This is a genomic window from Bacillus sp. F9_6S_D1_P_5 (assembly GCF_054823925.1).
In genome coordinates this window covers 230,211-287,881 of sequence record NZ_JBTREW010000002.1, presented here as the reverse complement: position 1 = coordinate 287,881, position 57,671 = coordinate 230,211, and the positions used below count along the sequence as shown (strand labels likewise).

61 protein-coding genes, 1 pseudogene and 3 other annotated features (2 of these 65 cut by a window edge) are annotated in these 57,671 nt (G+C 36.4%); of the genes and pseudogenes, 25 read left to right on the top strand and 37 right to left on the bottom strand.

The features are described from left to right. Window positions 1-84: the beginning of an anthranilate synthase component I gene (gene trpE, locus ACUXEY_RS04445; RefSeq protein ID WP_461300173.1), read on the bottom strand. The gene continues 1,335 nt to the left of window position 1, outside the view; only the first 84 of its 1,419 coding nucleotides appear in the window; the start codon lies at window positions 82-84; its stop codon lies beyond the left edge, outside the window. A gap of 52 nt (window positions 85-136) precedes the next feature. Beyond that, window positions 137-381: a binding site (T-box leader), on the bottom strand. Window positions 382-423: 42 nt separating this feature from the next. Beyond that, window positions 424-661: a binding site (T-box leader), on the bottom strand. 306 nt (window positions 662-967) lie between these two features. Between trpE and putP the strand changes: the two genes are divergently transcribed. Further along, entirely contained in the window at window positions 968-2,446 is a 1,479-nt protein-coding gene (gene putP / locus ACUXEY_RS04440) for a sodium/proline symporter PutP (protein WP_144613597.1), read from the top strand. A 163-nt stretch (window positions 2,447-2,609) separates the two neighbouring features. Further along, the gene (locus tag ACUXEY_RS04435) at window positions 2,610-3,008 is read left to right on the top strand and encodes an Ig-like domain-containing protein (protein ID WP_461300172.1); all 399 of its coding nucleotides are present in this window, start codon (window positions 2,610-2,612) and stop codon (window positions 3,006-3,008) included. Between the two features lie 24 nt (window positions 3,009-3,032). Here the strand turns inward: ACUXEY_RS04435 and ACUXEY_RS04430 are convergent. Next, window positions 3,033-3,428, bottom strand: a pseudogene (locus ACUXEY_RS04430) (PH domain-containing protein). A gap of 77 nt (window positions 3,429-3,505) precedes the next feature. After that, entirely contained in the window at window positions 3,506-4,417 is a 912-nt protein-coding gene (locus ACUXEY_RS04425; RefSeq protein WP_429600720.1) for a DMT family transporter, read from the bottom strand. A gap of 203 nt (window positions 4,418-4,620) precedes the next feature. Between ACUXEY_RS04425 and ACUXEY_RS04420 the strand changes: the two genes are divergently transcribed. The 6 genes from ACUXEY_RS04420 (at window position 4,621) to exsF (ending at window position 9,850) form a co-directional block, all read left to right on the top strand. Further along, window positions 4,621-5,352, top strand: coding sequence for an alpha/beta hydrolase (locus ACUXEY_RS04420; RefSeq protein ID WP_001076848.1), 732 nt, complete (start codon window positions 4,621-4,623; stop codon window positions 5,350-5,352). A 92-nt stretch (window positions 5,353-5,444) separates the two neighbouring features. Continuing rightward, window positions 5,445-5,963, top strand: a complete 519-nt coding sequence (locus ACUXEY_RS04415; RefSeq protein WP_087957795.1) for a YjcG family protein — start codon at window positions 5,445-5,447, stop codon at window positions 5,961-5,963. Window position 5,964: 1 nt separating this feature from the next. Next, window positions 5,965-6,387, top strand: a complete 423-nt coding sequence (locus tag ACUXEY_RS04410) for a GNAT family N-acetyltransferase (protein WP_166704196.1) — start codon at window positions 5,965-5,967, stop codon at window positions 6,385-6,387. 99 nt (window positions 6,388-6,486) lie between these two features. Beyond that, on the top strand, window positions 6,487-8,553 hold the full coding sequence (locus ACUXEY_RS04405; RefSeq protein ID WP_461300171.1) for an ATP-dependent helicase: 2,067 nt from the start codon (window positions 6,487-6,489) through the stop codon (window positions 8,551-8,553). Window positions 8,554-8,696: 143 nt separating this feature from the next. Beyond that, window positions 8,697-9,179: a CotY/CotZ family spore coat protein gene (locus ACUXEY_RS04400; protein ID WP_461300170.1), complete on the top strand. Its 483-nt coding sequence runs from the start codon at window positions 8,697-8,699 to the stop codon at window positions 9,177-9,179. Window positions 9,180-9,346: 167 nt separating this feature from the next. Then, window positions 9,347-9,850, top strand: coding sequence for an exosporium protein ExsF (gene exsF, locus ACUXEY_RS04395; RefSeq protein WP_000492933.1), 504 nt, complete (start codon window positions 9,347-9,349; stop codon window positions 9,848-9,850). A 77-nt stretch (window positions 9,851-9,927) separates the two neighbouring features. Here exsF and ACUXEY_RS04390 read toward each other — a convergent pair whose 3' ends face one another. Both ACUXEY_RS04390 and ACUXEY_RS04385 read right to left on the bottom strand, forming a co-directional pair. Next, complete coding sequence (locus ACUXEY_RS04390; protein ID WP_166704193.1) at window positions 9,928-10,113, bottom strand: cytochrome C oxidase subunit III; 186 nt, start codon at window positions 10,111-10,113, stop codon at window positions 9,928-9,930. Between the two features lie 101 nt (window positions 10,114-10,214). Continuing rightward, entirely contained in the window at window positions 10,215-10,574 is a 360-nt protein-coding gene (locus tag ACUXEY_RS04385) for a DUF1360 domain-containing protein (protein WP_000899661.1), read from the bottom strand. 125 nt (window positions 10,575-10,699) lie between these two features. On the opposite strand from ACUXEY_RS04385, the gene ACUXEY_RS04380 reads away from it, so the two are divergent. Beyond that, the gene (locus tag ACUXEY_RS04380; protein WP_429600727.1) at window positions 10,700-11,158 is read left to right on the top strand and encodes a CotY/CotZ family spore coat protein; all 459 of its coding nucleotides are present in this window, start codon (window positions 10,700-10,702) and stop codon (window positions 11,156-11,158) included. A gap of 60 nt (window positions 11,159-11,218) precedes the next feature. On the opposite strand, the gene ACUXEY_RS04375 is transcribed toward ACUXEY_RS04380, so the two are convergent. The 10 genes from ACUXEY_RS04375 to ACUXEY_RS04330 all read right to left on the bottom strand — a co-directional run bounded on the left by ACUXEY_RS04375 (window position 11,219) and on the right by ACUXEY_RS04330 (window position 19,312). Continuing rightward, window positions 11,219-11,755 carry a spore coat CotO family protein gene (locus ACUXEY_RS04375; RefSeq protein ID WP_461300169.1) on the bottom strand — a complete coding sequence of 179 codons (537 nt, stop codon included), beginning with the start codon at window positions 11,753-11,755 and terminating at the stop codon, window positions 11,219-11,221. 141 nt (window positions 11,756-11,896) lie between these two features. Beyond that, complete coding sequence (fabI, locus tag ACUXEY_RS04370) at window positions 11,897-12,667, bottom strand: enoyl-ACP reductase FabI (protein ID WP_000421885.1); 771 nt, start codon at window positions 12,665-12,667, stop codon at window positions 11,897-11,899. A 109-nt stretch (window positions 12,668-12,776) separates the two neighbouring features. Further along, the gene (gene rfbD, locus ACUXEY_RS04365) at window positions 12,777-13,631 is read right to left on the bottom strand and encodes a dTDP-4-dehydrorhamnose reductase (RefSeq protein WP_461300168.1); all 855 of its coding nucleotides are present in this window, start codon (window positions 13,629-13,631) and stop codon (window positions 12,777-12,779) included. An 11-nt stretch (window positions 13,632-13,642) separates the two neighbouring features. Continuing rightward, on the bottom strand, window positions 13,643-14,614 hold the full coding sequence (gene rfbB, locus ACUXEY_RS04360; protein ID WP_461300167.1) for a dTDP-glucose 4,6-dehydratase: 972 nt from the start codon (window positions 14,612-14,614) through the stop codon (window positions 13,643-13,645). 16 nt (window positions 14,615-14,630) lie between these two features. Beyond that, a complete protein-coding gene (gene rfbC / locus ACUXEY_RS04355; protein ID WP_461300166.1) occupies window positions 14,631-15,176 on the bottom strand; it encodes a dTDP-4-dehydrorhamnose 3,5-epimerase in 546 nt (181 codons plus the stop codon). 8 nt (window positions 15,177-15,184) lie between these two features. Then, window positions 15,185-15,922, bottom strand: a complete 738-nt coding sequence (locus ACUXEY_RS04350; protein ID WP_166704187.1) for a sugar phosphate nucleotidyltransferase — start codon at window positions 15,920-15,922, stop codon at window positions 15,185-15,187. A 14-nt stretch (window positions 15,923-15,936) separates the two neighbouring features. Further along, a complete protein-coding gene (locus tag ACUXEY_RS04345; protein ID WP_461300165.1) occupies window positions 15,937-16,617 on the bottom strand; it encodes a glycosyltransferase family protein in 681 nt (226 codons plus the stop codon). A gap of 13 nt (window positions 16,618-16,630) precedes the next feature. After that, entirely contained in the window at window positions 16,631-17,317 is a 687-nt protein-coding gene (locus ACUXEY_RS04340; protein ID WP_098667935.1) for a glycosyltransferase family protein, read from the bottom strand. After that, window positions 17,314-18,003 carry a class I SAM-dependent methyltransferase gene (locus ACUXEY_RS04335; RefSeq protein ID WP_001078426.1) on the bottom strand — a complete coding sequence of 230 codons (690 nt, stop codon included), beginning with the start codon at window positions 18,001-18,003 and terminating at the stop codon, window positions 17,314-17,316. The genes ACUXEY_RS04340 and ACUXEY_RS04335 overlap by 4 nt, the downstream gene beginning before the upstream one ends. A 211-nt stretch (window positions 18,004-18,214) precedes the next feature. Continuing rightward, window positions 18,215-19,312 carry a glycosyltransferase gene (locus ACUXEY_RS04330; protein WP_000932920.1) on the bottom strand — a complete coding sequence of 366 codons (1,098 nt, stop codon included), beginning with the start codon at window positions 19,310-19,312 and terminating at the stop codon, window positions 18,215-18,217. A gap of 165 nt (window positions 19,313-19,477) precedes the next feature. Here ACUXEY_RS04330 and ACUXEY_RS04325 point away from each other — a divergent pair, with 165 nt between their 5' ends. The 7 genes from ACUXEY_RS04325 to ACUXEY_RS04295 all read left to right on the top strand — a co-directional run bounded on the left by ACUXEY_RS04325 (window position 19,478) and on the right by ACUXEY_RS04295 (window position 26,798). Continuing rightward, entirely contained in the window at window positions 19,478-20,212 is a 735-nt protein-coding gene (locus tag ACUXEY_RS04325) for a BclA C-terminal domain-containing protein (protein WP_461300164.1), read from the top strand. Window positions 20,213-20,334: 122 nt separating this feature from the next. Continuing rightward, window positions 20,335-21,180, top strand: a complete 846-nt coding sequence (locus ACUXEY_RS04320) for a TylF/MycF family methyltransferase (RefSeq protein WP_461300163.1) — start codon at window positions 20,335-20,337, stop codon at window positions 21,178-21,180. A 182-nt stretch (window positions 21,181-21,362) separates the two neighbouring features. After that, complete coding sequence (locus ACUXEY_RS04315) at window positions 21,363-22,115, top strand: class I SAM-dependent methyltransferase (RefSeq protein ID WP_461300162.1); 753 nt, start codon at window positions 21,363-21,365, stop codon at window positions 22,113-22,115. Between the two features lie 13 nt (window positions 22,116-22,128). Continuing rightward, a complete protein-coding gene (locus tag ACUXEY_RS04310) occupies window positions 22,129-23,055 on the top strand; it encodes a glycosyltransferase family 2 protein (protein WP_461300161.1) in 927 nt (308 codons plus the stop codon). Between the two features lie 238 nt (window positions 23,056-23,293). Next, window positions 23,294-24,454, top strand: a complete 1,161-nt coding sequence (locus tag ACUXEY_RS04305) for an FtsW/RodA/SpoVE family cell cycle protein (protein ID WP_461300160.1) — start codon at window positions 23,294-23,296, stop codon at window positions 24,452-24,454. 74 nt (window positions 24,455-24,528) lie between these two features. After that, the gene (prpE, locus tag ACUXEY_RS04300) at window positions 24,529-25,269 is read left to right on the top strand and encodes a bis(5'-nucleosyl)-tetraphosphatase PrpE (RefSeq protein ID WP_196472788.1); all 741 of its coding nucleotides are present in this window, start codon (window positions 24,529-24,531) and stop codon (window positions 25,267-25,269) included. Between the two features lie 140 nt (window positions 25,270-25,409). Beyond that, window positions 25,410-26,798 (top strand): peptidase G2 autoproteolytic cleavage domain-containing protein, encoded by a 1,389-nt coding sequence (locus tag ACUXEY_RS04295; protein ID WP_461300159.1) that lies wholly within the window; start codon window positions 25,410-25,412, stop codon window positions 26,796-26,798. A gap of 48 nt (window positions 26,799-26,846) precedes the next feature. Here the strand turns inward: ACUXEY_RS04295 and ACUXEY_RS04290 are convergent, their stop codons facing one another. Genes ACUXEY_RS04290 through ACUXEY_RS04275 form a run of 4 tightly spaced genes read right to left on the bottom strand, consistent with a single transcriptional unit; the run spans window position 26,847 to window position 29,612 of the window. Continuing rightward, complete coding sequence (locus ACUXEY_RS04290) at window positions 26,847-27,740, bottom strand: RluA family pseudouridine synthase (protein ID WP_461300158.1); 894 nt, start codon at window positions 27,738-27,740, stop codon at window positions 26,847-26,849. A gap of 15 nt (window positions 27,741-27,755) precedes the next feature. Continuing rightward, window positions 27,756-28,553 carry an NAD kinase gene (locus tag ACUXEY_RS04285; RefSeq protein ID WP_212956437.1) on the bottom strand — a complete coding sequence of 266 codons (798 nt, stop codon included), beginning with the start codon at window positions 28,551-28,553 and terminating at the stop codon, window positions 27,756-27,758. Window positions 28,554-28,571: 18 nt separating this feature from the next. Continuing rightward, on the bottom strand, window positions 28,572-29,210 hold the full coding sequence (locus ACUXEY_RS04280) for a GTP pyrophosphokinase (protein ID WP_098758713.1): 639 nt from the start codon (window positions 29,208-29,210) through the stop codon (window positions 28,572-28,574). Between the two features lie 30 nt (window positions 29,211-29,240). Further along, window positions 29,241-29,612, bottom strand: a complete 372-nt coding sequence (locus ACUXEY_RS04275) for a UPF0738 family protein (RefSeq protein ID WP_166704174.1) — start codon at window positions 29,610-29,612, stop codon at window positions 29,241-29,243. Window positions 29,613-29,756: 144 nt separating this feature from the next. Between ACUXEY_RS04275 and ACUXEY_RS04270 the strand changes: the two genes are divergently transcribed. From ACUXEY_RS04270 to ACUXEY_RS04255, 4 genes are all read left to right on the top strand, one after another. Continuing rightward, the gene (locus ACUXEY_RS04270; RefSeq protein WP_461300157.1) at window positions 29,757-30,335 is read left to right on the top strand and encodes a CYTH domain-containing protein; all 579 of its coding nucleotides are present in this window, start codon (window positions 29,757-29,759) and stop codon (window positions 30,333-30,335) included. A gap of 180 nt (window positions 30,336-30,515) precedes the next feature. Continuing rightward, window positions 30,516-30,914 (top strand): globin domain-containing protein, encoded by a 399-nt coding sequence (locus ACUXEY_RS04265; RefSeq protein ID WP_000043381.1) that lies wholly within the window; start codon window positions 30,516-30,518, stop codon window positions 30,912-30,914. Next, the gene (locus ACUXEY_RS04260; protein ID WP_166704172.1) at window positions 30,914-31,807 is read left to right on the top strand and encodes a ClpXP adapter SpxH family protein; all 894 of its coding nucleotides are present in this window, start codon (window positions 30,914-30,916) and stop codon (window positions 31,805-31,807) included. Before ACUXEY_RS04265 ends, ACUXEY_RS04260 begins: the two co-directional genes overlap by 1 nt. A 229-nt stretch (window positions 31,808-32,036) precedes the next feature. After that, on the top strand, window positions 32,037-32,210 hold the full coding sequence (locus ACUXEY_RS04255) for a hypothetical protein (protein ID WP_002051510.1): 174 nt from the start codon (window positions 32,037-32,039) through the stop codon (window positions 32,208-32,210). A 116-nt stretch (window positions 32,211-32,326) separates the two neighbouring features. Here the strand turns inward: ACUXEY_RS04255 and pepF are convergent, their stop codons facing one another. The 4 genes from pepF to mecA all read right to left on the bottom strand — a co-directional run bounded on the left by pepF (window position 32,327) and on the right by mecA (window position 37,829). Further along, complete coding sequence (gene pepF / locus ACUXEY_RS04250; RefSeq protein ID WP_461300156.1) at window positions 32,327-34,153, bottom strand: oligoendopeptidase F; 1,827 nt, start codon at window positions 34,151-34,153, stop codon at window positions 32,327-32,329. Between the two features lie 50 nt (window positions 34,154-34,203). Further along, on the bottom strand, window positions 34,204-35,448 hold the full coding sequence (locus tag ACUXEY_RS04245; RefSeq protein ID WP_461300155.1) for a competence protein CoiA: 1,245 nt from the start codon (window positions 35,446-35,448) through the stop codon (window positions 34,204-34,206). Between the two features lie 80 nt (window positions 35,449-35,528). After that, a complete protein-coding gene (locus ACUXEY_RS04240; RefSeq protein ID WP_048526701.1) occupies window positions 35,529-37,073 on the bottom strand; it encodes a cardiolipin synthase in 1,545 nt (514 codons plus the stop codon). Window positions 37,074-37,145: 72 nt separating this feature from the next. Beyond that, complete coding sequence (gene mecA, locus ACUXEY_RS04235) at window positions 37,146-37,829, bottom strand: adaptor protein MecA (protein WP_087957739.1); 684 nt, start codon at window positions 37,827-37,829, stop codon at window positions 37,146-37,148. Window positions 37,830-38,171: 342 nt separating this feature from the next. Between mecA and ACUXEY_RS04230 the strand changes: the two genes are divergently transcribed. Further along, window positions 38,172-38,846 carry a TerC family protein gene (locus ACUXEY_RS04230; RefSeq protein WP_461300154.1) on the top strand — a complete coding sequence of 225 codons (675 nt, stop codon included), beginning with the start codon at window positions 38,172-38,174 and terminating at the stop codon, window positions 38,844-38,846. A gap of 49 nt (window positions 38,847-38,895) precedes the next feature. Here the strand turns inward: ACUXEY_RS04230 and spx are convergent, their stop codons facing one another. After that, window positions 38,896-39,291, bottom strand: a complete 396-nt coding sequence (spx, locus tag ACUXEY_RS04225; protein WP_000258267.1) for a transcriptional regulator Spx — start codon at window positions 39,289-39,291, stop codon at window positions 38,896-38,898. A 595-nt stretch (window positions 39,292-39,886) separates the two neighbouring features. Between spx and ACUXEY_RS04220 the strand changes: the two genes are divergently transcribed. Then, on the top strand, window positions 39,887-40,090 hold the full coding sequence (locus ACUXEY_RS04220) for a hypothetical protein (protein WP_000559976.1): 204 nt from the start codon (window positions 39,887-39,889) through the stop codon (window positions 40,088-40,090). Window positions 40,091-40,118: 28 nt separating this feature from the next. Here ACUXEY_RS04220 and ACUXEY_RS04215 read toward each other — a convergent pair whose 3' ends face one another. Further along, window positions 40,119-41,765, bottom strand: coding sequence for a peptide ABC transporter substrate-binding protein (locus ACUXEY_RS04215; protein WP_166704168.1), 1,647 nt, complete (start codon window positions 41,763-41,765; stop codon window positions 40,119-40,121). Window positions 41,766-42,117: 352 nt separating this feature from the next. Here ACUXEY_RS04215 and ACUXEY_RS04210 point away from each other — a divergent pair, with 352 nt between their 5' ends. Continuing rightward, window positions 42,118-43,563, top strand: a complete 1,446-nt coding sequence (locus ACUXEY_RS04210) for an MATE family efflux transporter (RefSeq protein ID WP_142305813.1) — start codon at window positions 42,118-42,120, stop codon at window positions 43,561-43,563. Window positions 43,564-43,707: 144 nt separating this feature from the next. Here the strand turns inward: ACUXEY_RS04210 and ACUXEY_RS04205 are convergent, their stop codons facing one another. The 5 genes from ACUXEY_RS04205 to ACUXEY_RS04185 all read right to left on the bottom strand — a co-directional run bounded on the left by ACUXEY_RS04205 (window position 43,708) and on the right by ACUXEY_RS04185 (window position 49,399). Beyond that, window positions 43,708-44,643 (bottom strand): ABC transporter ATP-binding protein, encoded by a 936-nt coding sequence (locus ACUXEY_RS04205; protein WP_166704166.1) that lies wholly within the window; start codon window positions 44,641-44,643, stop codon window positions 43,708-43,710. Next, window positions 44,636-45,679 (bottom strand): ABC transporter ATP-binding protein, encoded by a 1,044-nt coding sequence (locus ACUXEY_RS04200; protein WP_046958313.1) that lies wholly within the window; start codon window positions 45,677-45,679, stop codon window positions 44,636-44,638. Before ACUXEY_RS04200 ends, ACUXEY_RS04205 begins: the two co-directional genes overlap by 8 nt. An 18-nt stretch (window positions 45,680-45,697) precedes the next feature. Continuing rightward, a complete protein-coding gene (gene opp3C, locus ACUXEY_RS04195) occupies window positions 45,698-46,714 on the bottom strand; it encodes an oligopeptide ABC transporter permease (RefSeq protein WP_166704165.1) in 1,017 nt (338 codons plus the stop codon). Further along, complete coding sequence (gene opp3b / locus ACUXEY_RS04190) at window positions 46,711-47,640, bottom strand: oligopeptide ABC transporter permease (protein WP_000534165.1); 930 nt, start codon at window positions 47,638-47,640, stop codon at window positions 46,711-46,713. The genes opp3C and opp3b overlap by 4 nt, the downstream gene beginning before the upstream one ends. Before the next feature lie 127 nt (window positions 47,641-47,767). Further along, a complete protein-coding gene (locus ACUXEY_RS04185) occupies window positions 47,768-49,399 on the bottom strand; it encodes a peptide ABC transporter substrate-binding protein (protein ID WP_429600752.1) in 1,632 nt (543 codons plus the stop codon). A gap of 319 nt (window positions 49,400-49,718) precedes the next feature. Between ACUXEY_RS04185 and ACUXEY_RS04180 the strand changes: the two genes are divergently transcribed. Together ACUXEY_RS04180 and trpS are read left to right on the top strand one after the other, a co-directional pair. Next, window positions 49,719-50,099 carry a DUF3899 domain-containing protein gene (locus ACUXEY_RS04180; protein ID WP_001044993.1) on the top strand — a complete coding sequence of 127 codons (381 nt, stop codon included), beginning with the start codon at window positions 49,719-49,721 and terminating at the stop codon, window positions 50,097-50,099. Between the two features lie 105 nt (window positions 50,100-50,204). Further along, window positions 50,205-50,421, top strand: a binding site (T-box leader). A gap of 75 nt (window positions 50,422-50,496) precedes the next feature. Beyond that, window positions 50,497-51,486, top strand: a complete 990-nt coding sequence (gene trpS, locus ACUXEY_RS04175; protein ID WP_166704163.1) for a tryptophan--tRNA ligase — start codon at window positions 50,497-50,499, stop codon at window positions 51,484-51,486. Window positions 51,487-51,767: 281 nt separating this feature from the next. On the opposite strand, the gene ACUXEY_RS04170 is transcribed toward trpS, so the two are convergent. From ACUXEY_RS04170 to ACUXEY_RS04140, 7 genes are all read right to left on the bottom strand, one after another. Next, complete coding sequence (locus ACUXEY_RS04170; RefSeq protein ID WP_048553970.1) at window positions 51,768-52,514, bottom strand: YjbA family protein; 747 nt, start codon at window positions 52,512-52,514, stop codon at window positions 51,768-51,770. A gap of 144 nt (window positions 52,515-52,658) precedes the next feature. Then, a complete protein-coding gene (locus tag ACUXEY_RS04165; RefSeq protein WP_429600754.1) occupies window positions 52,659-53,447 on the bottom strand; it encodes a DUF2268 domain-containing putative Zn-dependent protease in 789 nt (262 codons plus the stop codon). A gap of 106 nt (window positions 53,448-53,553) precedes the next feature. Further along, complete coding sequence (gene fabF, locus ACUXEY_RS04160) at window positions 53,554-54,792, bottom strand: beta-ketoacyl-ACP synthase II (RefSeq protein ID WP_016088900.1); 1,239 nt, start codon at window positions 54,790-54,792, stop codon at window positions 53,554-53,556. A gap of 31 nt (window positions 54,793-54,823) precedes the next feature. Continuing rightward, entirely contained in the window at window positions 54,824-55,756 is a 933-nt protein-coding gene (fabH, locus tag ACUXEY_RS04155; RefSeq protein ID WP_001100533.1) for a beta-ketoacyl-ACP synthase III, read from the bottom strand. 233 nt (window positions 55,757-55,989) lie between these two features. Further along, on the bottom strand, window positions 55,990-56,166 hold the full coding sequence (locus ACUXEY_RS04150) for a ComZ family protein (RefSeq protein ID WP_009879752.1): 177 nt from the start codon (window positions 56,164-56,166) through the stop codon (window positions 55,990-55,992). 53 nt (window positions 56,167-56,219) lie between these two features. Further along, window positions 56,220-57,092, bottom strand: coding sequence for an NAD-dependent epimerase/dehydratase family protein (locus ACUXEY_RS04145; protein ID WP_166704161.1), 873 nt, complete (start codon window positions 57,090-57,092; stop codon window positions 56,220-56,222). 29 nt (window positions 57,093-57,121) lie between these two features. Next, window positions 57,122-57,671, bottom strand: partial view of a lipase family protein gene (locus tag ACUXEY_RS04140; protein ID WP_048545174.1) — the 3' portion only. Its footprint extends 185 nt past the window's final position; 550 of the gene's 735 nt are visible here — the last part of the coding sequence; its start codon lies beyond the right edge, outside the window; the stop codon is at window positions 57,122-57,124.

The following is a 57,671-nucleotide window of genomic DNA, read 5'->3' as shown; positions in this document are numbered from 1 at the left end:
AATGCTATCTCCTTCTTCTTCAGCGATTACTAAAAATGCTCTTCCCTGCTCTTTTTGCTTCATAAATTCCTCTTTTGTCATCATGCCTTTCACCTCAATCTGAAAAATAAAAAAGTCCCCTACATATCGAAAATATGTAGAGGACGATAAATTTACCGTGGTACCACCTCATGTTGGACGCAATAGCATCCCGCTTTATTCAGGTACAAAATATATACCTTATCCTTGTAACGGCGGAACCCGGGTTGCCTACTGAAAATAATTGTTCAGCATACCTCTCGTAAGCCCATTCCGTATATGGCACCGCACCGGGCTCCCACCTATCCCCGGCTCTCTGTAACGTCTCCAATATACGTACTCTTCTTACTTCAACGATTTCATTTATTTAATTTTTTGTACACAAAAAGGGAGTACTCATCCTATAGAAAGGACGGGTACTCCCGTGGTGCCACCTTAATTCGTTACAAATGTAACGCACTTTACCGTATCAAAAACAATACGTGTCTCTTATATCGATGAGATCATGTCGCCAAAGCCTACTTCTTTCGTTTCGGTTTGGAAGCTCCGAAGCCCATTCCACATTAATCCCATACTGATTCGCACCAACCATCAGCTCTCTGACATGTTCATCATGTGTACTCTTCTTCATCAACGCTTGCATTTTTTTAAGTTGCACTCATTATAGACTTAACTTTTTTCATAAGTCAATACTTTTTAAAAAAATTTATTTTTCTCTCCTTTCAATATTATATTGACAAAACAACCTCTTTTTATGTAAATATAATAAATACTCTATTAAAAATAAGGTTTTTTGTATGAATATTATATATTAAAAAAGTAAAATAACATCAAAAAACGCTTACATTTCTGAAAATTCATATTTCTATATGGATTTTTCAGAATAATCATGATAGATTATAAATATGCATAACGCATCAAAAGACATGACAAAAGAAAGGGGAACTACATGAGTACGCAGATGTTAATTTTAACTTCTATCTCTATTTACATGCTCGGGATGCTAATTATCGGCTATTTCGCTTATAAACAAACATCCAACTTAACAGATTATATGCTTGGCGGGCGTACACTAGGCCCCGCAGTAACAGCATTAAGTGCTGGAGCAGCTGATATGAGTGGTTGGCTTTTAATGGGCTTACCCGGTGCAATGTTTAGCGTTGGATTAAGTAGTAGTTGGATTGCGATCGGCCTAACATTAGGCGCATACGCAAACTGGATCTATGTCGCTCCTCGCTTACGTACCTACTCTGAAATTGCAAACAACTCTATTACTATCCCAGAATTTTTGGAACACCGTTTCCACGACAAATCCCATATGCTACGCCTAGTATCTGGACTTGTTATTATGATATTTTTCACGTTTTATGTAGCTTCAGGATTTGTCTCTGGCGCTGTATTATTCGAGAATTCATTTGGACTCAATTACCATGTTGGTCTTCTTATCGTTGGTGGAGTTGTTGTAGCTTACACATTATTTGGTGGATTTTTAGCTGTAAGTTGGACAGACTTCGTGCAAGGAATCATTATGGTAGTCGCTCTTATTCTTGTTCCAGTCGTAACAATTATGCACGTAAATGGACTTGGGCCAGCATTTGAAACAATTAAATCTATTGATCCGGCATTATTAGATATTTTTAAAGGCACTTCTGTATTAGGAATTATTTCATTATTCGCATGGGGCCTTGGTTATGTTGGACAACCACATATTATCGTACGCTTTATGGCGATTTCTTCTGTAAAAGAAATTAAAAGCGCACGACGTATTGGTATGAGCTGGATGATTTTCTCTGTTGCTGGAGCTATGTTTACTGGCCTTATCGGTATTGCGTACTATTCAAAAGCAGGTTTAAAACTTTCTGACCCAGAAACAATTTTCGTTGAACTTGGCACTATTTTATTCCATCCACTTATTACTGGATTTTTATTAGCAGCTATTTTAGCAGCGGTTATGAGTACAATTTCATCTCAGTTACTCGTTACTTCGAGTGCTATAACAGAAGATTTATACCGTACATTCTTTAAACGTTCTGCTTCTGATAAAGAACTTGTATTTGTCGGTCGTATGTCTGTTCTTGCTATCGCTTTAATTGGATGTGCATTAGCACTTAAACAAAATGATACGATTTTAGCTCTTGTTGGATACGCTTGGGCTGGATTTGGTTCTTCATTCGGACCTGCTATTTTATTGAGCTTATATTGGAAACGTATGACGAAGTGGGGCGCGCTTGCTGGTATGATTTCTGGTGCCGCTACAGTAATTATTTGGACTCAATTCAAATTCTTAAAAGAATTCTTATATGAAATGATTCCTGGTTTCACTATTAGTTTACTAGTAATCGTAATTGTTAGTTTACTAACACAACCTTCAAAAGAAGTTGAAGAGCAATTTGAGAATTTCGAAAAACAACATAGTCATAATCTATAAAGGGAAAGCTCTGCTGTTATCGTATCAGCAGAGCTTTCTTTATATCAAAGTTCGACAATCTTCTGCTCGAATTTAACAATTTCTTTATGTTTCGTTAAATTAAACATAACACTACTCCTTTATAGTAGTACTATCAGCACTTATACAGAAAGGGGACTCCAACATGTTAGCAGCTTTCCAGCAACAACAAACACGAAAATTTTCACCTATCACAAATACTTCTACGTCTTGTTTAAACATACAACCTAATCCACCTAAAATTTCTATCGCTCCTTCTGTTATTTCAGTCATCGGTGTTCATATGGAAAAAAATAAGTTGAAAGTAAGAACTGGACAAAGCACTGAGTTATCAGCTTCCGTTTTGCCAGTGCAAGCGACGAATAAAGAACTTATTTGGACAAATATGAACGCTGATGTTATCACAATGTACCCAAAAGGGGATACGGTAACGATTACTGGAAAAAGTGCGGGAAGAGCAGTCATAATTGTCACAACTGCTGAAGGAAAGTTCCGTGATTTATGTATGATTCATGTACAACCTTATATGACAAACCCAAAGTAAAAGAGTGGCCTCGTAGCCACTCTTTTACTTCATTTCAATGTGTGAATTTTTACTTGTAACGAGATTGATGAATTGTGCTTTATCTTTAGGAGAAATAATTTCTGTTTGATGCGCGCCGTAAACAATTTCAAGCCGATCAAATGATAAAGCATGAGCCGCAATTGGATTTTTCGTATTTGAAATTTGTTTTATATCTCGTATAAATATGCGCTTTTTAACGAAACCTGATCTAATTGTAATTGTTTCTTCTCCGACGATGTATTTTGTCGAAAACTAACTCCACATAAATAATATTGCTAATGGAATTGTAAAAAATAAAAGAAAATATTCTCTTCCTGCAAATAGGGGAGCAAAACACGCTCCAATGACAACGAAAAAAATCGGATATAACCATACATCTTTTTTTGATGGGAATTCCATTCCCTTCCCCTTTCCACACCCGTATTTATATAAAACAAAAAGAGAAGTATTACAACTTCTCTTTTCTTCCCCTAATACTATAATTCCTGTGTATACGCCGGCTCGTTTACTACATTTTTTGCTGTTCGTTTTTGTTGCTGTAGTAAGAACACAGATACTCCAAACAATACGAGCATGCTACCGATAATTTGCATTGCATTTAGTCTTTCCCCGAGTAAGAAGAACGCTAGTATAGATGCCCCAACTGGTTCCCCTAAAATACTCATTGAAATTGTTGTTGCATTTACGTAGTTTAATAACCAATTATTAATGACGTGTGACACTGTCGGTACGACCGCAAGTAAAAGAAATACGGTCCAGTCCCACTTCGAATAACCTGTAAAAGGCACTTGCAATACTATATTATAAATTCCCATAAAAATACCTGCGAATGCAAAGACTGTAAAGCTGTAAATCCAGTGTGATACTTTCTTTACTGTCGTTTGCCCGATAAATAAATAACCGACAACCGCTATTACACTTAAAAAGGATAATATATCTCCATAAATCGCTTGTGCACTTAGCCCTAAATCTCCCCAACCAATACACATTACGCCTAATATCGCAATTCCCATTGTCGCAATGGCTGAGTATGTTGTTCTTTCTTTAAATAAGAAAAAACCTCCAACTAAAGATACGATTGGCTGAAGCGCTAAAATAATCGTCGAACTCGCAACTGTCGTATGCTTTAAAGATTCAAACCATAAAAGAAAATGAAGTGCTAAAAAGAAACCAGATCCAATTAAAAATCCCCAATCTTTTATTTGAATCTTACTAAACTCTTCCCGTTTTTTCCAAACGATAGGCAGCATAATAAGTACGATAATCCATAATCGATACATACTTAATATGGAAGATGGTGCTGAGGACATCTTTACAAAAACTGCTGCGAATGAAATGGCTATAATGGAAATGGCTAATGGTAGCGCGATTGACCTTTCTTGTTTCAAATTCCGTCTCCCCTCTCACCTGTCAAAAATCCCACTTCATTATATCCGTTTTCTTTCATAACTTAAATACTAATTTTTTAGATTCTTCGTACCATTATGGTAAAATAGAAATGAAAGCACCTATTAGTGAATATTTCTTTCTTTTTCACTACAAGCGTCGCTCTTACAATCATTACAGTAAATTTTTATTTAGGGGGATCTACATGAATCAAACAATAGGGAGAATTGAAGAAATTTCATTTTATAGCGCATCACTTCAAGAAGATGTTACACTTCTCGTTTACTTACCGGTAAATTACACACCACTGCACAAACATACAGTTGTAATTGCACAAGATGGTAGAGATTACTTTCAGCTTGGTAAAGCGCACCGTGTAATTGAGCGCCTTCGTGAAACTGAAGAAATTGACCGTACAATTATTGTCGGTATTCCATATAAAAATGTACACGATCGTAAAGAAAAATATTTCCCAAATGAAGTAAAAAACGCTGCTTATATTCGTTTCCTTGCTCATGAACTTGCACCATATATCGATGAAAATTATCCAACGTACCAAATGGGAAAAGGTCGTGTGTTAATTGGTGATTCTCTTGGCGGAACAGTTTCCTTCATGACTGCACTTATGTATCCGCATACATTTGGTAAAGTCGTTATGCAATCACCATTTGTGGATGAAACAGTGATGAATTTAGCAAAAGACTTCAAAAATCCGGAGGCGCTAGAACTTTATCACGTTATTGGAACAGAAGAAACAGCTGTAAAGCGCACGGATGGACAAGTATCTGATTTCGTAGGGCCGAACCGTGAGCTTAATACGCTTCTCACGGATAGAAATTTCATCACGCATTACGAAGAGTTTGAAGGTAATCATACGTGGAAATATTGGCAAACTGATTTACCGAAAGCTTTCTCTCATATGCTATCAATGAAATAATAGAGAGCAGTATTCAGAATAATTTGATATAATAGATTAAGAGAGTTATTTTCTCAAAATCTAACTAGACTTACAAAGGGAGGAATTGGAACATGAAATTAGGCATTGTAATTTTTCCATCTAAAATGATTCAAGATAAAGCGAACGGATTGCGTAAACGTTATGATCCGCATTACGCATTAGTTCCGCCACATATTACATTGAAAACACCCTTTGAGACGCAAGATGAACAATTAGAATCGATTGTAAACGAGTTACATACAATCGCAAGTAAAACGAACCCTTTCACCCTTCATGTTGGGAAAGTTGGTTCATTCGCACCTGTTAATAATGTTCTTTATTTTAAAGTAGAAAAAACACCGGAACTTACTTTCTTAAATGAGGAAATGCATAACGGGTTCTTTACACAAGAACGCGAATACGCTTTCGTACCTCATTTAACAATTGGACAAGGCTTATCAGATGCAGAGCATGCTGACGTATTAGGTCGATTACGTATGAAAGATTTCTATTATGAACAACCAATTGATCGCTTCCATCTTCTATATCAATTAGAAAACGGAACATGGACTGTACACGAAACATTCCACCTTGGAAAGGGGAACAACTAATTTGCATGCACAGATCGTACAAACGGACGAACAACTAAGAGATGCATTCTCTGTACGTAAGCAAGTATTTGTGAATGAACAGCAAGTTTCTGCCGAAGAAGAGTATGATGAGTTTGAAGAAACTTCTATACACGTTGTTATATATGATAATGATGTTCCTGTTGGTGCTGGACGTTTTCGCACCATTGATGGGGTTGGAAAAATGGAACGCATTTGCGTACTAGCTTCCCATCGTAAAAAAGGCATTGGAAAAATTGTTATGGATGCACTTGAAGCATATGCGAAGGAAAACTCGCTACCAAAATTGAAGTTGCATGCTCAAACACATGCTGAAGATTTCTATAAGAAACTTGGATATGTAACGAATTCTGATGTATTCATGGAAGCAAATATTCCTCACATCGTTATGATAAAAGAATTGTAATTTGAAAACAGGAGGTATCCCCTCCTGTTTTTTACATTGCTATTTTCTATTTCTTCCGCTAAAGTTAAATGTTGATGCTATAGTTTTGAAGGTGAATATATGACACAAGAAAAATTTTCACAAAAATCGTTAACGCACGCTGACATTCCGCGTGCAACATATCATATTCCGAAAACATCTACCCATTTAATTATGGAAGAAGATGCAGATGCGGCGTATTTCCGTGCACTCGAACAACAAAATGTATTTTTAAACGAAAAACAATTAGAGGCCGTACGAACGACAGAAGGCCCTGTTCTTACATTAGCTGGTGCTGGAAGCGGGAAAACATCTGTTTTAACAACTCGCGTAGGTTATTTAGTAAATGTAAAACAAGTTCATCCGCGAAATATTTTATTGCTTACATTTACACAAAAAGCGGCTGAAGAAATCCGAAATCGTGTAGCGAAGTTACCCGGTATGAATCACGCAGCAAGTAACTACGTTGTTGCTGGTACGTTCCACTCTGTCTTTTTAAAATTGCTTCGTAGTCAAGGATATAATCAGCAAATTTTAGCAAACGAAAAACATAAACAAATTATGATAAAGAAAATTTTAAAAGAATTACGTTTAAAAGACGACTATGATGCTGAAACGATGCTCGCGATGATTTCACTTGAGAAAAACAAATTGAATCGTCCGAAAGATGTAAAAGCAAAAACACCCGTTGAACAAGAATTTAAAGAAGTATACGAGCGTTTTGAAGAAGTGAAACAACGATATAATTATATCGATTTCGATGACATCTTATTAGAAACATATTATATGTTAGAAAATAATGCTCCATTGCTTACTCAATTACAACAACGTTTTCACTATATTGAAGTAGATGAGTTCCAAGATACATCGTATGCACAATATGAAATTGTAAAATTATTAGCTTCCCCAAGAAATAATTTGTTTATCGCAGGTGATGACGATCAGGCGATATACGGCTGGCGAGGAGCCAGTCATCAAATTATTTTATCTTTTCCAAAAGAATTTGATAACACTACGATTATCGCACTTAATACAAATTATCGATCCAATCCCTTTATTGTCGGACTTGGAAATGAAGTTATCAAACTAAATCAAGAGCGTTTTGACAAAGAGCTGTATTCTGTACGTGAAGAAGGTGTACAACCTTTTTACGCAAGACCAGCTACAACTCTTGATGAAGCAAATCAAATTTTGCAGCTCATTCAAGAAAAAGTAGAGAGCGGCGAACGAAACTATAAAGATTTTTGTTTACTGTATCGTACACATTCTGTAAGCCGCTCATTACTTGATCAGCTTACCATTCACAAAATCCCGTTTATTAAACACGGTGCGAGCCAATCGTTTTATGAACATTCTTTAATTAAGCCTGTATTAGATCATTTACGACTAGTGATTGAGCCGTTTCGACTAGAATCACTTTCAAATATATTACCAACGATGTATATCGGGCGTGATGATTGTATTTCATTTATTGAACGTGAACAATGGAAATATGGTGAAGGTCGTTTCCCTTCTCTTCTTCATTTCTTATTATTAAATCCGAGCTTAAAACCTTTTCAAGTGAAAAAGGTAAATGAGCGTATCGATTTTATTAAATTTATAAAAGAATTAGAACCGAAAAAAGCATTAAAAGAAATTATTCATGGTAAAGGAAAGTATTTAGAGTACTTACAAAGTAACGATCGTTCTTCCTTTACGATGCATAAAGATATACAAGAAGAAATGTTAGAAGAATTAATGGAGTCTGCAACTCGTTTCACCGACATTCCAGCTTATTTACAATTTATTGATGAAGCAATTCAAGGTCAAAAAGAAATGGAAGCATTAAAAACAATGCCGCAAAAAGATGCTGTTTCGCTTATGTCTATTCATAACGCAAAAGGCCTTGAATTTCCATGCGTCTTTTTACTTGGAGCGAGCGATGGTATTCTGCCTCATACTTCTTCTTTAAAAGATGCAAATGATCGTGTTACAGAGACTTCTGAAGCTTTAGAAGAAGAACGCCGACTACTTTATGTCGCAATTACACGTGCGAAAGAAGAATTGTACATTTCTTCTCCGCAATTTTTTAGAGGAAAAAAATTAGATATATCTCGCTTTTTGTATACTGTGCGAAAAGATTTACCTGAAAAGACATCCACTAAATAAGGATGTCTTTTTTTCATATTGCATTATGTACATCCCTACTATATAAATTCCTTGTTTTTATCGTAAGAATTAACGTAATATCAACTATATTCCGTTCATATTGTAATAGTGTATGTCAGAACTCACGATAAGGAGTGAACATAATGAGCTGCAATTGTAACGAAGACCATCATCATCATCACGATTGTGATTTCAACTGTGTATCAAATGTCGTTCGTTTTATACATGAATTACAAGAATGTGCAACGACAACATGCGGATCTGGTTGCGAAGTTCCATTTTTAGGAGCACATAATAGTGCATCTGTAGCAAATACACGTCCTTTTATTTTATACACTAAAGCTGGAACACCATTTGAAGCATTTGCCCCAATTGGAAATCTTGATTTCTGTACGTCTCCAATTTTCCGAGTCGAGAGTATAGATGATGATGATTGCGCTGTACTACGAGTGTTAGGTGTCGTGTTAGGTGATGGTTCTCCTGTACCACCTGGTCCTGCTGGTGCCAATCCAATTTGTACGTTTTTAAATGTACCAAATTCAAAGTTAATATCAACTCCTGCTTGTCTTACTGTTGATTTAAGTTGCTTCTGCGCTATTCAATGCTTACGTGATGTTACGATTTAAAACTAAATAATGAGTTAAGCATGGATTGGGTGGCAGAAAATTCTGCCACCCAATCCATGCTTAAAAGGTATTATTATGTATTTTTTATAAAATTGGGAACTTGTCTAGAACATAGAACCTGTCCTTTTCATTAACTGAAAGTAGAAACAGATAAAGGAGTGAAAAACATGTTCTCTTCTGATTGCGAATTTACGAAAATCGATTGTGAGGCGAAACCAGCTAGTACACTACCTGCCTTCGGTTTTGCTTTCAACGCTTCTGCCCCTCAGTTCGCTTCATTATTCACACCATTACTATTACCTAGCGTAAGTCCAAACCCAAATATTACTGTTCCTGTAATAAATGATACAGTAAGTGTCGGAGATGGCATTCGAATTCTACGAGCTGGTATTTATCAAATCAGTTATACATTAACAATTAGTCTTGATAACGCACCTGTTGCACCAGAAGCTGGTCGTTTCTTCTTATCATTAGGTACGCCAGCTAACATTATTCCTGGATCAGGTACAGCAGTTCGTTCTAACGTTATTGGTACTGGTGAAGTAGACGTATCCAGTGGTGTTATTCTCATTAACTTAAACCCTGGCGATTTAATTCAAATTGTACCAGTTGAGTTAATTGGAACTGTAGACATCCGTGCTGCAGCATTAACAGTTGCACAAATTAGCTAGTAAAAAGCGGTATTTCTTCCTTAGAAATACCGCTTTTTATATGTATAATAAAAAACACTCACAGTAATATGAGTGTTTCATTCTTCATAGTGTTTTATTGTATTCTTCTTTTTCCCACAATTACATCCCTTTTTCTTCACAAATCCTTGTTGTTGCAATTGTTCTTGATATGCCTGTTGTTGTGCTTGGTGTTGTTGCTGCATGTGATACCATTGCTGCAGGTCATATGAATTTTGCCTTGGACTATTACTCACAGCAAACATCTCCTCTACTGTCAATTCTGTCTATTTACTATATGAACAACTCTTTATTTCCGTTCCCTCATTCTTTTAAACTCCGCTTTTTCTCGTATTATGAAAATATATTATTCTCCTATAAAGTACCCTGTAATCGTTTCAATGATTGCTGCTGCTCCTGCAATAGCTAATAATGCAAGTAACGGCTCTGCTACGATAGGAATCCAATTATATAAAACTAATAAAAAAGCACTAACCCATACACCTGTACACCAATAACAGCTTAATAATTCGCCAATCCACTTTCTTAATCCTTTACCTTTTACTTTTGTAAAAGTTGATACACTTCCATCTGGCTCTGTAATCTCTAATTCATCAATAAACGGCCTTCGCAAAAAAGCTGTAATTTTATCATACACAATTAAACGGGTGAGCCTAAAAGCAGCTAACGCGAAAATAAAGAATAAAAGCCAACTTGTAAACAGCATGATTCCACCTTCCCTTATCTTCTTTCGCCTATTTAAAAAAAAAGGCCTTGAGATTGTGACCAAATCTCCTCGACTCCAATATCTTATTAATGTAAATACAAACAAGACGATAAGGAGTGACATTAATGAGTTGTAACGAAAATAAACACCATAGCTCTTCTCATTGTGTAGTTGACGTTGTCAAATTCATTCATGAATTACAAGAATGCTCTACAACAACATGTGGATCAGGTTGTGAAATTCCATTTTTAGGAGCACATAATAGTGCATCTGTAGCAAATACACGCCCTTTTATTGTATACACAAAAACTGGAGACCCTTTTCAAGCATTTGCACCATCCGCAAGTCTTACTAGCTGCCAATCCCCATTTTTCCGTGTAGAGAGCGTAGATGACGATAGCTGCGCTGTACTACGTGTGTTAACTGTAGTATTAGGTGATGGTTCCCCTGTACCACCTACTGATGACCCAATTTGTACGTTTTTAGCTGTACCAAATGCAAGACTAGTATCGACATCTACTTGCATTACTGTAGATTTAAGCTGTTTCTGTGCGATTCAGTGCTTACGCGACGTTTCTATCTAATAAGTGAAGTAAACTAAAAAACTATTGGGGTGGTAGAAGATTTCTACCACCTTTACATATTTAAAAGCCGGCCATATCAATCGATTTTATCTCTTCTATAGCTACCCTAATATCTCTCATACTATTTGGCGGCATAATCGCTACAATTCCATTACGATACGATATGATTGATCCAATATAAGAAACTGTAGCCGTTTTTATTCTGCACCTTACTTTCGGGATGTAATGAGGGCGGTTTAATAAAAAATGAATCTTCTCTTCATTATTCATATCCTTAAATGATTTATTATACGGGATAGTTCTCACTGGTTCTTGCTGTTCTTGTTTCTCTTGCTGCTCTTGCACTTGTTCCTCTTCTTCTACTTGTTGCCCTTCTTGTTGTTCTTGTTGCTCTATTACCTCTCCCACAGCACTACTTACAACATTTTCGTTTCTATTACTTTCCTCTTTTCGATCCTCATTTTCAAAGTTTGTTAAGATAATTCTTTTTATTTTCGGTGCAGCAAGTTCCAAATTTACTTGCGCAATATATAACAACGGTTTTCCAACTGTTGAACTTTTATTTTTATTCTTCACACTCGTCCCTCCCACTTCCATACGTAGCTGAATAAATCGTGTACTATTATAGTTATATTCATAACGTGGTAAGAACTTTCGTTAAAAATCGTTCTTTCTAAGAACAAATAAAAAGGACAATCTCAACATGTAGAGATTGTCCTTTAAAAATTCATATTATGTTTATCCTAGGATATGATATCCTGAATCAACGTGAATGTTTTCTCCTGTTACACCGCGTGCTAAATCACTGAATAAGAATACTGCTGTATCCCCAACTTCTTCTGGAGTTGTTGTACGACGAAGCGGTGCGCGCTCCTCAATTTCTCTTAAGATTGAGTTAAAGTCGCCTACACCTTTTGCAGATAACGTACGAATTGGGCCTGCAGAAATAGCGTTAACGCGAATGCCGTGCTGACCTAAATCGTTAGCTAAATATTTTACGCTCGCTTCTAATGAAGCTTTCGCAACACCCATAACGTTATAGTTTTTCACAACGCGCTCGCCGCCAAGATATGTTAACGTTAAAATATTTCCGCCTTCTGTCATTACTTTCTTTGCTTCTCTTGCTACAGCTGTTAAAGAGAATGCACTAATATTTTGTGCAAGTAAAAATCCATCGCGAGAAGTATCTACAAATTCACCTTTTAAGTCGTCACGATTTGCAAAAGCAATACAGTGTGCTACACCGTGAATTGTACCAACTTCTTGCTTGATTGTTTCAAAGCAAGCTGTAAGTTCTTCATCATTTGTTACATCACAAGGTAATACAAGTGATTCTTGTCCTTCTAATGTGTCCGCTAATTCACGAACGTTTCTCTCTAAACGTTCTCCTGCATATGTGAAGATTAATTTTGCACCTGCATTATGCAAAGAGCGAGCAATTCCCCACGCAATACTTCTTTGGTTCGCAACGCCCATAACAACAAATGTTTTCCCTTGTAATAGTTCCATGATATATCCTCCCAGAAATACTTATACTTGTTATTAGTACCTGATACTATAATTATAGTAACATAAAACCTCTTAAAGGCAAACAAAAAAGTCATTAACTTAAATTTTGTTAATGACTCTTTGTTTCTATAAAAAACCGCTCTAATCCTTCTTCCCAAGAAGGCATTTGTAAAAAACCACTTAACCGTAGCATGTTATGTTGGAAAACAGAATATTTCGGTCTCTCTGCCGCCGCCCCAAATTCTTCGGTTGAAACAGGTAATACATTCACTTTCATATTTGCATACGAAAATATTTTTTGTGCAAATTCAAACCAAGAACACGAGCCTCTATTTGATACATGATACGTACCGTATAAAGAAGTGTGAATGAGCTTATTAATCATCACATTTAAATCCGCCACATAAGTAGGAGAACCAATTTGATCCGCTACAACAGATACTTCTGCTCTTTCTTTCCCTAATCGCATCATCGTTTTCACAAAATTATTTCCATACTTACCATATAACCACGATGTGCGAACGATAAAATATTTATTATGTAACTCTTTGACGAACTGCTCTCCTGCATATTTAGAAGCTCCGTATATATTTATCGGCGCCGGATTATGAAATTCATCATACCCTTCCGGTCTGTTACCTTGAAATACATAATCGGTACTAATATAAACTAACTTCGCCCCTACTAATTGTGAAGCAACCGCTACATTTCGAGCTCCTATTGCATTTATTCTATACGCAAGATCTTGTTCTCTCTCAGCATGATCAACCTTCGTATACGCTGCACAATGAATAATGATATGTGGCTTTATTTCTTGTACCACTTGCTGCATTCGGGATATATTTGTTATATCTAGTAACTTTTTATCAAATGGATATATGTCATATTCTTCAGGATTTAACTCTTCTTGTAGTTGCTTTCCCAATTGACCATTTGCTCCCGTTATGATAATCCGTTCTTTCATTTATATGCCCCTTACTTTTCTTTTAGTGGTTTCCACCATTCTATATGATGTTCATACCATTCCACCGTTTCTTTCAGCCCTTGTTCAAACGTATACTGAGGCTCCCAATCTAGCTCATTCTTCATCTTTTGTGCATCAATCGCATAACGACGATCATGACCTAAACGGTCTGTAACATATTCAATATCTTTTTTTGTTTTTCCTAAAAGAGTAATAATTTGTTCCACAACTTCTACATTTGTCTTTTCATTATTTCCGCCTATATTATATACTTCTCCTACACGTCCCTTATGCAAAACAACGTCAATCGCACTACAATGATCCGTTACATGTAACCAATCTCTTACATTTAATCCATCGCCATATAACGGTAGCTTCTTTCCTTCTATCGCATTCGTAACCATTAATGGAATTAGTTTTTCAGGATATTGATAAGGCCCATAGTTATTGGAGCAACGCGTTACTAAAACTGGTAATTGATATGTTTTATAATAGGATAAAGCTATCATGTCGGCGCTCGCTTTACTTGAAGAATATGGACTATTTGGAGCTAATGGAGTTTCCTCGGTAAATCGACCTGTTTTCCCTAAAGAGCCGTACACCTCATCTGTTGATACTTGCACAAGTTTAATATGCGGATGTTTTTTCACTAATTCTAATAAGGTGACTGTCCCGATTATATTTGTATCATAAAAAGGGATCGGATTTGCAATACTACGGTCCACATGTGATTCAGCTGCGAAATTGACAATTACTTGCACGTCACGCTCCTTAATAACATGCTCCAGCAGCTCTCCATTTTGAATTTCCCCTTTTACAAAAGAGTAATTCGGATGATCTTGAAGAGACTTCACGTTATTTAAATTCCCGCTATATGTTAATGCATCAAAATTAATAATTTTATATGTTTCATAGCTTTGTAACATGTAATGAACAAAATTACTTCCAATAAATCCAGCTCCACCTGTTACTAATATATTCATATAACAACTCTCCTACTCAAAAGCTATCTTCACATTCCTGGAGTGACGGTAATATTCGATCTTTGTCAGACAAAATAGGACTTGTTACTGGCCATGGAATTGCTAATTCTTTATCGTTCCAAAGTACCCCTGAGTCATGATCGGCACTATAATACTCATCTACTTTATACATAACAATCGTATGCGGAACAAGTGTACAAAAACCATGTGCAAATCCTTTTGGCACTAATAATTGCCGGTGATTATCTGCGCTTAAAATATATCCTCTCCACTGCCTAAACGTTGGGGAATCTTTTCGCAAATCGACGATAACGTCATAGATTGCTCCTTGCATAACTTGAATAAGTTTCGTTTGTGCTTTCGGATTTTTTTGAAAGTGTAATCCCCGAATCGTTCCCGCTTCTGCTGAATACGAAACATTATCCTGTACAAATGAATACGTAATCCCTAATGTTTCTAGCACCTTCTTATTATAACTTTCAGTAAAAAAGCCACGCCCATCTCCAAATAACCTCGGTTCTAACAATTTTGCGTCGGTAAAGTTTGTTTCTACAACTTTCATATTCTCACCTATTCTCCGTTAAACTGTTTCCCAAAGTTTATATCCCGCGCTAACGTATTCGCCTTTTGAAGAGAAACATGAGTTCCCGCATCCGTCCACCAACCGCTCATTTCATTATAAGTAAGTACTCCTCGTTTTAAATACCAATTATTGATATCTGTAATTTCAAGTTCTCCCCTTGCGGAAGGTTTTAATTCTTTTATATAAGAAAAGACTTTCGAATCATACAAATAAATTCCTGTGACTGCATAGGAACTTTTTGGCTCTTTCGGCTTTTCTTCAATTTCAATTATTTTTCGGTTTTGAATATGTGCTACACCAAATCTCTCCGGATCATCTACAGATTGCAGCAGTACTTTCGCACCTTCTTTTTGATTTGCAAACTCTTCAACATACGGACGAATATCATCAGAAAAGATATTATCTCCTAATATAACTACCATACGATCGTTCCCGACGAAACTCTCACAAAGCCCTAATGCTTGCGCAATTCCGCCCGCCTTATCTTGCACACGATACGTAAAGGACACACCAAACTCTTGACCGCTTCCTAAAAAACTAACAACATCTCCCATATGCTCTTTACCTGTAATAATCATAATATCTGTGATTTCACATTGTTTTAGCTTATATACCGCATGATATATCATTGGATATCGTCCAACAGGAAGCAAATGTTTATTCGTTACTTTCGTTATTGGATATAATCTCGATCCAGTTCCACCTGCTAAAATAATTCCTTTCACCCTGCATCTCTCCCTTATGATGGAGATAGTATATCTTTGTAATGTTCTACAAACACTTTCCGATCCTTCTCATATGTATCCGCATCAAACTCATCTCCGTTGTAGTGAATACACCATAAATTTGCTTGATTAGGGATACCAATTAAATAACCTGCCTTTTGAAACTCTAAAGACTGCGACACATCATAAAAGTGGAATCCTTGAAATAAGTCCTCTCGCCACGGAATATCATACTGCGTTGCCATGAATAAGCCATCAATTGCCTGAACTGACAAAAATGGTTGATTACCATAAAAAACCTGATCTAAATTTAATAATTGATAATTCCGTCTTCTATACTCAATCACTTTCCCTACTAAATTTTTTCCTTCCCACCATATCCCGTTATTCGGTAAAAACTGAGCCCCAGCGACTCCTATTAAACCAAGCTTTTCATTTTCTTTAAAAAGAGATATAAGTGTAGAAAACATGTCTCGATTAATAAGATATGTATCTTGATGTATATACACTTTGTATTTCGCTGGATATGAAAGGGCTCGGTTGTATGCACTTGCCATACTTTGTGCATCTCGTATCGGAAAAATTTGTACGACATAACCAGGGGGAACAAAAAGATTTCTTATTTGTCTCTCACATTGTTCAAACAGCTCTTCATTGTTTATACAAACAACGACTAATATTGTATGATCTTTCATTTTTGTCCCCCCTTTATTCTTCCTTATTTACATCTGACATATATTGTTCCACAAATATTTTCCGATACTTTTCATAGTTCGTCATATTCACATCAAAATGATAATGGATACACCAAGCATCACGCTGTACAGGTACACCAACTGTATATCCTGCTTTTTTAAATTCAAATGATTGAGATACATCATAAAAATCGAATCCGTCAAATAAGTCTTCTCGCCACGGAACATCATATTGTGTCGCCATTAATAAACCATCAATACATTCTACAGGAATAAATGTTTTTGATTCATGATACGGTTGTTCTAAACTTGCCATATAAAACACATCATTCATATAACCAATGACCTTTCCTACAATTCCACGCCCTTCGTTCCATACACCAGTTGGAGGAACATATTGCGCTCCAACCATCCCAATCATACCAAGGTGTTCATGTTCCTCAAATAATTGAAGTAATCCGTATAAAAAAGCTCTATTTATAATAAAAACATCTTGATGTAAATACACTTTATACTTCGCTGGATGCGAAATGGCTTGATTGTATCCACTCGTCATACTTTTCGCATTTCGAATCGGCATAAATTGTACAATATACCCTGGCGGTACTAACAATTGCAATATATGTCGCACGCAGTTTGCATATAATTTCCGATCATTTATACATGTAACAAATAATATTGTTTTGTCTGCAGTACTCATAATTGTGATTTTTCAGCTTCAATAATATACTGAAATACAACTGTCTCAGCCATGAAGCCACTTCCAAGACGATATTTTTTACAAATTCCATATAACTCCTCAATAAGCGGCTCATACATTTTGTGATCAACATATACACGATCTACTTTACTAATAATATATCCTGCTTTTAAAAACATTCTTAGCATTTCATTAAATGTAAAAAAACGAATATGTGTTTTATCTAATAAACCATATTCTGTATACGTCCAGTTTCCGGCAAGTAAGGGAGCTAATACTGAAATATGAGCAACGTTTGGTATACTTGCTAAAATCACACCATTTTTCTTTATATATGGCTTTACTTTTTCTATCACAGCCCACGGATCAAATAAATGCTCTAATACATCTCCAAATATGACGCAATCAAATTGTCCCTCCTCATAAGGAAGATCTATTTTTTCTATATCCCCTAAAATAACATGATCTAGTCTTTCTTTCGCTTTTTCTGCCGCCTCTGGAAATGCCTCAATTCCTGATACACGTGTACCATTTTCTTTAATAGCTGCTCCCAATGCACCGCCCGAGCAACCAATATCAAGAACTTCTTTCCATTCCTTTTTTATATGCTTTAATAAATTCGGATTCGCTGCATTATAATAATGCTCGGATTTTTCTTCATATAAAGAACTTTTTTCGCGATTCATTTCACACACTCCTTATGCAAATTGAATTAGAAATATAAATCTCATATGAATTCTATAAAGTGCAGTTTTTGTTCATCCCCCACTGATTATTAGCCCGCAAATAGCAGTATAAAATCTTTTATCTATATTGGTTACGTTACTGATACTCTAATATATAACCAATCTATTAGAGTTAGAATAAAGATAAATCATTTCTAAAAAATGAAACCTATTACACTTTATATGGTTTATCAAAAACCCCCCGAAAATATTTACGGTTATATTCAATTGCAGCATTATTCGGAACATAAGAAGCTGCTAATTCATTGTAATAATACGCTTTATCCTGCTCTCCTAACCTGCTATAACAAATACACATTTGTAAATAGGGTAGCCATGTGTAGCTAGCTGGACTATGGAAAGGACTTTCCGTTGCCATTGGTACTTCCGTTGCAAGTTTAAACCAAAATATCGCTTCATTATATTTTTCTTGTTCCATATATATATATCCTATTCTTGTACAATTCTCTCCTCTAGGGACGTCATACCGAAACGACTTCACACAAGATTCGATTGCCTTCTCCCACATTCCGAGCTTCGCATAGCAATCTCCTAGCTTACCACATGCATAAATTTTTTCTTCATACCATCCTTCGTCTTGATTAAGAAATGTTTCATATAGAAGAACTGCATCATCATATTTTTGGTTATCCGTAGATTCATTTGCGTAATAAAATAAATCTCTCGGACTCAATTCTTCACCTGCAGCTACAGTATTTTGAAAAATTTTCAAATTACGATCTGTTACTTTTTTTTCTTTTTTATGTGTAATAGCAACATTACTACTAAAAACCTCACCAGAAATAGCTAAATACTCATGAACCTTTCCAAACCATTGAAATTGTTTTTCACGCTTTACAAGTCGATTTCTTTTTGTACAATATAAAGGTTTCCCGTTAGAATCCATTGCAAGGTGATAAGGCATCGAAACAGCATCAATTTTAGGATCTATTTCTCTTTTTAAAAGTTTCAATGCTTCTTGAGCATCTTCTAATAATACGTCATCTGCATCTAGCCACAATATATACTCTTGCGTCGCTTTTGAAAAAGAAAAATTTCTTGCTGCTGCAAAATCATCAATCCACTGGAAATCATATATGTTAGAAGTGTATTTCTCTACGATTTCTTTCGTTCGATCGATGGAACCTGTATCAACCACTATAATTTCATCCACAATTTTTTCAACTGAGTCTAAACAACGGGCTATTGTCTTCTCCTCATCTCGAACAATCATACATAAACTAATTGTAATTCCTTGCTTGTTCAACATAATCACCCTCTTCCAAATCAATCATATGTTATACATATACTAAACTTTCCATTTTTTTAAATTGTTCAAGTAGTTTAAGATTTCTTTTCAATAATTTAAATGTCCGTGTCATTTTCTTTCGGTTTTGCATCTACTATATAATGAACGCTTTATGGAGGTGAATTTATGTCAAATAATAATTATTCAAATGGATTAAACCCCGATGAATCTTTATCAGCTAGTGCATTTGACCCTAATCTTGTAGGACCTACATTACCACCGATACCACCGTTTACCCTTCCTACCGGACCAACTGGACCGACTGGGCCGACTGGGCCGACCGGGCCAACTGGGCCAACTGGGCCAACTGGAGACACTGGTGCTACTGGACCGACTGGACCAACTGGAGACACTGGTACTACTGGACCAACTGGGCCAACTGGAGACACTGGTGCTACTGGACTGACTGGGCCAACTGGTGCTACTGGACCGACTGGGCCGACTGGGCCATCCGGACTAGGACTTCCAGCAGGACTATATGCATTTAACTCCGGTGGGATTTCTTTAGATCTAGGAATTGATGCTCCCGTACCATTTAATACTGTTGGATCTCAGTTTGGCACAGCAATTTCTCTAATGGCCCCTGATACTTTCGTAATTAGTGAAACTGGATTCTATAAAATTACTGTTATCGTATATACTGCAGCCGTAAGTCTATTAGGAGGTCTTACAATCGAGGTGGATGGAGTACCTATACCAGGTACTGGAACAAGTTTGATCTCAGTTGGAGCACCTATCGTTATTCAAGCAATTACACAAATTACGACAACTCCATCAATGATTGAAGTAATTGTTACAGGGCTTGGGCTATCATTAGCTCTTGGCACGAGTGCATCCATTATTATTGAAAAAGTTGCTTAATTTTTTACTTAGCAGTAAAACTGATATCAGTTTTACTGCTTTTTCAATTTCAAATTCAATCATGAAACATTCAGTACCTACATAATCATATTGTTGTATGACATTTTGCAGGAGGCACAAATATGGAAAGTAAATCTGCTGTTCAGCTTTATCTCGAATTGCTAAAGAAGACAATTTTATTTGAAATATGGTTAGAATATGAGGCATACTTACCCGCATCTCTACATATTTCGAAAGAACTAGAATTCGAACCAGTTACAGTCCCTCTCCCTTTATTCATTAAGCAATATGCCGAAAACCATAACTTAAAAATTGTAAAACCAAATGTCTCAAAAAGTGAACGTCATGATGGAATGGATTGGCCAAGAGCAGCACATAGCATGATTGGTCGAGAACGTATGAACCAATTACAAGAGGCGATGGAAACCGTTGTTCGTGAAAATATAGAAGGTGATTTTATTGAAACAGGTGTATGGCGCGGAGGATCATGCATTTTTATGAATGGGTTTTTACAAGCAAACAACATTACGGATCGTAATGTGTGGGTCGCAGATTCATTTGAAGGTTTGCCAGCACCGAATCTAGAACAATACCCAAAAGATTACGGTGATTATTTACACACATTCGATTACTTACGCGTCTCTTTAGAACAAGTACAAGAGAATTTCAAAAAATATGATTTACTAAATGATCAAGTGAAATTTTTAAAAGGTTGGTTTAAAGATACTTTACCAACAGCATCAATTGAAAAAATAGCAATTGCACGGCTTGATGGTGATATGTACGAATCCACCATGGATGGTCTCATGAACTTATATGATAAAGTTTCTAAAGGTGGCTATATAATTATCGATGACTACGGGCTACCACCATGCGCTGAGGCTGTGACAGACTTTAGAAAGCAACGAAATTTAAAAGCCCCTATTACTAAAATTGATGTATTTGGCGTTTATTGGAGAAAAGAATAAAAAAGATTTAATCTATAGGAGATCCCATTTTCACTCATCCTTCTCTCACTTCTAACCCAACAAAATATTTTTTTCGGAATCTCCTTACATATAACAATTGTTTTCCTGTCTTCTCTCACTACAAATTGAAAATTTCATTAATAGAGTTACTGCATATTCTCACACAAGAAAGGGGTATACTCATGAGCGAATTTAGCAAAGAAATGACTTTACTCCCCCCTCCTGAACTCGTCCAATATGTAGGTGGCGACTTCAAAAAGGTTGGAAAAGAGTTCCTAAAGCATTTTATTCAAATTGGCGCTTTAAAATCAAATGAAAAAGTATTGGATGTAGGCTGCGGCGTCGGCCGAATGGCTGTACCATTAATGAATTACTTAAATGATGATGGAGCGTATTATGGATTTGATTTGTTTAAAGATGGAATTACTTGGTGTCAAAATAACATTTCAACTATGCGTAATAATTTTCACTTTGAACATGTTGACATATACAATCAATTCTATAATCCGGAAGGAAAAGAAGATGCCTCTCAATATCGTTTTCCCTATGAAGACGGAACATTCGATTTTATCTTTTTAACTTCTGTATTTACGCATCTTCTCCCAAAAGAATTAGAACATTACGTATCTGAAATTGTACGTGTATTAAAAAAAGACGGGAGATGTTTCATTACATTCTTTCTTATAAACCCTGAATCGTCTTATTATTTAAATGCAGGACAAAGTACATTAGGTTTTTATCATCGAATTGAAAATTGCTACGTTGTAAATAAAGATATTCCGAATTTCGCAGTTGCTTATCCTGAGACAGATATTTGCAATTTATTGAATAAGTACGACCTAGAAATAATCAATAAGCCGCATTACGGTTTATGGTGCGGCAGACATGAATATACAAGTTACCAAGATATTGTTCTTACAAAAAAAAGCTTCTGAAAGGAAGTTATGTATGATGAATGAAAAAAATCCACCTCTCGTTTCCATCCTTATTCCCACTTATAATCGGCCTCATTATTTCAAAATTGCTCTAGAAAGTGCATTGGCACAAACTTATTCAAATATTGAAATCATCATCGGAGATGATAGTACAAATGATGAAACAGCAACTTTAATACGCGAACAATACTTACCAAATTATAAAAATATAACATACATTCGAAATACCCCTACTCTAGGACAATTTCACAATGACCTTATGCTCATAGAAAAATCAAATGGTGAGTATATAAACTTTTTAATGGACGATGACGTGTTTTATAAGCATAAAATACAAAAAATGATGGCCTATTTTGAGCAAGATTCCAATAAAAATCTTGCTCTTGTTACTTCTTATCGAGTACGTATTGATGATCATGGAAATCTAATAGGTGATTCCCACCCAACACAAAGGTTATATAGTGAAGACACCCCATTAAACGGGATATTTTTAGGTAATTGGATGTTAAAGGGCGGGCACAACATTATCGGTGAGCCTACGACTACTTTGTTTCGAAAAAAATTACTCACTGAACCTTTTGGCACCCTTAAAGAGCGACAATATTCTTGTAGTGTTGATATGGCCTCATGGATTTCTTTACTTTCTAAAGGAAATGCAATATACATTTCTGAGCCTTTAAGTCAATTTCGCTACCATGCTGGACAACAAATACACAATAAGCTCCTTCAAGGTTGTGAAGATTTCACACACCTTGTTATAACAGCAAAAGAATATGGCTTTTTACAAAATACTATGGACTATAGAGCAGCTCTACTTAGTGCTTACCAATGGTGTAAAAGTTCCTTAAAATACTATCTTCATCAACTAGATATTTTTCCTGACGCACATGTACGTCTTTCCCATTGTTTGGATATAATTATTAAAGAGTTAAACAATTAAACTACTCTGCAAAATTAAAAGTGTATGGACTATATGTGAATCATTCGTATAGTTCATACATTCTTTCTCATACTATAAAGTGAAACTTTAATCAGCCCTCACCAATCGGGCTTTTACGGGCAGTTGATCCCCCACCTAACTTCTTCGCTTTCCCTGAATTTTGAGGTGGGGGTCTTACTGCCCATTAATGCGGGATAAAATCCATTACTATAAAGAGCAGTAGAAAGGAATACCTACATTGAAAGATCCAAATTCTCAATATCAAATAGACTACGTATTACTATTTATTTTATTTGCCATTGGGATTGTTAGTTGTTGTGCTATTGCAAGTGCACAAGCCTCTTTACCGCCATTTTTACAAAACGTCAATTTTGTACTAAAGCAAATCCAATGGTATTTCATTGGATTTATAGCCATTGGTGTTATTATGATTATCGACTTCGATCGTTATCAAAAAATTGCTTGGTATTTATACAGCTTTGCAATGGTACTACTTATTGGACTAGAACTTCAAGTACCAGGTGCCGTTACAATTAAAGGCGCTACCGCTTGGTACAGGCTTCCAGGCATCGGAAATTTCCAGCCTTCTGAAATTATGAAATTGTTTTTAATTATCGTCACCGGACGAATTATTGCAAATCACAATGAGAAATATTTTTACCGAACAATACACGCTGATTTTTTATTACTCGGAAAAATATGCGCAACCAGTTTGCCACCCCTGCTCCTTATTGCAAAGGAACCTGATTTAGGAAACACGATGGTAATTTCAGCTATGCTCGCAGCAATGATACTAGTTTCTGGTATACGTTGGCGGTTTATTTTCGGATTAGTTTCCGGTATTTTTGCAGCTGGCGTTACATTAACGTATACTTTTTTCACTCATACAAAATTTTTTAAAGCACATATTTTACAAGAATATCAACTAAATCGCTTCTACGGCTGGTTAGCGCCATACAAATATGATGCGCAAGGCTATCAATTAAGACAAGCTTTCTTAGCTACTGGATCAGGAGAAATGCAAGGGAAAGGTTGGGAAAATGGACAAGTATACTTTCCAGAACCACATACAGATTTTATTTTCACCAATGTCGCTGAGCAATTCGGCTTTTTAGGCGCAAGTGTCATTATTGCACTTTTTTTCCTACTTATTTTCCGCATGATTCATATCGCTTTAGAAAGTAATGACCCTTTCGGTAGTTACATCTGCGCGGGCACAATCGGAATGTTTACTTTTCAAGTATTTCAAAATATCGGGATGACCATCGGATTACTGCCTATTACAGGAATCACATTACCCCTTATGAGCTACGGAGGAAGTTCCTTGCTCACATACATGATAGCGATTGGATTTGTTTTAAACGTTCGCTCAAGGACGAAAATTTTTATGTTTAACTGAAGCATAGAAACGGTATATTTTTATCTCTATCCTTTTTTAGATATACTAATAAAAAATATGATGGAGGTTTAAATATGAAATATGACATTATAGGAGATATTCATGGATGCTTCCAAGAGTTTCAAGATTTAACGATGAAACTCGGATATAACTGGAATAATGACCTGCCGATTCACCCTGATCAACGCAAGCTTGCTTTTGTCGGTGATATTACAGACCGTGGCCCTCATTCATTACGTATGATTGAAATTGTATGGGAACTTGTTATAAATAAAAAAGTAGCTTATTACGCTCCAGGAAATCACTGTAATAAACTATACCGATTTTTCCTTGGGCGTAATGTGACAATTGCTCATGGACTCGAAACAACTGTTGCTGAATATGAAGCACTGCCTTCTCATAAACAAAACATGATAAAAGAAAAATTCATCACACTTTACGAGCAATCCCCTTTCTATCACGTACTCGATGAGAAAAGGTTAATTGTGTGTCACGCTGGAATTCGGCAAGATTACATAGGAAGACAAGATAAAAAAGTACAAACCTTTGTATTATATGGCGATATTACAGGAGAAAAACATGCTGACGGCTCTCCTGTCCGTCGCGACTGGGCGAAGGAGTATAAAGGAAAAGCTTGGATTGTATATGGACATACACCTGTAAAAGAACCTCGCTTTGTAAATCATACAGTTAATATTGACACTGGCGCTGTGTTTGGTGGCAAACTAACCGGACTACGTTATCCTGAAATGGAGACCATTTCCGTCCCTTCCTCTCTGCCTTTTGTACCTGAAAAGTTTCGCCCAATTTCATAACCCTTATTTAAGATTTACGAGGGATTATCGTTTCATTTAGGCGGCTCTCATAAAAAACTAGGTAAAGTAATGAAAAAAAGATGCACTTTCGTGCATCTTTTTTTCATTACACGGCATATACTGTCGCAGGAGGTGACAGTATGAAGAAAAAATCTTCTCAACAAAAAAGAAAATGCCCGCCTTTTTATCTACCCATGTACGGAATTAACAACTGGTGCAGCATTCGAGCTGCAGCTTTAGAAGAACTGGAAGGACAAGAGGCTTCCACAAAAAACAAAGATAGACCAAAATATGTCTCTTTACAAAATGCTGTAATGAGCCGCATTATTAATAATAGAAAAACAAAGATGCAGCAAAAAAATAAACCTCTCTCTACTCACACTGAACAGATAGGGCCTTCTGAACAAACAGAGAAAAATACAGAAGAAAACATCCCTGTAGCAATAAATAAAAAAGCGGAAGCAGAAATTCCAGCTGCTATTATACATCAAGTGAAAAAAATAAAAGAAGCATTAGCACCATCCAATACTATACAAACAGAAAAGACTATCATAATTCAAACCCCTACACCTGAAAATACAAAAGTAAAAAAAGAGGGACGGTATGCCTATGCAGAGGGGCTTCATTCTCATGCAGAGGGTGCAGCTTCACATGCAGAAGGGCTTCTTACTCACGCAAAAGCTTCTTTCTCTCATGCAGAAGGATCGAAAACAAAAGCAACTGGACATAGTTCCCATAGTGAAGGAAGTGAAACGACAGCAGGCGGCTCTTATTCTCATGCGGAAGGTAAACATACAATCGCTTTAGGCGAAGCAGCACATGCAGAAGGAACCGCGACTATCGCTAACGGATTCTCTTCTCACGCGGAAGGTAATCATACATCAACGGCTCATTTTGCAGGTAGCCATATTATGGGGCGCTTCGGTACAGCAGAAGAATCTTATTCTTGGTTTATCGCAAACGGCACAAATGAAACTGACCATAATATCGGTGCAAAGTGGCTTGCTCATAACGGCGAAATGTATATTGATGGCGCTTCTTACAATGCAAGTGGAACTGATTTTGCACAAATGTTTGAAACAGCAGACAATACTCTTATTGATGTAGGTTATTTTGTTACATTTAGTAACGAAGAAAAAATTCGAATCGCTACTTCAAACGATTCATTCATCTTAGGTATATCTAGTGCAACCCCCGCTCTTATAGGAAATAGCGGTTCTTTAAGTTGGCAAAAACGCTATAAAACAGATACCTTCGGAAAACGTCAATATGTACGTACGGAATCGCAAGACATACAACCTCTTTTAAATAAAGAATGGGATCCAGCTTGCAAATATATAGCAAGAAAAGATCGTAACGAGTGGCTTCCTGTCGGATTAATTGGACAAATGTTAGTACGGGATGACGGCACTTGCGAAACACATGGATATTGTCGTCCAAATAACGATGGCATTGCTACAAAATCCGAAATTGGCTTTTTCGTTATAAAGCGCACGGGTGAAAACCAAATTTTAATATTATTCCGCTAAGAAAAAAGGGAACAAAATTCTTCATTACATAAGAATTTTGTTCCCTTTTTAAGTATGTCTTAATATCTCTTGCATATCGCTTGGAATCGTTGTAGTGAAAGACATTTCTTTCTCTAAAATAGGATGATAAAACGTCAAGGATGTACTATGAAGTGCTTGTCGTTTCATTTCATCCCTTTTTCCTCCATATAAATCATCGCCAAGTAGCGGATGTCCTATATGCGCCATATGTACACGAATTTGGTGCGTTCTCCCTGTATCAAGCTCGAGCGATACATGCGTCTTATGATTGGCACTATCAATCACTCTAAAATGAGTAACTGCCCTTTGCCCCTCCTCACAAACGGTTCGCTCAATAATACTATCCGATTTTCGTCCAATCGGTGCGTCAATCGTTCCTTCTCGTTCTATCATCTCACCATGAACGAGCGCTTCATACGTTCTTTTCACAGCTTTTTGTTGATGCTGTTTCGATAAAAGATGATGTACGAAACGATTTTTTGCAATAAGCATAAGCCCTGAAGTATCACGATCTAACCTTGTTACAATGTGCACCGTACTTGCAAGATGCTGCTTATCATAATGAGATAAGAGCGCATTCGCAACACTTCCTGCCGGATGTTCTCTAGACGGAATCGTTGACATATTCGCCTCTTTGTTTATGACAAGAACCGCATCATCTTCATATACAATGCATAAAGGGATATCTTCTGCAATCATCCCTTCACTTCTTTCCTCCACTGGAAAAAAGACACGTATTTCCTCACCAGCTTGCAACTGATGACGAACGCTCGCATGTTGACCATTTACTTCAATAGCTCCGCCGTGAAACTTTATATCCGTTAATGCGGCTTTAGAAATCCCTTTCGTTTTTAAAAATTCTCTAACTAAAGTTCCCTCTTCGGCCGATTCTATATCCCATTTCAATGTAAATCTGTTCAAATATATAAACCCTTTCTATTTATCTGCAACAAACGAGTCACGAACCCGTTTCCAGAACGGGAATGGACGGAAACGAACAAATCGTACTTTTTCGTTTGCAACGCGATACTGAATTGATTTCACATCTTGATGAACCATTGTTAAATGGTCCACCGTAATTTGTAAGTTCATTCCTGCAGCTGGCTTCAACACACATGTATGATGTTTCGGCAGTACGAGCGGCGAACCTACCGTACGAAACACACGGTTATTAATAGATGCCATTTCTGCAATTTGAATCGCTTCAATAGAAGGGTGAATAATTGCTCCACCAAGCGCCTTATTATACGCAGTACTTCCCGAAGGAGTAGAAATACAAAGGCCATCACCACGGAACGTTTCAAAGTACTCTCCGCGTATTTCCACTTCTGTTACTAATGTACCTTCTGCACTTTTCACAGTCGCTTCATTCATCGCTAAATACTGCGACTCTTTACTCCCATTCACATAGCGAATAATCACTTCTAAAAGCGGATATTCCACCACTTGGAATGGTGTTTTAGCAATTGCAATTACTAATTTCTCTACTTCTGTCGGTAACCAATCTGCATAGAAACCTAAATGCCCTGTATGTACACCAACAAATGCCGTTTCAGCCAATCGATTGTAATAACGATGAAATGCATATAAAAGCGTTCCATCTCCCCCAACAGAAATTACAATATCGGGTTCCTTTTCATCCATTATAAATCCGAAATCTAGCAAGTATTCTTTCATCGTGCTTGCCAGTGCATCTGATGATTGATCTCCCTTTGACATAATTGTAAATTTCATCGCCCAACACCCTTTAGTTTATGATTCGGAATCTTTCGTTTCTTGCTTTCTTGAAAAAGCTTTCTGCGCTTCTTGAATTTCAAGACGGATAGAAGACATTTCTTCATCTAATAAAAATGCTGCTTCCGCTGCACGTTGTAAGCGTATTTTTATATCTTCAGGAAAACGTCCACTATATTTATAATTTAAAGAATGCTCAATTGTTGCCCAAAAATTCATTGCTAGCGTGCGTATTTGGATTTCTACCAATACTTTTTGTTCACCCTGAATCGTTTGAACTGGGTAACTAATGACAACGTGATAAGAACGATAACCGCTATCTTTCTTCTGCGTGACATAATCACGTTCTTCCACGATTTCAAAGTCATTTCGTTTTCGAAGATATTCTACAACAGGCTTAATCTCATCTACAAATTGACACATCATACGAAGGCCCGCGATATCTTGCATATCTTCTCTTAGCCGGTCTAGCGATACATTTCTCTTCTCCGCTTTATCAATAATACTTGCAACCGACTTTACCCTTCCTGTTACAAACTCAATTGGAGAATGCTCTGTTAACATTGCAAATTGAGTACGCATTCCTTTTAGTTTCACTTTCAGCTCTGCCACCGCTTGGTGGTAAGGTGCTAAAAATTCTTCCCAATTTCGATTCATTTCAACCACCACCAAAATCAATCCATTTGCTTATAGAAATACTTTTTCTACAGCAGTTACTAGTTCTTCTCCGTAATTTGCATTACCTTCAATATTTTCAACTAAATATTCTACTTCTTCTTTTAATCCTTCTAATTCCATTTCAATGTCATTCACGCGAACGAACATAACCACATCGTTATTCATCGCTTCATGCATTGCTTCCCAGCATGTGTGCGGAATACTTACATAAATGAAAGATGATTCGTTTTCTAAGATATATAAAAAGGATAAATTGTCTGAGTCTACAAGTACATGATTACGTGCACTTAACTCCTTTACCTCTATTTCACTATTTTCCGCACAAAAAATAAGAGCATTCTCTCTCTTTTCTACGCCCTTAACTTGAATTTTATTTTGCATGCTCTAACTCCTCCATCTCAACTTCCTGTCTTACTTAACAGTATTATTGTATCATAACATGGACGCAAACAAATAAAACATTGAACCAAATTTGTGAAAAAGCGATAATGTGTAAAGAATTATTTTTCAAAAGGAGCGCATACAATGACACAAGAAATCGAAATTGAATTTAAAAATATTGTTACAGAAGAAGAATTCGATACATTATGTAAATCATTCTCTATTGAAGTATTTACGAAACAGGTAAATCATTACTTTGAAACACCGAACTTCTCGTTAAAAGAAGCTGGCTCTGCACTTCGTATTCGTCATAAAGGAGAAACTTATACATTAACATTGAAACAACCTGCAGAGGTTGGTTTGTTAGAAACACATCAAGTCGTAACAGCAGAAGAAGCAAACATGATGATGGAAACAAACGTAATCATTCAAGGGGCTGTAATGGATCAACTACACAAATTACAAATTCCTGTTTCTGCTTTAACTTATATGGGTAGTTTAACAACTGAAAGAGCCGAAACGTTATTTGAAGGCGGAACGCTTGTCTTTGATCATAGTTTCTATTACAATCACGATGATTATGAAATTGAATTTGAAGTGCAAGATGAAGAAACAGGCAAAGCTGCATTTATACATTTATTAAAGCAATACGACATACCAATCCGTCATACAAATAATAAAGTAAAACGCTTTTTCCTTGCCAAACAAAACAAAGCACGCTAAAGTGAAAATTCCACTAGTGAATACGTTCTACTAGTGGATACATCTCACTTTTTAAAAGGAAAAGATTCTTTTACATCTGTAGAATAAGCAAAGAGCGTTATGAAGGCTATTTATTTGCCCTCCCTAACATTCCATTGCTACAATAGATATACATTTCATGGAAAAAGGAGTTTATAAAGGATGAGCAAGCAACCGATGACACCATTTGAAGCAATTGGCGGTGAACAATGCATTGCAATATTAGTAGATACATTTTATTCCTATGTCAGTAAGCACCCTGACCTATCTCCCATCTTCCCGGATGATTTAACAGAAACCGCTAGGAAGCAGAAACAATTTTTAACACAGTATTTAGGTGGTCCTAATTTGTACACTGAAGAACATGGTCATCCTATGTTAAGAGCACGCCATCTCCCGTTTGAGATTACGCCAAAACGAGCAGAGGCTTGGCTATCATGTATGGAGCAAGCAATGGATGACACAGGAGTGCACGGTCATATAAGAGAGTTCGTTTTTGAACGTTTAGCATTAACTGCTCAGCATATGGTTAATACTCCAAATGAAACAGGTGAAATATAATGGATAAACAGGAAGCAAAGCATATCAATATGCCATCTCCTTCCGCATGTGAACATAAGTCTGTAGAAGCATATTTATTTATTGACCCACTTTGTAAAGATTGCTGGGAAATTGAACCTTTTATTATTAAACTATGGCTTGAATACGGGAAATACTTCTCTATTCGTCATATCGTAACAGGAAAAGTGGAAGGAACGAACGCTTCCTCACACAAATGGAATAAACCTGCTAATATTCGATTTGTGTGGGAAAAGACAACAAGTTTACAAGGTTTTTCATGTGATGGAAAGGTACATATGCAAGAGGCATCGTCAACACCATATTTAGTTTCGATGGCAATTAAGGCAGCGGAGTTGCAAGGCCGAAAAGCAGGTTCGAAGTTTTTGCGAAAACTCCAAGAATACATTTTCCTTGAAAATGTATCAAATCCTAACTGCGAATTATTACTTGCATGCGCAAAAGATAGCGATATTGATGTAGAAGAATTTAAAAAAGACCTCTATTCCGCTAGCGCAAAAAAGGCTTTCCAATGTGACTTGAAATTCACAAATGAGATGCATATTACAGAAATACCTTCTCTCGTATTTTTTCATGCGAATTCAGATGAAGAAGGTATTAAAATCGCTGGAACATATTCCTATGACGTATACGTACAATTATTAAAAGAACTTGTAAAATGTGAAATCGAGCCAGAACCATTACCACCTTTAGAAGCGTTACTAGAAGCGACGCAATTTATATCTTCAAAAGAAGTAGCATTTATATATGACTGCTCGCAGCAAGAGATCGAGCGTGAACTAAAAAAATTACAACTGAAACGAAAAGTACAAATGATTGACGTAAAATGTGAGCGTTATTGGAAATGGATAGCAAAAGAAAAAGACCTGGTGTAAACACCAGGTCTTTTTCTTTACGGCTTATAAAAATATTAAAGGGGATGGGAGAAATTTTCACGTTCAAACAAAGGGGTATATGTTTGTATGTGAATTCGTTCACGCTTATTATATTACAAGATTCGACGTCAGATGACAACCCCTTTTGTCGAATTTCACACTTTTGTCACATTCTAAACGTTTTCATTTTTGAATAAGCTATAAAAAAGCTATTTTGGAGGTGTTTTGTATGAAAAAAACGTATATTTTGCTTATCATTTTAGCTGTCATCGTTTCTTTTTTCTTGTACATCCTCTCTCTACTACAAGCTTTCCCTAAAATTATTGCCTTCCCTCTTTTATTTGGAGTCATTGTCATCGCTCTCTCTTATTTCAACCATAAAAAACGCTTTAAAGGGTTTTAATGAACTGTAAAACTGCCTTCTAATTTAGAAAAAAGAAGACAATTCGCTTTATTTTTTCGACAAATAACGACAAAACAACACAAAAAAAAGACGAGGTAAATTCCTCGTCTTTTCTATTACTTCTCTTCAAATAATAATGCTTCTAATTCATTTAATTTCTCTTCAAATACTTGCAATGCTTCTTTTACTGGTTCTGGAGATGCCATATCTACTCCAGCTTTTTTCAGCACTTCAATTGGGTAATCTGAGCTTCCTGCTTTTAAGAACTCATTAATGTAACGTTCTACTGCTGGTTGCCCTTCTTCTAAAATTTGTTTAGATAGAGCCGTCGCTGCACTAAATCCTGTTGCGTATTGGTATACGTAATAGTTGTAGTAGAAGTGCGGAATACGAGACCACTCTAAACCAATTTCTTCATCGATTACTAAAGCATCACCGAAATATTTCTTATTTAAATCATAGTAAATCTCTGTTAACATGTCTGGCGTAACCGCATGTCCCTCTTGTACTTTCTTATGAATAATATGCTCAAACTCTGCGAACATCGTTTGACGGAATACAGTACCACGGAATCCTTCTAAATAATGATTTAATAAATATAGACGTTCTTTCTTATCTTCTGTCGTTTTTAATAAATAATCGTTTAGAAGCGCTTCATTACAAGTTGATGCTACTTCCGCAACGAAGATTGAATAGTCACCGTATACGTGCGGCTGCGTTTTTCTTGTGTAGTAACTATGCACCGAATGACCAAACTCATGAGCAAGTGTAAATAAATTATTTACATTATCATGCCAGTTCATTAAAATATAAGGATTTGTTCCATATGCACCAGATGAATATGCTCCGCTTCGTTTTCCTTTATTCTCATACACATCTACCCAGCGATTTTCATATGCTTCTTTTAAAATATCAACATACTCATCACCAAGTACATTTAAAGACTTTAATAACATGTCTTGTGCTTCTTCATACTTCACATTCATTTTCACTTCTGGTACAAGTGGTGTATATAAATCATACATATGAAGCTCATCAAGTCCTAGTGCACGCTTACGAATATCAATGTAACGATGTAGCAAGTGTAAATTATCATTTACAGATTCAACAAGTTGATCATACACCGCTTCAGGAATATTATTATTACTTAATGCAGCTTGACGTGCAGAATCGTATTTGCGAACGCGCGCATTGAAATTATTACGCTTCACAGCTCCGCTTAACGTACTTGCAAATGTGTTCTTATATTTTCCGTACGTTTCATATACAGCTTTGAACGCCTCTTCGCGCACACGACGATCATCACTTTCTAAAAACTGAATGTAACGACCATGTGTAATTTCTATTTCTTCTCCATCCTCGCCTTTAATAGATGGGAATTTCAAATCCGCATTATTCAACATACCAAATGTATTACTTGACGCACTCATTACTTCAGATGCTTCTGCTAATAAAGCTTCTTCCGCTTCAGATAATACGTGAGGGCGTTGACGCGTAATTTCTTCTAACGCATGCTCATATACACTTAAGTCTCTATTTTCTTTCAAGAATGTTTGCAGTGTATCTTCTGAAATCGATAAAATTTCAGGCACAATATATGCTGTGCTACTAGATACTTGTGAATATAAATTTGTTGCGCGGTCATTTAATGCTTGATACACAGAGTTTGTTGTATCTTGATCGTAACGCATATGTGCATATGTATATAACTTACCTAATCGCATTGAAATTTCATCTTCATATTGCAATGCTTCAAGTAAATTGTTCGCAGAGTCACCAAGTTTCCCTTTAAATTCAGTTAACTTCGGTAATAGCTCTTTAATAGCTTGGAATTCTTTTTCCCATTCTGCATCTGTTTGGAAAATATCTTCTAATCGCCACGTACTCGATTCTTCAATCTCGTTGCGATCTGGTAATGTTTTTGCTGTGTTTTGTTCAGACATCCTTTAAGCCCTCCTTTAAATATCTCTACTTACATACAATTCGATTTTTCTTATGTAATTCCTTCACGATCAGTCTTTATTATATCCCCTTTTCTTTCTCTCATGTTGTACTTTGCCTCAAATAAAGATAAGGCATACGCTAAGCAAATTTCATCATATTTTATAACTTCCTCTTCAGTTTTTAACATAACTATCCCCCTTATTTTCCGGTACTTATAAGTCCCTACTTTACGTAATACACCTGTACAACATAAAAATGTCATATATTCAGTAACTGCTACCTTCCATATATGCTGCGAAAAGTACGGGAGCATACGCCTTTTCGTATACTTTTTTACATACATACACGCATATTGAAGGGAAATACAATCACCTACCGCAAGCTCGCCTATACACTTCATATATAGAAAAGCTTGCCATATAAATGGATTTGTTTGAAAAGCAAATGAGGATGGGAGCGGCACACCAATTTCAGAAGGGAAATTTGCTGGGGTACATTTATATTGATATAAGAGGCGTAATAGTGACTTATGATTATAATTCCAAATAGGCAACGCATTTTTTCGAAAATAGTCCTTTCGCTGCTTCCATTCTCGGTCTAATGTTTCTTTTCGGAAAGTAACAGGGGAAAAGAGCATTTCAAAAGTAGTCGTTTCAGTTGGCAAATATATAATGTGTGAGAAAGTGACGCTTGTAGAAAATGAAGTGAGAAACGCACATTTCATAAATGATTTTTGTTTCGAACAGAAGAAAATAAGAAGTGGCTGAGGATAAGATTGTAAGGAGAAAGCCATAAGGGAGGAGAATTTCATCCAATACGCTGATTGCTTTTTCAATTGATTTCCACCAATGATCCAAATGACCTGTATACCAGCACGCCAATACGAATAGGTTCGTTTGTACAGCTGTTCTATAGAGAGATTCGCGCACTGGTATTCAATCGCAATCGTTCTACCTGCCCTCTCTATGAAAATATCTGGTCGTTGCTGAATCTCTGGCAAATAATGCTCTATATCTACATGAAAATTTTGACGTTTTAGCCATCTATATAACAATTCTTTACCGTGCATATGATACATAGATTCTGCTTCATAAAAGGCAAGGCATGCATCCATTTTCTTATGAGCAAAATGCCAGCTTTTTTGTTTCCCTAATTTCATTTGCACTTCCTTCCCGCAAGCTATGCAAAAGAAACTTTCCCTTTTACGCATACGGTGTAAAAGCTCTTCATCATGATGATAGAGTAGATGAATTTTTTCTCCGTTTTCTCTTTTGGCGATAAACATCGTAATCACACCCTTTCAGCCCCTTATATTCTACAATTTATTACAAATTCCTTTTAAAAAAGAGATGTCCGAATTTCAGACATCTCTTTTTATAATAAAGGCGATAATAATCGATACGTTGATTCAACAATTCGTCTATGAAGACGCCTTTTATGAAAACGATCAACATGAATTTCACTGGATTCTTCTATATCCTCTTTAAAATCTTGAACAAGTTTTCGAATGCTATCTGTATCATATAAAAAAGCATTTACTTCAAAGTTCAAATGAAAACTTCTCATATCCATATTAGCTGTCCCAATTGAAGCTAAATCAGAATCGACAATAACAACTTTACTATGAAGAAATCCTTTTTCATATTCATATATCTTTACCCCTGCATCTAAAAGCTCTGGGAAGTACGATCTCGATGCGTAAAAGACAGTGCGCTTATCGGGTTTACTCGGCATTAACAAACGAACATCAATACCAGCAAGCGCAGCTACCTTTAATGCGGATAAAATATCATCATCCGGAATGAAATATGGCGTCGCAATCCAAATGGATTTCCGCGCAGAAGCAATCATAGCAAAATATAAATGTTTAATTGTTTCCCATTTATTATCCGGTCCACCTGCAACGAGCTGCACGCCTCCCCAATGATCTCCCTCAACTGCTTTCGCTTGTAAATATTCAGGGGCGAGCACAGCCTCACCAGTCATATAAAACCAATCTTGAAGGAAAATAAGTTGCAAGCTTTGAACAGCTTCACCACGCAAATATAAATGCGTATCTCGCCAAAAGCCGAAATACTTATCCTTCCCTAAATATTCATCACCAATATTTAATCCACCTACAAATCCTTCATTTCCATCTATAATCACGATTTTTCGGTGGTTTCGGTAATTAATCTTATCGTTTAAAATCGGAAAGCGCACAGGAAAGAACGGAATCATTTCGACACCTGCATCGTTTAATTCTTCAATATACGAATTCGATAATCTAAAACTTCCAACCGCATCATATAAAAAACGAACGACTACGCCTTCTTTTGATTTTTGTATTAAAATATCTTTAATTTCGGTTCCAAGCTTATCATCACGTACAATGTAATATTCCATATGAATGTGATGTTTCGCTCGTTTTAATCCATCTAAAATAGCCTGAAACGTTTCATCTCCATTTGTTAATGTTCTCGTTTCAGTTTGAAATGAAATATTTAAAGCGCCTAAGCGATCCGCTAAACGAAATAACAGCTCTTGATGCTTATGATTGCGCAAAATCCGTTCCTCGTAATCTTCATGCCCCTTATATTGTAAAAACGCTTGTTCATCGAGCAACGCCTTCTTTTGGAACATTCTCTTCCTCCGAAAGTTCTGTCCGAATAATAAATAAGCGAAGAATCCAAACACCGGAAAAATCCCTAACACAATGAGCCATGTAAGTGTTTTAGACGGATGACGGTTCTCTAGGAAAATAACGCAGCCAATTAAAAATGCAGATACCGTAAATAAAATACTAATAATACCTAAAATCGAAACATCTTTTATTCCGATTACATCCGAATAAAATGCTACGTCAATAAACATACGTAACGAAACAAATAATGCGAACAATAATAAAACAAAGAAAATCAACTTTAACGTATTTTTCATCTCTTACCTCCTTACTAAGAAAGCTTTCCTATTCTTCATATAAAAAGCCGATTTCATACTACAGAAATCGGCCTACGTTTTAGCAGGAAAATTATTGCGAATTGTTTCAAGCGCATGCTCTTTCACAATTTGTTTTCCATACTCACTTACACGATGAATTGTTAAAGTTGATTCTTCTCCGTATTCTAAAACAATACTTAATACGCGATCAATTTCTTCTTCATCATGTAGCACTTCATCGAATTCCACATATACATAATAGCGGTCCTCAAATGAATACAGCTCATCTTTTATATCTTCAAAGATAAGACGGTGGCTTAATGAAATGACATCTTCAAAATCATTAAACTTAATTAAAAAGCCAAACGTACCATCTTCGTTAAAGTTTGTTCCTGCTTGTTCTTCTACCTCTTCCACTAATTCTTGCTGGAATAATGATTCAATGCCTTCATCTAGCGGAATGTCTATAATTTTATCTACACCTATAGGTAGTTCTAACTTTTGTCCATCCTTTGAAAGCTCTGCTTTCGTTACAAGTACTTCAATCCCTTTATCGACTGCTTGCACTTGAATCCATAACGGTCCATCAATAAAGAAATCGTCATGATCACGAGCTTCGTCCATCATTTCCCAAAAGAGCTCTTCGCTTCTTTCGCGGTCGTACCAAATTTCCTCGCGATTAAAGCCTCTGTCCTCTATATCAATGTACGTAATAAAAAATTTCATCGTATGGTCATTAATTCTTTCAATATCCAAAATACAACTCTCCCTTCCTGCTTAGAATTGTTATGAAGGGATTCCCCACTCATATGACAAATCAATAGATTCTTGTACTCTCATTTTATGATAAGATTCTCCAGAATGGAAATAAAATCGATTTATTTTACAAAAATAGTTATATGCCTATCTTCATTCGATGGTCTACACATATATATCATTATAGCGATTTCTCACTCATAAAAAATTTGGACATACATTTCCACCTTCCCCCGTACACTGTACTAAAGTGAAACTTTTATTAGAGAAGATGATTTAGTCTCTCACTTCACCACATACATATAGTTCGCTTATTAAAACTTCATAAATGGAGGCAGACGAATGGACTTAGAGTTTTTAACATCTGTACTAATGATTGTCGGTATCGATGTTGTATTAGGTGGTGACAACGCAATCGTCATCGCACTAGCTAGCCGAAATTTACCTGAATCGAAACGAAATAAAGCCATTTTGATTGGCACTCTTTTAGCAATCGTACTAAGAATTGTCCTTACTATACTAGCTGTCTATTTACTCGACATTCCATTTCTGCAACTGATTGGCGGGATTTTACTTACATTAATTGCAGTAAATTTACTAACTGATAATAGCAACGACCTTTCTTCTATTCAAGGAAAAACAACTTTATTTCAAGCTGTTCGTACAATTGTATTCGCGGACCTTGTTATGGGATTTGACAACGTTATTGCCATTGCCGGGGCAGCTCACGGGAGATTTTTACTCGTAATAATCGGCTTACTCATTTCTATTCCGATTATTATTTGGGGCAGCAAACTCATTTTAATACTTATGGAACGCTTTCCATTCCTCATTTATTGCGGAGCAGCGATTCTCGCCTATACAGCAGGAAAAATGGTCACACATGAAGACAGACTTGCAACTTTTTTTCATAACAACCCAAGTTTCACTGCAGGCATTCCTTACTTATTTATTTTCACCATTTTATGCATCGGTATTATCGTTCAACAAGTTCGATTACGTAATGTGAAACATTAAAAAAAACCTTCTACTATATAATAAGTAGAAGGTTTTCATATTATTATAATTAATTTACAAGACGCTGTGCTTCACGTAATTGGAACGTTCTTACTGTGCGTGGTAAGAAACGGCGGATTTCGTCTTCATTGTAACCTACTTGAAGGCGTTTCTCGTCAATCATAATTGGACGACGTAAAATCCCTGGATAGTCACGAATCATCTTATATAAATCTTGAAGTGGTAAAGACTCTAAGTTTACATTTAATTCTTGGAAAACTTTCGAACGAGTAGAAATAATCTCATCCGTTCCGCTTTCTGTCATACGTAAAATCTCTTTAATTTCCTCAATCGTTAATGGATCTGAGAAAATATTACGTTCTGTATAAGGAATATGATTTTCCTCTAGCCATAATTTCGCCTTTCTACAAGACGTACAGCTTGGAGAACTATATAATGTTACCATACAAAGCTCACTCTCCTTAAAGAGTACAAATTCTGTACTAATTACAGTTTAAATTTCTAAATTCAGCAATTTCCTGCGATACCTTGTCTTATAATAAAGTGCAAAAAATCGCATTTCATGTAAGCAACAACTTTTAGCAAACAACAATTACTTTTAATAAGTAACTTCTATAATCATTATACAATAGATTTTGCAAGAAATATACAGTAAATTTCCTTCTAATTGAGAAAACTCTTCCGTGTATTCCACTGCTATGTAACATAACTACAATCATCTCAGCTGTTCTTTAACAATAACCTTCAACCCTATTCACGCTTGCTTTTCATAGATTTTTCATATGATTTATAGTTATTTTCCCATAATCTTTCCTATGAAAAAGAGAACGTTTTCTTACCTTTTCTTGATAAATCAATTATGAAATGTAAGACTATACAAGTGAGAATCAAAAAAGAACACCTGTTCTTATTTTAACAAACATTCTCATTCATGTCTATACGATTTGGAAAATAAATTAAATATTTTTCTGACATTTCTTTCTTTTTTATCTTTTATCTCATACAATAAACATACAGACAGGCAAAGGGGGAATTTGCAAATGATTGCTTTTTTTATTGATTTTGTCACTGTTGCTGCCCTCATCATCGGAATAACAGCATTGATTGGTGTCATTACAAATAGCATTGGTGAAAAACTCTTTGGCGGAAAAGAAAAGATGAAGTTTGTTAATAAAAGTTTGGATGTACAATCCGGCTGGAACGAGGTCGGCGGGAAAGGTATTTATAAGAAACGTACGTATTAAAAAAAGCAGGCAATCACCTGCTTTTTTCTTATTTCTCTACTGACGCCCATTTAAAGCTTAAATCGCCGCCATATTTATGGTTGTACATATTTTTAATTGATTCTCTTTGTATATATGCTCTACCACGTTGATATACTGGAACAATCGCAGCGTCATCAAGTAACATTTTCTCTGCTTCTAGTAAGGTTTTCCAACGGGCATTTACATCGCTTCCATCTTTCTTCGCTTTCATAATAATTTCATCATATTTTGGATTAGAGTATTTCATTTTATTTTGTGATCCGTCCGTTACGAACATATCAAGGTATGTAACTGGATCTGGGAAGTCTGCACTCCATCCAGAGAATGACATCACATAATCGCCTGCATCTTCTAATTTTAGTTTTTGCGCGAATGGTTGTTGTTTAATTTTCACTGTTAAACCTGGTAAATTCTTTTCTAACTCACCTTTTAAATATTCACCCGTTTTCTTCGATAATTCTACATCTTCATTTAATAACTCTAATTCGATTTCATTTTTACCAAGCTCTTTTTTACCAGCTTCCCAATATTTCTTCGCTTCTTTCACGTTTGGTTTTACAATATCTCCATTTACAGCACGGAAGTCTTTTTTATCCGGCCCTTTAATGAAGTTATCAGGAATCAATCCTGTTGCTGGCTTAGAACCGTTATTTAATAATGTATCAACGAACGGCTTACGTTCAAAAGCAAGTGAAATTGCTTTACGAATATTTTTATTTGCTAAAGCTGGATCTTTTTGATTTAAACGAAGGAAGAATACAGATGTATCTTCTACTGTTTGGAAATCTGGTTTTCCTTTATATTTATCGATGAACTCTGCTAATAACGTCGCTCGATCGACTGCGTTTGTTTCATATAAATTAATCGGCGTAGACGTATCTTTAACAATATTAAAGTTTACTTCCTCAATCTTCACTTCTTTATTGTCCCAATATGACGCGCTCTTTGTCATTTTAAAGCTACGTTCATGTTGCCAATCACTTAATGTAAATGGTCCGTTATAAAGTGTTGTATTCGCTTCCAAACCAAACTTCGTACCTTGCTCTTTTACAAACTTTTCATTCACAGGATAGAAAATTGGATATACCATTAAATCTACAAGGTATGGAATTGAATTGTCTAATTCTACTTCTAATGTATAATCATCAATCGCTTTTACCCCTAATTGATCCGGACTCATCTCTTTTTTATTAATTTTCTCTGCATTTTTTATATCATACATAATGTACGCTGATTTCGCAGCTGTATCTGGGTTAATCGCTCTTTGCCATGCGTATACGAAATCTTTCGCCGTCACAGGCTCACCATTTGACCATTTTGCGTCTTCACGTAATTTAAATGTATATTTTTTACCGTCTTCTGACTTCTTAAATTCCTTCGCTACACCCGGAACTAGCTTATCATCTTTCCCTAAACTGTATAAGCCTTCCATCGTATTAGTCATTACTCTTGAAGAAACTGCATCAGCTGATAACGCTGGATCCATCGTTGGAATTTCTTGCGTTTCAATTAAATTAATAACTTGCTTCGCACCGCTTTTCCCGCTATCCCCTTTTGCGTTCGCTTGCGGTTCATCTTTTTGGTAGCTACATGCCCCTAACATCATGCTCATCGCTACTGTTGATACTACAAAAACTGGCATCTTTTTTTTCATACTTCCACCCTCCACAAAAATGTTAGCCCTTTCATTTTCAAACAAATAGAAATATATATATGTTCTAATAATTCATATTATACACACAAATATATTTTTTGTATATTTATATTTCTATTTTATTAAAATTTTCTGTTTTAAAATAAACCTTTGTAAACGTTTCATATTGCTGATTATCCTTACTAAAGTGTTGAAAATAAGTGTTTTTATATTTTTCTAAATTATCAGAGAAAAATGAATTTTATATCTTATAATACTTTATGTATAATTATCCTTCTCTTTTTATCATAAAATAGCGCCCCCTTCATAATAAAGATATGTAGGCTAAAATGAGTGCAAAGGATAAGAAAGTATGTTACGATACATTTTGCTAAAAATAGATATCGGTAAAGAGGGGACGGACATGACAGCAATTCAGGCAAAAAACGGGCCGACAGAGAAATTAAGTTTATTCTTATTAACATGGCCTATTTTTCTAGAAGTTTTTCTATTTATGTTAATGGGGATCGCTGATACTTTCATGTTAAGTGCATTATCAGACGATGCTGTATCTGGGGTTGGTGCAGCGAATCAATACCTCCATATCGCTATTTTGGTACTAGAAGTCATCGGGAACGGCGCAGCTATCGTCGTATCTCAATACCTCGGTTCCAAACGTTTTATGGAAGCATCAAAAATATCAGCTTTAGCCGTCACATTAAATTTAGTGGTCGGACTCGTTATAAGCGCTGGTTTTCTATTATTTTCAAAACATATGATGATGGCAATGAACTTACAAGGCGATGTACTCATGTATGCACAAAGCTATTTATCCATCGTCGGAGGGGCTATTTTCCTTCAAGCTATTATTAATTCATTAGCCGCAATTATCCGCGTACATGGCTTCACAAAGCAAGCAATGTTTATTTCACTTGGAATGAACATTATTCATATCGCTGGAAACTACGTACTTATTTTCGGGAAATTCGGTTTCCCAGAGCTCGGTGTACAAGGTGCTGCCATTTCTTCTGCTGTCAGCAGATTAATCGCACTTATCGTTTTCTTCTGGTTACTGTACCGCGTTATGGAATACCGTGTGAAATTACAATATTACTTCACCTTATCAAAAGAATACATCGGAAAAATTTTAAAGATCGGGATTCCATCTGCATTTGAGCAGGTTATGTATCAAGCTTGCCAAATTGTCTTCTTATACTATGCAACATACTTAGGAACGGAATCATTAGCGGCTAGACAATACGCTACGAACATTTCTATGTTCACTTATTTATTCGCTATTGCAATCGGTATGGGAACAGCCATTATTATCGGGCGCCTCGTTGGCGGTGGTGAAAAAGACGAAGCGTATGAACGAGTATGGAAAAGTGTAAAATGGGCAATTGGTGTCACTTTATGTATGGTCGCTCTCGTTATTACGTTCCGCACACAATTAATGGGACTATTTACAGATAATCCGCACATTATTGCGTTAGGCGCAAGCGTTCTTTTACTAAGTGTACTACTTGAAACAGGGCGTACGATGAACATCGTCATTATCAATTCACTTCGCGCAGCTGGCGATGCAAAGTACCCAGTTTTAATCGGCGCATTCTCTATGGTATTAATGAGCTTACCGCTCGGTTACTTTTTCGCCTTCCATTTAGATATGGGGCTCGTTGGTATTTGGTTAGCGATAGCTATTGATGAATGGACGCGTGCCATTATTATGTTCTTCCGCTGGAAAAGTAGAGCATGGGAGCGTTATGCACTCGTTAAACCTGAAGAACAAGAGGAGATTGTTTCTGTTCAGGTACAGTAACACTCGTTTAATTAAGGTGTAGTCATTCGTAAAGGAAACTTATATCTGCGATTCTTTAAATATATCGACTTACCGAGAAATGTTGACAAATCTATTATATAGTAGAAAAAAGCCAATCTTCTTAACGGAAGATTGGCTTTTTTATTATTGATAAATCTCTTTATATTTCTTATACTCCGCTTCAGAACATAGTACGAAATGCCCTGGGCGAATTTCGCGCATTGTTGGTGCTTCACTACCATAATCATGCTGCGATGGATCGTATACGATACGTTTACGATTGCGCTCATAATCTGGATCTGGAAGTGGAATTGCTGATAATAGTGATTTTGTATATGGATGAATTGGATTCGCATATAACTCATCACTTGTTGTTAGCTCAACGATTTGACCACGGTACATTACGCCGATGCGGTCACTAATGTATTTTACCATCGATAAATCATGGGCAATGAATAAGTATGTTAGGCCCTTTTCTTTTTGTAACTTTTTCAGTAAGTTTACAACTTGCGCCTGGATTGATACGTCAAGTGCTGAGATTGGCTCATCGGCAATGATAAATTCAGGTTCTACAGCAAGTGCGCGAGCGATACCGATACGTTGACGTTGTCCACCTGAGAATTCATGCGGGAAACGGTTTGCGTGCTCTTTATTTAAACCAACTGTGTTTAATAATTCATGAACACGGTCCATACGCTCTTTTTTGCCTTTTGCTAATCCGTGAATATCAATACCTTCTGCAATAATATCCCCTACTGTCATACGAGGATTTAATGATGCATATGGATCTTGGAAAATCATTTGCATTTTACGGTTGAACTTCTTCAGCTGTGCGCGTGATTTTTTACCATGTACATTTTCACCATCGAATAACACTTCACCAGCAGTTGCATCATATAAACGAATAATCGTTCTTCCAGTTGTCGATTTACCACAACCTGATTCTCCTACAAGACCAAATGTTTCTCCGCGGTAAATATCAAATGAAATATCATTAACCGCTTTGACAACACCACCACTCACGTCGAAGTGCTGTTTTACATTTTTTACTTCAATTAATTTCTCACGTTGTTTAGTCATGTTGTTCACCTGCTTTCATTTGAAGAATGCGTTTTTCAACAACTGCCGGCGGTTTTACTTCTGGAGCTTGCTCATGAAGTAACCAAGTTGCCGCATAGTGTGTATCACTTACTTTAAATAAAGGTGGGTCCATTTCAAAATCAATTTTCAATGCCTGTGGGTTACGTGGTGCAAAAGCATCACCCTTTGGCGGTTTCAATAAATCTGGAGGCGTTCCAGGAATTGCGTATAACTCTTCTTCTGAACCATCTAAACTTGGCATAGATGCGATTAAGCCCCAAGTGTACGGATGTTTTGGATTGTAGAAAATTTCATCAACCGTTCCAATTTCAACAACTTTACCAGCGTACATAACTGCCACGCGGTCCGCAACGTTTGCTACTACACCTAAGTCATGCGTAATGAAAATGATTGCCGCTTCTGTTTTTTGCTGAATGTCTTTCATAAGCTCTAAAATTTGCGCCTGAATTGTAACGTCTAGCGCTGTTGTCGGCTCATCGGCAATTAATAATTTTGGGTTACAAGCTAACGCCATCGCAATAACTACACGCTGTCTCATACCACCTGAGAATTGGTGAGGATATTGTTTTAAGCGCGCTTCTGGATTTGGAATACCTACAAGGTCGATTAATTCTAACGCAACTTTACGTGCGTCTGCTTTACTCATCCCTTGGTGTTTAATAAGGCCTTCCATGATTTGATTTCCAATTGTCATCGTTGGGTTTAATGATGTCATTGGATCTTGGAAAATCATTGCGATATCTTTACCGCGTACTTGTTGCATTTCTTTTTCTGTTAATTTCGTTAAGTCACGACCTTCAAATATGATTTCACCATTTTTAATGCGTCCAGGAGGATTCGGAATTAATCCCATTAACGCTTTAGAAGTAACTGATTTCCCAGAACCTGATTCTCCTACAATCGCTAATGTTTCTCCTTTTTTCAAATCAAAAGTAACGCCGCGTACAGCTTGTACTTCACCTGCATGTGTATCAAAGGAGACTTGTAAATCTTTTACCTCTAACAATGTTTTCATTTTTGCCTCTCCCCTCTTTTACTTACGCATTTTTGGATCTAACGCGTCGCGCAATCCGTCTGCCATTAAGTTGAATGCTAAGATTAACATACTGATGACAACCGCTGGGATGAACATCATATGTGGATACGTTTGAATTGATTTATAACCATCGTTTACAAGAGAACCAAGTGATGCGAATGGTGGCTGAATACCTAAACCGATGAAGCTTAAGAACGCCTCACCAAACACTGCTGTTGGAATTGTAAACATTGTCATTACGATAATTGGTCCCATTACGTTCGGGATTAAGTGTTTTACAATTAATTGTGTGTTTGTTGCACCTAATGTACGAGATGCTAATACGTATTCTTGATTTTTTAATTTTAGGATTTGCCCACGAACGATACGCGACATCCCTATCCAACCTGTAATCGCCATCGCGAGTGTAATTGACCATATACCAGATCCCATAATGATTACCATTAAAATAACGATGATTAAGTATGGAATACCGTTAATAATCTCCATAACACGTTGCATAATGTTATCTACTCTGCCGCCATAGAATGCTGAAATACCTCCATAAGCAACCCCAATTACTAAGTCAATCGCCGCTGCTAAAAGAGCGATATATAAAGATACACGCGTACCTTCCCATGTTCTTGTCCATAAATCGCGTCCAAGATCATCTGTTCCAAACCAGAAATACTCTTTAATATCACGTTTTTCATATTGGTCAACACCATATTGATCTGTACCGTCAAATGGTAGCCAATGAACATTTTCAATCACTGGAATTTTCGGTGGTAATTTCGCACGACCTAAGTCTTGCTCTTTATACGAGTGTTTACTTACCATCGGTCCTAAAATTGCTAGTAATATAATAAGCGTTAATAAAACTAAACCGAACATCGCTCCTTTATGTTGGAACAAACGTCTTCTTACATCTTGCCAAAACGTTAAGCTTGGACGGGCAATGACTTCATTATCCACATTATTTTGATTGGCTTGTTGAAATAAATCTGGAGATAATTTTTGTACATCTTTCATCATTTTTTCCCTCCCGCTAAACGAATTCGAGGATCAATAATTCCGTATAAAATATCAACAATGAAAATAACTAAAATGAAGATTGCACTATAGAAAATTGTAGTTCCCATAATAACTGTATAGTCATTCACTGTAATAGATTTAACGAACTGTTCCCCTAGTCCAGGTACAGCATAAATTTGCTCAATAACTAATGTTCCTGTAATTAAACCTGCAACCATTGGTCCTAAAATTGTTACAACTGGAATTAATGCGTTACGAAGTGCGTGTTTAATAATGATAACGCCTTGGCTAATTCCTTTCGCTTTCGCTGTTAAAATGTAGTCAGCTTGCATAACCTCGATTAACTCCGCACGAGCGAAACGTGCAATTGTTGCGATAACTGCCATCGATAAAGCGATTGTAGGCATTACTGTAAACTCTGGTCCTTTCCAGAATGCTACTGGGAACCATCCAAGTTTTACCCCTACGAAATATTGTAGTAATGCGGCGAATACGAACGATGGTACCGACATCCCGAGTACGGAAATAATTGTCGCCCCATAATCGACCCACGTATTGTTACGAAGCGCCGCAACGATTCCTAAAATTAAACCGATAAATGTACCTAATATAATCGCTTGTAAACCAAGTTGTGCTGATGGTCCAATGCGATCCACAATCATATCTGTTACTGGACGGTTATCATATTGGAATGATACCCCTAAATCACCTTTTGCTAAGTTACCTAAGTAACGTGCGTATTGAACTGGCACTGGATCATTTAAGCCATATTTTTCAAGAATGATTTCTTTTTGTGCTGGTGATAGCTTCTCCTGGTTTTTAAGCGGAGAACCCGGAAGTAATTTCATCAAAAAGAAAGTCAGTGTAGTAATTAAAAATAATGTCAAAGCCATGTACACGAAACGTTTTAATACATAACGTCCCATAGTCAAGCACCTCCCCGTTTTTCTCAAAAGCAATAAGATAGTTTAAAATATTCTTACTTTTATTTTTTTAAAATAAGAGCATACGCCCATCATAGGCATATACCCTTATTCATGATGGAAACCATTTTTAGTTTTTTAGTTCAACCCACTTATAGCTAAATTCTCCGCCATATTTATGTTCTAATAGGCCAGTAATTGAGCCACGTTGTAAATAAGCTTTTCCTGGTTGATATACTGGAGCAATCGCTGCATCTTCAAGCAGTTGTTTTTCTGCTTGTAATAATGCATCCCAGCGAGCTTGTACATCAACTTCTGTTTTCGCTTTTTTAATTAAATCATCATACGCTGCATTTGCGTAATTTACTTTGTTTTGCGCATTACCTGTCGTATACATTTCAAGGAATGACATTGGATCCATATAATCTGGACTCCATCCCGCGTATGACATTGCGTAATCTCCACTTGCTTCAAGTTTTAATTTTTGTGCAAATGGCTGCATTTTTGTTGAAACTGTTAAACCTGGTAAGTTCTTTTCAAATTGGCCTTTTAAATACTCTCCGATTTTTTTAGCATCATCAGTATCAAAGTTTAATAGCTCTAACTCTACTTTGTCTACACCAAGTTCTTTTTTACCAGCTTCCCAGTATTTTTGAGCTTCTTTAATATCCTCTTTTATAAGCTTTCCGTTTTCTTCACGGAAGTCTTTTCCATTCGGACCTTTTGCTAAGCCTTTCGGAACAAAACCATATATCCCCTCTGAACCATCGTTTAAGATAACTTTCCCGATATTTTCACGCTCAAAGGACATTGCAATTGCTTTTCGGATATTTTTATTTGCTAAAAATTTATTCTTTTCATTTAAGCGAATAAATTGTGTAGATGGTCTCTTAATCGTTTTAAAGTCAGCATCTGATTTGTATTTGTCTACAAACTCTGATGTTAAGACTACACGATCAATTGCTTTCGTTTCATATAAATTTATAGCAGTTGAACGATCCTTAACAATATTGAAGTTTATTTCCTCAAGTTTTACTTCTTTATTTTCCCAATACGTTTGATTTTTCTTAAGTTGGAAACTTTGTTCATGCTTCCATTCATTTAATACGAATGGACCATTATAAAGTGTCGTATTGGATTCTAATCCAAATTTTGCTCCTTGTTCTGTTACAAACTTCTCATTCAAAGGATACAATGTTGGATAGACTGTTAAACTTACAAAATAAGGAACAGGGTTATCTAATTCCACTTCAAGTGTATGATCATCAATTGCCTTTACACCAAGTTCTTCAACTGGTAATTCTTTTTTGTTAACTTTCTCCGCATTTTTAACATCAAATAGTATGTAAGCAAACTTGGCACCCGTGTTTGAATCTACAGCTCTTCGCCAAGAATAAACGAAGTCTTTCGCTGTTACAGGTTCACCATTAGACCATTTCGCATCTTCACGTAACTTAAATACATACTTTTTGCCATCTTCTGATTTCTCATAAGATTTAGCGACACCTGGAACAAGCTTATCGTCTTTCCCCAGACGATATAATCCTTCCATTGTGTTATTCATGATGTTAGAAGATGCTGCATCTGTTGATAACGTCGTATCCATAGTTGGGATTTCAGCTGTCTCGGTTAGATTTAACACTTGCTTGTTTGAGGATTTTTCTTTTGCGCCTGCTTTATTATCCTCTTTTTGGTAACTACAAGCTCCTAACATACTGACAGTCAACGTCGATGCAAGTAATAACGGTATCTTTTTCTTCATGTTGTGTTGCCTCCCCTAATTGCACTTCCTGTACCCTCACTTGTAAAAAAGTAGAATTGAAAGAATAATCTCCAAGTTTCTACAATTTTCATTATACATATAATATAACAATTGTGAATATAGTTTTTTGTTTTTTTGTTAAAATTTTTAATAAAATGTTTATTTTCTTATTTTTTTGTAAAGGGATACGTTAACATTGCTACTATCATCTTGAAATCAGACCTTTAATTGCGTATAATTTTCAAAAAATTAATTCTAGTACATATTATAGCTTTTATAGTATAATAATTCTAGTAATATTTTGACGGAGGGGAACATTTTGAATAAAGTTTTTTTTCATACTTGTATACTAATTTTCATAGCGATAATCGCTTCTAGTATTGGCGCATTCCTCGTTTCATCGCAATTTTTGTTGAATTTTGTCAATATATCGTTTTATGTCGCACTATTTTTTATTCTTGTTGGCGGTTTTTTATTCATATTTCAAAATGGATTTTTCAATGTAACAATTTACGCCTTCCAAAGAGTATTTGGTACGAACAAAAAAATTGAGTCTTTAATTGAAGAAGTAGAGGAACCTGTCGATAAGAAAGAACGTATTTATAAAACATATTCATTCAAATGGACGTATCCAATTTGTATTACAGGTATCGTTCTTGGGTTGTTCTCGACCCTCATTAGCTTTACTATTTTGATGTAGTTTGCAAACACTATCCCATATGATATAATAATCAGCAAAACATTTTGTTATAAAACTTTAGTTCTTTCATATTAAAAGAGCTCAGGTAACAATAAATAAATTTATATGTATGCGATGATAAAGAAGAGTACATATTGAGGCAATTTCAGAGAGCTTGTGGCTGGTGTGAACAAGTAATTGTACAGTATGGAATGGGCTTTTGAGCACCAAACCGAACCGAAAGTAGTAGGCTTTGGCGTTATATCCAAACGTTATGATGGATTAGAGAGATTTCACAGTAGTGAAATAATTAGGGTGGTACCGCGGTCCATTCGTCCCTATAGTTTTTAGGGATGAATGGGCTTTTTTGTTTGCCTTCTCTTCCCCATCACGCATTCAAATTTAGGAGGAATTACTTATGTCAGTTATCTTTTCTGGTATTCAGCCGAGTGGAACGATTACACTTGGAAACTATTTAGGAGCTATGAAGCAATTTACAGAGCTTCAAAATGAACACGACTGTTATTTCTGTATTGTAAACCAACATGCAATTACAGTACCTCAAGATCCCGTACAACTTCGTAAAAACATCCGCAGTCTTGCTGCACTTTATGTAGCATGCGGCATCGATCCTGAAAAAGCTACTTTATTTGTACAATCAGAAGTACCAGCACACGCTCAACTAGGATGGATTATGCAATCAGTTGCTTACGTTGGAGAATTAGAGCGTATGACGCAATATAAAGATAAATCTTCTGGTAGAGATTCAGTTCCAGCTGGATTACTAACGTATCCACCATTAATGGCGGCTGATATTTTACTTTACAACACTGAAATCGTACCTGTTGGTGATGATCAAAAACAACATATGGAATTAACGCGCGACCTAGCAGAGCGTTTCAACAAACGCTTCCGTGAAGTGTTCACTGTTCCTGAAATTCGTATTCCAAAAGTAGGAGCTCGCGTTATGTCATTAACAGAACCTACGAAGAAAATGAGTAAATCTGATCCAAATCCAAAATCAATGATCAGTATGCTTGATGAACCAAAAACAATTGAAAAGAAAATTAAAAGTGCTGTAACTGATTCTGAAGGTATTGTGAAATTCGATAAAGAAAACAAACCTGGCATCTCTAACTTATTGACAATCTACTCTTCATTCTCTGGAAAAAAAGTAGAAGAAATCGAAGCAATGTACGAAGGAAAAGGATACGGCGACTTCAAAGGCGACCTAGCACAAGTAGTCGTAGAAGCAATTCGTCCAATCCAAGACAAATATAACGAACTAATCAACTCACCAGAACTAGACGAAATTCTAGACAAAGGTGCCGAAAAAGCAAACCGTGTTGCATTCAAACAACTACGCAAAGTAGAAAACGCAATGGGGTTAAGTAGAAAACGTAGGTAACTTATATAAAGCGGAGGCGGCTCGCTTAGAATGTGAGGGGGATGGAGCTCCTGACGTAGAGGCGATTTTTGCCTCGTAGGAAGGCGTGAAGCCACCGAACATTCTTGCCGCTGGAGCTGGATTACTACCAAAAGCGGAGGCGACTGTTTAGCCCTGACGGCTAAGGTTCTTTCCCACAGAAGGTGCTTTTTACCTTCTCGTGGGAAAGAACCTTAGACACGAAGAGCTTGCTGCTGAAGCTAAGTTACAACAAATAAAAAAAACCGCCAATTGGCGGTTTTTTAATTTACCTTTTGCTCGTTTTCCATTTCCCATAACTTTTCAAAAAATGGCTGTCCTTTTACGAGACGCTCGCATAATTGTTCGTGCTTCTCAGACCAACCCGTTTTCGCTTCCTCATAAAGCTTAGCCCAAATATCTTCAAATTCCATATGTTGAACCATTCCGTATGCTGATGGATCCCACTCTGTGAACCAATAGCGGATTTCTGCTGTATTTTTCGTTGTATGTAATTGATCTAACGCCATAAATAATAACTGTTTAAGCTGTCTTTCTTTACGAGTTAAGCCATTCATAATGAAAGGTGATGGTGATAAAATATGATGTTCTTTTTCCATTTCTTCTACTTGGAACTCATACTTTTCTGCTTGTACGTTTTCTACCATCTCATATACCATCTGCTCTTGGCGCGGTATAAGTCTGCTCTTTCGAATTGGTACATTATAACCAATTGTGTCGATCGCAATAATTCCTTTTCCATCTGTAACTACAAAGCAATACTCTTGCTGCAAACGTTCATGATTTTTACGAATATAAGCCTTATGATGTACGTCTTCCAACATTTTTTGCGGAAGCTCTAACAATTCGTTCTCGATGTAATGATATAATGTGGCATCTACTTTTAATAATGGCACTTGATCTAATAGCTCAATCGTATCATCTTTCCGCCATTCGTAAAAATGACAAACGTTATACCCATTCTCTTCACCTTCAAACCAATTTACCCATACATCATGTAGATATAACATTCACTACCCCTCACTTCACTACTGTTTGTATCAATCATTATGTTCAATTTTCCTTAACTTTATTCCACCTAAGGAAATATATTCTAATTATTATTTTTTCTTCTATTAATACTAAAAAAAACAGGAAATAGCGCTCCTGTTTTTTTATATATGAAATGTATTTGCTTTATTTAATATTTCTTTCGCATCTATAGATAATAAAGAAAGTGTATCTTCTCCTTCAAAAGTTACACAATCTTTGACAATATGGAATCCGAGTGCATAACCAAGCATCTTCGGATAAGAATGAAATCCATTCAATAAAATGTCGTGCTCCCTTGTTCCTCGTTTTATACTTATTCTTTCCTGTACAACGTTTTTCCAATAATAAATAGCCTCATCTTTTGAAAGATACGTCGTCCACGGTGCATTGTTTTTTTCTGAGTACCTTTCTGCTACTGCTTGCTCAGCTAGCCCTTCCATAATCATCGTATCAAGTAATGTGTATTCTGTTTCTTTCGTCTCAATTTGATGCAACCTGCATATGTGATGATATTCATGCGCCAATAACACTTTTAATTCTTCCACTGAATTCCGTCCACATACGAATAAGAAAATAACGTGACGCATAGATAATCCAGCCCTGCCGTTATACTCTTCTTGTACAGTTCGATTATAGGAATCTGATAATAAAATAAAGACAGGGACATCCGGACCTTTTAACCAATTTTTTAGTTTCTCATACTCTGTACGTAATTCTTTCCAAACTTCCTTTTTCTCTAACTCTTTAATTTCTTGTTCTCCTCGCATAACCGGGCGATACATACCTTTAGAAATTAAAAAGCGATACAATCTTTCTTTTGGCAACGGAATATACTTCGTAAATTTCTCACAGAGCTTTTCTGGCCGTCCATAATATAGATGTAACCACTCGGCAGTTTCAACAATCCCCATCTTTATCCCTCCTTTTTCTTATGTATATGCAAAAGGAGAAAAAGGCGTAAAAATAAATAAGGAGTTTTTTCGCAATATATTGCGAAAAAACTCCTTATTTTATCTATTATTTATACGATTTAAATACTAATACTGCGTTATGACCACCGAATCCTAATGAGTTACTTAATACTGCATTTACTTCTTGTTGTCTCGCTTTATTCGGTACGTAATCTAAGTCACACTCTGGATCTGGTGTTTCATAGTTAATTGTTGGAGGAATTACTCCATCTGTAATTGATTTAATTGAGAAGATCGCTTCAACAGCACCAGCTGCTCCTAATAAGTGACCTGTCATTGACTTCGTTGAGCTAATCGCTACTTTATACGCGTGCTCACCGAACGTTTCTTTAATTGCCATCGTTTCATACTTTTCATTCGCATCCGTACTTGTACCGTGCGCATTAATGTAATCAATATCTTCTGGCTGTAGACCTGCATCTGCTAAAGCTTGACGCATTGCACGCACGCCGCCTTCACCGCCAGGAGCCGGCATTGTAATATGGAATGCATCACCAGTTGCACCGTAACCAGCGATTTCCGCATAAATGTGAGCACCACGAGCTAATGCGTGCTCTAATTCTTCAAGAATTAAAATACCTGAACCTTCACCCATTACGAAACCGCTACGGTTTTTATCAAATGGACGACAAGCTGTTGCTGGATCTTCATTGAATGTTAATGCTTTCGCTGAGCTAAATCCTGCAAATGCCATACTTGTTAACGGCGCCTCTGCTCCACCTGTAATCATTGCATCAGCATCACCGCGCTGAATCGCTTTAAATGCATCACCAATTGAGTTTGCACCAGATGCACAAGCCGTTACAGAACAAGTGTTAATTCCTTTTGCTCCTGTTGCGATTGATACTTGGCCTGCTGCCATATCTGGAATCATCATAGGTACGAAGAATGGGCTCACGCGGCGCGGGCCTTTCTCAGTAAAAATCTTAAATTGTTCTTCGTATGTTTCCATACCACCAATACCAGAACCAATCCACACACCAATTCGAGGTCCGTTTTCTTCTGTAATTTCAAGCTTTGCATCCTCAACTGCCATTTTCGCTGCTGCTACTGCATATTGTGTAAAGCGATCCATACGGCGCGCTTCTTTTTTATCAATATATTTCTCGACTTCAAAGTCGTTAATTTCTGCTGCTACTTTTGCTGGAAATAGTTCCGGATCAATTCGTGTAAGTCGTCCGATTCCAGATACACCCTTTTTAATGTTTTCCCACGCTGTTTCAACATCTGTTCCGATCGGTGTAACAGCTCCTAGTCCTGTAATTACGACCCTCTTTTTTTCCATACAAAATACACTCCTTTTTTTCTCTCAGTCCTTATTTACCCCAACGAAGAGCGACTGCTCCCCATGTTAATCCGCCGCCGAAACCAACAAGTATAATTAAATCTCCATCTTGAATACGTCCATTTTGCAATTCCTCTACCATTGCAATTGGAATAGAAGAAGCTGATGTATTACCGAACTTCTCAATTGTCATACTCATTTTTTCTTGTGGTAAATTTAATCTCTCTCTTGCAGATTCCATAATACGAATATTCGCTTGATGTGGTACTAAGAAATCCACATCCTCTTTTGTAAGACCAGCTTTATCCAGTACGCGAAGACAAGATTCACCCAGTTGACGAACAGCAAATTTAAAGACTTCTCTGCCATTCATCATAACATACTCATCTTGATAAAGATGCTTACCGCCACTTCCGTCTGCTCCTAATTCGAAAGATAGAACTCCTCTTCCTTCTGAAACAGCTCCCATTACGATAGCACCAGCTCCGTCTCCAAATAGTACTGCTGTATTGCGATCATTCCAGTCTACAATTTTAGATAGTTTATCACTACCAACTACTAATACATTTTTATAAGTTCCCGTTTGAATAAATTGCTGCGCTGTAATCATCCCGTACATAAAACCAGCACATGCTGCACCTACATCCATTGCAGCTGCATGTTTCGCTCCAATCGCTTCTTGAATGACACAAGCTACTGCCGGGAAAGCACGATCTGGCGTTACTGTCGCTACTAAAATAAGATCGATATCTTCTCCGCTAACCCCTGCATCTTCAAGCGCTTTTTTAGCAGCCTCTACGGCCATATATGAAGTATCTATTGTATCGTCGGCAATGCGTCTTTCCGCAATCCCTGTTCTCGTACGAATCCATTCATCGGATGTATCCATTATTTTCTCTAAATCGTGATTTGTGACTACTTTTTCCGGCACATATCTTCCGATCCCTAAAATGCCTACGTTCACATCGCAGCCCTCCGTTTTATATCAATTATTATGACTTGGTACTAATTTTAAAACATAAATGTATTTTTGTCTAGAATATATTTCAGCTAAAACATAAAGCGAGCGCATTATTCACCTTATTGTTTATTAAAAGAAACAGAAACATACCTTTCCCTGTTTCTTTCGAAATATAAAAAGACCCGAACCGCTTCTATCCACAGTTCGGACCTCTCTTCCATCTAAAAAAATGCTTTTTATTCTTGATCTGCTTTCCCAAGCTCATATGCTTCGTTCATAACTTTCATCAATAACTCTAATACTGGTTGTGCTTTCTCCATATCAAGCGCAATTCCATTATCATCTAAAATGGCCTTTGCTTCTGGTAAATGCTTCATTGCGATTTGTAAAAATTGCATGCTTTTCTCATTCATATTACGTTCTTCCTCTCCATTAAAACTTTCACATACATAGTGTAACACGCTCGCTATCCTTCGTATAACTCTTTATATTTTTTCATATGTGCCAACTGTTTATTTAAACCGTATTCTAACGGAGTATTTCTTTTTATCGAAATAACCTCTACAGCTTCATCTCTTTCTTCTTCATTCTCTTTATTCACTTTATCCTCTGCACGTAAAAGGTTCATACCTTTTTTCCATAATGATTTTTTGCCACTAAGTAAATTATATATACCGAGATGCCCTTCGTTCATTCCATCTTCCCATAAGTATTCACATACATCTTCAACGTACAGTAGATCCCTTCCGTTTTCCTCAGTCGCATAATAGCACTCTTTCTCACCCAATTCTGATAAAATGAGCTGATGATACATCATAAAAGATGGTTGCCATGGCCCATATAATGTAGGAACTCGAAATACACTATATGGTGCCTCTCCTTTTTTCAATCCTTCTTCCACTTTCGAAAATAGACGCTTATTTTCGGACTCATCTGCGTTTCCTACTTCAATAGAAGAAATTAGATTTAATTTCACTTTATGTTCTTCACAAAGTCGTATAATTCGCTTTAAATACTGTAATATAACTCTTTCATTCCGAAAGCCACTTTTTTGATTTGGTTCATACAAGCAAAAGTAAACTGTATCGAACTTCTCTCCTTCTACTGATCTCCATCCATCTTCATCCCTTATCGAGTAATACGTAAATAACGCATTTCGCCCAATTAACAATAACTTTTCTTCATTAATTTTTGTCATATTCTCGAATTCATCAAAATCAAGACCGTACACTTCTACTTCTTCTGCAATCATTTTATTCACAAGGTGATAACCTACAAACGTAAGTGCACCTATAATTAGCACGCGTTCCATACCACCAACCCTTTCTCCTTGAAACAAATAGCTCCTCATTTATGTATATGGGAGCCTCACAATTCTTCTTCATATTTTTTAAAGAAATCAGTCGTTTGCCTAACCATTTTATATTTCACATCTTGCAGATGGAATAAGACAGAAGTATCACATTGATTGAATTGCCTCATTTTCTCGTATTTACGTAACAACTGTTTTCTTCCTCTTTTTTCTTGTGTTGATACGAAAACTTTAACAGGTACACAAGATGGAAGAAGCGTAAATGATTTCTTATTTATTTTTGATTCTAATTCTTCTTCTTTGGAATCATACGCCAAACTTAATTCCTTCACGAGTCTCTTGTAAAAAAACTTATGCTCTTTCTCAAACTCCACATATTCTGGTAAATCTAAACATGGATTTAACATAATGACAGAGCGTATACATTCAGGGTATTTGTTCATCATTTCAAGTGCTACAAGTGCCCCCATACCATCCGCCATAATGTGCATTTTCGCATTCAGTGTCTCTTTTCTCAAAACAACGTCATATAATCGTTTTGCTAGACGAACAGATTGGTCGTTTCCCCAATGTCTTCCGTATAAATTAGAAGAAAAGACCGTGTAG

What these genes read in the sequence shown, in the direction of transcription:
- ACUXEY_RS04420 (WP_001076848.1), top strand. Translation starts at nt 4,621, where the DNA reads ATGAATCAAACAATAGGGAGAATTGAAGAAATTTCATTTTATAGCGCA.
- ACUXEY_RS04185 (WP_429600752.1), bottom strand. Translation starts at nt 49,399, where the DNA reads ATGAAGAAAAAGATACCGTTATTACTTGCATCGACGTTGACTGTCAGT.
- ACUXEY_RS04165 (WP_429600754.1), bottom strand. Translation starts at nt 53,447, where the DNA reads ATGGGGATTGTTGAAACTGCCGAGTGGTTACATCTATATTATGGACGG.
- fabF (WP_016088900.1), bottom strand. Translation starts at nt 54,792, where the DNA reads ATGGAAAAAAAGAGGGTCGTAATTACAGGACTAGGAGCTGTTACACCG.
- ACUXEY_RS04400 (WP_461300170.1), top strand. Translation starts at nt 8,697, where the DNA reads ATGAGCTGCAATTGTAACGAAGACCATCATCATCATCACGATTGTGAT.
- ACUXEY_RS04345 (WP_461300165.1), bottom strand. Translation starts at nt 16,617, where the DNA reads ATGAAAGATCATACAATATTAGTCGTTGTTTGTATAAACAATGAAGAG.
- ACUXEY_RS04230 (WP_461300154.1), top strand. Translation starts at nt 38,172, where the DNA reads ATGGACTTAGAGTTTTTAACATCTGTACTAATGATTGTCGGTATCGAT.
- ACUXEY_RS04325 (WP_461300164.1), top strand. Translation starts at nt 19,478, where the DNA reads ATGTCAAATAATAATTATTCAAATGGATTAAACCCCGATGAATCTTTA.
- putP (WP_144613597.1), top strand. Translation starts at nt 968, where the DNA reads ATGAGTACGCAGATGTTAATTTTAACTTCTATCTCTATTTACATGCTC.
- ACUXEY_RS04215 (WP_166704168.1), bottom strand. Translation starts at nt 41,765, where the DNA reads ATGAAAAAAAAGATGCCAGTTTTTGTAGTATCAACAGTAGCGATGAGC.
- ACUXEY_RS04275 (WP_166704174.1), bottom strand. Translation starts at nt 29,612, where the DNA reads ATGCAAAATAAAATTCAAGTTAAGGGCGTAGAAAAGAGAGAGAATGCT.
- ACUXEY_RS04330 (WP_000932920.1), bottom strand. Translation starts at nt 19,312, where the DNA reads ATGTTGAACAAGCAAGGAATTACAATTAGTTTATGTATGATTGTTCGA.
- prpE (WP_196472788.1), top strand. Translation starts at nt 24,529, where the DNA reads ATGAAATATGACATTATAGGAGATATTCATGGATGCTTCCAAGAGTTT.
- ACUXEY_RS04240 (WP_048526701.1), bottom strand. Translation starts at nt 37,073, where the DNA reads ATGAAAAATACGTTAAAGTTGATTTTCTTTGTTTTATTATTGTTCGCA.
- rfbC (WP_461300166.1), bottom strand. Translation starts at nt 15,176, where the DNA reads ATGAAAGTTGTAGAAACAAACTTTACCGACGCAAAATTGTTAGAACCG.
- ACUXEY_RS04270 (WP_461300157.1), top strand. Translation starts at nt 29,757, where the DNA reads ATGACACAAGAAATCGAAATTGAATTTAAAAATATTGTTACAGAAGAA.
- ACUXEY_RS04150 (WP_009879752.1), bottom strand. Translation starts at nt 56,166, where the DNA reads ATGAATGAGAAAAGCATGCAATTTTTACAAATCGCAATGAAGCATTTA.
- ACUXEY_RS04220 (WP_000559976.1), top strand. Translation starts at nt 39,887, where the DNA reads ATGATTGCTTTTTTTATTGATTTTGTCACTGTTGCTGCCCTCATCATC.
- ACUXEY_RS04310 (WP_461300161.1), top strand. Translation starts at nt 22,129, where the DNA reads ATGATGAATGAAAAAAATCCACCTCTCGTTTCCATCCTTATTCCCACT.
- ACUXEY_RS04415 (WP_087957795.1), top strand. Translation starts at nt 5,445, where the DNA reads ATGAAATTAGGCATTGTAATTTTTCCATCTAAAATGATTCAAGATAAA.
- ACUXEY_RS04280 (WP_098758713.1), bottom strand. Translation starts at nt 29,210, where the DNA reads ATGAATCGAAATTGGGAAGAATTTTTAGCACCTTACCACCAAGCGGTG.
- exsF (WP_000492933.1), top strand. Translation starts at nt 9,347, where the DNA reads ATGTTCTCTTCTGATTGCGAATTTACGAAAATCGATTGTGAGGCGAAA.
- ACUXEY_RS04295 (WP_461300159.1), top strand. Translation starts at nt 25,410, where the DNA reads ATGAAGAAAAAATCTTCTCAACAAAAAAGAAAATGCCCGCCTTTTTAT.
- opp3b (WP_000534165.1), bottom strand. Translation starts at nt 47,640, where the DNA reads ATGGGACGTTATGTATTAAAACGTTTCGTGTACATGGCTTTGACATTA.
- spx (WP_000258267.1), bottom strand. Translation starts at nt 39,291, where the DNA reads ATGGTAACATTATATAGTTCTCCAAGCTGTACGTCTTGTAGAAAGGCG.
- ACUXEY_RS04315 (WP_461300162.1), top strand. Translation starts at nt 21,363, where the DNA reads ATGAGCGAATTTAGCAAAGAAATGACTTTACTCCCCCCTCCTGAACTC.
- ACUXEY_RS04170 (WP_048553970.1), bottom strand. Translation starts at nt 52,514, where the DNA reads ATGTTATATCTACATGATGTATGGGTAAATTGGTTTGAAGGTGAAGAG.
- ACUXEY_RS04340 (WP_098667935.1), bottom strand. Translation starts at nt 17,317, where the DNA reads ATGAGTACTGCAGACAAAACAATATTATTTGTTACATGTATAAATGAT.
- opp3C (WP_166704165.1), bottom strand. Translation starts at nt 46,714, where the DNA reads ATGATGAAAGATGTACAAAAATTATCTCCAGATTTATTTCAACAAGCC.
- ACUXEY_RS04210 (WP_142305813.1), top strand. Translation starts at nt 42,118, where the DNA reads ATGTTACGATACATTTTGCTAAAAATAGATATCGGTAAAGAGGGGACG.
- ACUXEY_RS04380 (WP_429600727.1), top strand. Translation starts at nt 10,700, where the DNA reads ATGAGTTGTAACGAAAATAAACACCATAGCTCTTCTCATTGTGTAGTT.
- ACUXEY_RS04385 (WP_000899661.1), bottom strand. Translation starts at nt 10,574, where the DNA reads ATGCTGTTTACAAGTTGGCTTTTATTCTTTATTTTCGCGTTAGCTGCT.
- ACUXEY_RS04405 (WP_461300171.1), top strand. Translation starts at nt 6,487, where the DNA reads ATGACACAAGAAAAATTTTCACAAAAATCGTTAACGCACGCTGACATT.
- rfbB (WP_461300167.1), bottom strand. Translation starts at nt 14,614, where the DNA reads ATGAATATATTAGTAACAGGTGGAGCTGGATTTATTGGAAGTAATTTT.
- ACUXEY_RS04265 (WP_000043381.1), top strand. Translation starts at nt 30,516, where the DNA reads ATGAGCAAGCAACCGATGACACCATTTGAAGCAATTGGCGGTGAACAA.
- rfbD (WP_461300168.1), bottom strand. Translation starts at nt 13,631, where the DNA reads ATGAAAGAACGGATTATCATAACGGGAGCAAATGGTCAATTGGGAAAG.
- pepF (WP_461300156.1), bottom strand. Translation starts at nt 34,153, where the DNA reads ATGTCTGAACAAAACACAGCAAAAACATTACCAGATCGCAACGAGATT.
- trpS (WP_166704163.1), top strand. Translation starts at nt 50,497, where the DNA reads ATGTCAGTTATCTTTTCTGGTATTCAGCCGAGTGGAACGATTACACTT.
- ACUXEY_RS04200 (WP_046958313.1), bottom strand. Translation starts at nt 45,679, where the DNA reads ATGAAAACATTGTTAGAGGTAAAAGATTTACAAGTCTCCTTTGATACA.
- ACUXEY_RS04255 (WP_002051510.1), top strand. Translation starts at nt 32,037, where the DNA reads ATGAAAAAAACGTATATTTTGCTTATCATTTTAGCTGTCATCGTTTCT.
- ACUXEY_RS04335 (WP_001078426.1), bottom strand. Translation starts at nt 18,003, where the DNA reads ATGAATCGCGAAAAAAGTTCTTTATATGAAGAAAAATCCGAGCATTAT.
- ACUXEY_RS04390 (WP_166704193.1), bottom strand. Translation starts at nt 10,113, where the DNA reads ATGTTTGCTGTGAGTAATAGTCCAAGGCAAAATTCATATGACCTGCAG.
- ACUXEY_RS04435 (WP_461300172.1), top strand. Translation starts at nt 2,610, where the DNA reads ATGTTAGCAGCTTTCCAGCAACAACAAACACGAAAATTTTCACCTATC.
- ACUXEY_RS04375 (WP_461300169.1), bottom strand. Translation starts at nt 11,755, where the DNA reads ATGGAAGTGGGAGGGACGAGTGTGAAGAATAAAAATAAAAGTTCAACA.
- ACUXEY_RS04260 (WP_166704172.1), top strand. Translation starts at nt 30,914, where the DNA reads ATGGATAAACAGGAAGCAAAGCATATCAATATGCCATCTCCTTCCGCA.
- ACUXEY_RS04320 (WP_461300163.1), top strand. Translation starts at nt 20,335, where the DNA reads ATGGAAAGTAAATCTGCTGTTCAGCTTTATCTCGAATTGCTAAAGAAG.
- fabI (WP_000421885.1), bottom strand. Translation starts at nt 12,667, where the DNA reads ATGGAACTATTACAAGGGAAAACATTTGTTGTTATGGGCGTTGCGAAC.
- ACUXEY_RS04205 (WP_166704166.1), bottom strand. Translation starts at nt 44,643, where the DNA reads ATGACTAAACAACGTGAGAAATTAATTGAAGTAAAAAATGTAAAACAG.
- ACUXEY_RS04285 (WP_212956437.1), bottom strand. Translation starts at nt 28,553, where the DNA reads ATGAAATTTACAATTATGTCAAAGGGAGATCAATCATCAGATGCACTG.